The organism is Anaerocolumna sp. AGMB13025 (assembly GCF_029689925.1).
GTDB lineage: Bacteria > Bacillota > Clostridia > Lachnospirales > Lachnospiraceae > Anaerocolumna.
In genome coordinates this window covers 5,560,041-5,617,711 of the sequence record NZ_CP121445.1, presented here as the reverse complement: position 1 = coordinate 5,617,711, position 57,671 = coordinate 5,560,041, and the positions used below count along the sequence as shown (strand labels likewise).

General features: G+C 37.6%; 51 protein-coding genes, 1 riboswitch and 1 other annotated feature (1 of these 53 only partly in view). Of the genes, 43 read left to right on the top strand and 8 right to left on the bottom strand.

Annotated elements, in window-relative coordinates; all coding sequences use genetic code 11:
• From QA584_RS23370 to QA584_RS23280, 20 genes are all read left to right on the top strand, one after another.
• Positions 1–401, top strand: partial view of a nucleotidyltransferase domain-containing protein gene (locus QA584_RS23370; RefSeq protein ID WP_278271513.1) — the 3' portion only. 313 nt of this gene lie to the left of the window's left edge; 401 of the gene's 714 nt are visible here — the last part of the coding sequence; its start codon lies off the left edge, out of view; it ends in the stop codon at positions 399–401.
• A gap of 345 nt (positions 402–746) precedes the next feature.
• The gene (locus QA584_RS23365; RefSeq protein ID WP_278271511.1) at positions 747–1,781 is read left to right on the top strand and encodes a hypothetical protein; all 1,035 of its coding nucleotides are present in this window, start codon (positions 747–749) and stop codon (positions 1,779–1,781) included.
• A complete protein-coding gene (locus QA584_RS23360) occupies positions 1,775–2,905 on the top strand; it encodes a M16 family metallopeptidase (RefSeq protein WP_278271509.1) in 1,131 nt (376 codons plus the stop codon). The genes QA584_RS23365 and QA584_RS23360 overlap by 7 nt, the downstream gene beginning before the upstream one ends.
• Positions 2,889–3,926, top strand: a complete 1,038-nt coding sequence (locus tag QA584_RS23355) for a hypothetical protein (protein ID WP_278271508.1) — start codon at positions 2,889–2,891, stop codon at positions 3,924–3,926. Before QA584_RS23360 ends, QA584_RS23355 begins: the two co-directional genes overlap by 17 nt.
• An 83-nt stretch (positions 3,927–4,009) precedes the next feature.
• On the top strand, positions 4,010–4,354 hold the full coding sequence (locus tag QA584_RS23350; protein WP_278271507.1) for a hypothetical protein: 345 nt from the start codon (positions 4,010–4,012) through the stop codon (positions 4,352–4,354).
• Between the two features lie 274 nt (positions 4,355–4,628).
• Positions 4,629–6,425 (top strand): B12-binding domain-containing radical SAM protein, encoded by a 1,797-nt coding sequence (locus QA584_RS23345; protein ID WP_278271506.1) that lies wholly within the window; start codon positions 4,629–4,631, stop codon positions 6,423–6,425.
• A 283-nt stretch (positions 6,426–6,708) separates the two neighbouring features.
• Positions 6,709–7,515, top strand: coding sequence for a CPBP family intramembrane glutamic endopeptidase (locus QA584_RS23340; RefSeq protein ID WP_278271505.1), 807 nt, complete (start codon positions 6,709–6,711; stop codon positions 7,513–7,515).
• Between the two features lie 489 nt (positions 7,516–8,004).
• A complete protein-coding gene (locus QA584_RS23335) occupies positions 8,005–8,328 on the top strand; it encodes a helix-turn-helix domain-containing protein (RefSeq protein WP_278271504.1) in 324 nt (107 codons plus the stop codon).
• A complete protein-coding gene (locus QA584_RS23330) occupies positions 8,300–9,085 on the top strand; it encodes a LytR/AlgR family response regulator transcription factor (protein WP_278271503.1) in 786 nt (261 codons plus the stop codon). Before QA584_RS23335 ends, QA584_RS23330 begins: the two co-directional genes overlap by 29 nt.
• Positions 9,082–10,449 (top strand): sensor histidine kinase, encoded by a 1,368-nt coding sequence (locus tag QA584_RS23325; protein ID WP_278271502.1) that lies wholly within the window; start codon positions 9,082–9,084, stop codon positions 10,447–10,449. The genes QA584_RS23330 and QA584_RS23325 overlap by 4 nt, the downstream gene beginning before the upstream one ends.
• A 75-nt stretch (positions 10,450–10,524) precedes the next feature.
• On the top strand, positions 10,525–11,166 hold the full coding sequence (locus QA584_RS23320) for an accessory gene regulator B family protein (RefSeq protein ID WP_278271501.1): 642 nt from the start codon (positions 10,525–10,527) through the stop codon (positions 11,164–11,166).
• Positions 11,105–11,236, top strand: coding sequence for a cyclic lactone autoinducer peptide (locus QA584_RS28910; protein WP_442870343.1), 132 nt, complete (start codon positions 11,105–11,107; stop codon positions 11,234–11,236). Before QA584_RS23320 ends, QA584_RS28910 begins: the two co-directional genes overlap by 62 nt.
• A 426-nt stretch (positions 11,237–11,662) precedes the next feature.
• Positions 11,663–11,980 (top strand): cyclic-di-AMP receptor, encoded by a 318-nt coding sequence (locus QA584_RS23315; protein WP_278271500.1) that lies wholly within the window; start codon positions 11,663–11,665, stop codon positions 11,978–11,980.
• 140 nt (positions 11,981–12,120) lie between these two features.
• Entirely contained in the window at positions 12,121–12,369 is a 249-nt protein-coding gene (locus tag QA584_RS23310) for a hypothetical protein (RefSeq protein WP_278271499.1), read from the top strand.
• Between the two features lie 426 nt (positions 12,370–12,795).
• Positions 12,796–13,761, top strand: a complete 966-nt coding sequence (locus QA584_RS23305; protein ID WP_278271498.1) for a helix-turn-helix domain-containing protein — start codon at positions 12,796–12,798, stop codon at positions 13,759–13,761.
• Between the two features lie 242 nt (positions 13,762–14,003).
• A complete protein-coding gene (locus QA584_RS23300; protein ID WP_278271497.1) occupies positions 14,004–15,830 on the top strand; it encodes an ABC transporter ATP-binding protein in 1,827 nt (608 codons plus the stop codon).
• Complete coding sequence (locus tag QA584_RS23295) at positions 15,823–17,574, top strand: ABC transporter ATP-binding protein (RefSeq protein ID WP_278271496.1); 1,752 nt, start codon at positions 15,823–15,825, stop codon at positions 17,572–17,574. The genes QA584_RS23300 and QA584_RS23295 overlap by 8 nt, the downstream gene beginning before the upstream one ends.
• Positions 17,575–17,771: 197 nt before the next feature.
• Positions 17,772–18,182 (top strand): metal-dependent transcriptional regulator, encoded by a 411-nt coding sequence (locus QA584_RS23290; protein WP_278271495.1) that lies wholly within the window; start codon positions 17,772–17,774, stop codon positions 18,180–18,182.
• Positions 18,179–19,294, top strand: coding sequence for a YibE/F family protein (locus QA584_RS23285; RefSeq protein ID WP_278271494.1), 1,116 nt, complete (start codon positions 18,179–18,181; stop codon positions 19,292–19,294). Before QA584_RS23290 ends, QA584_RS23285 begins: the two co-directional genes overlap by 4 nt.
• Positions 19,291–20,166, top strand: a complete 876-nt coding sequence (locus tag QA584_RS23280; RefSeq protein WP_278271493.1) for a YibE/F family protein — start codon at positions 19,291–19,293, stop codon at positions 20,164–20,166. The genes QA584_RS23285 and QA584_RS23280 overlap by 4 nt, the downstream gene beginning before the upstream one ends.
• An 858-nt stretch (positions 20,167–21,024) precedes the next feature.
• Here QA584_RS23280 and QA584_RS23275 read toward each other — a convergent pair.
• The gene (locus QA584_RS23275; protein ID WP_278271492.1) at positions 21,025–21,585 is read right to left on the bottom strand and encodes a tyrosine-type recombinase/integrase; all 561 of its coding nucleotides are present in this window, start codon (positions 21,583–21,585) and stop codon (positions 21,025–21,027) included.
• A gap of 296 nt (positions 21,586–21,881) precedes the next feature.
• Here QA584_RS23275 and QA584_RS23270 point away from each other — a divergent pair, with 296 nt between their 5' ends.
• From QA584_RS23270 to QA584_RS23260, 3 genes are all read left to right on the top strand, one after another.
• Complete coding sequence (locus QA584_RS23270) at positions 21,882–23,582, top strand: methyl-accepting chemotaxis protein (protein ID WP_278271491.1); 1,701 nt, start codon at positions 21,882–21,884, stop codon at positions 23,580–23,582.
• 137 nt (positions 23,583–23,719) lie between these two features.
• Complete coding sequence (locus QA584_RS23265) at positions 23,720–24,352, top strand: TetR/AcrR family transcriptional regulator (RefSeq protein ID WP_278271490.1); 633 nt, start codon at positions 23,720–23,722, stop codon at positions 24,350–24,352.
• Positions 24,353–24,608: 256 nt separating this feature from the next.
• Positions 24,609–25,178, top strand: a complete 570-nt coding sequence (locus tag QA584_RS23260) for a hypothetical protein (RefSeq protein WP_278271489.1) — start codon at positions 24,609–24,611, stop codon at positions 25,176–25,178.
• A 111-nt stretch (positions 25,179–25,289) separates the two neighbouring features.
• Here the strand turns inward: QA584_RS23260 and QA584_RS23255 are convergent, their stop codons facing one another.
• The gene (locus QA584_RS23255; RefSeq protein WP_278271488.1) at positions 25,290–27,278 is read right to left on the bottom strand and encodes a 2-isopropylmalate synthase; all 1,989 of its coding nucleotides are present in this window, start codon (positions 27,276–27,278) and stop codon (positions 25,290–25,292) included.
• Positions 27,279–27,383: 105 nt separating this feature from the next.
• Positions 27,384–27,625, bottom strand: a binding site (T-box leader).
• 104 nt (positions 27,626–27,729) lie between these two features.
• Between QA584_RS23255 and QA584_RS23250 the strand changes: the two genes are divergently transcribed.
• The 3 genes from QA584_RS23250 to QA584_RS23240 all read left to right on the top strand — a co-directional run bounded on the left by QA584_RS23250 (position 27,730) and on the right by QA584_RS23240 (position 30,951).
• Positions 27,730–27,903, top strand: coding sequence for a hypothetical protein (locus QA584_RS23250; protein ID WP_278271487.1), 174 nt, complete (start codon positions 27,730–27,732; stop codon positions 27,901–27,903).
• A gap of 466 nt (positions 27,904–28,369) precedes the next feature.
• Positions 28,370–29,401 (top strand): aldo/keto reductase, encoded by a 1,032-nt coding sequence (locus QA584_RS23245; RefSeq protein ID WP_278271486.1) that lies wholly within the window; start codon positions 28,370–28,372, stop codon positions 29,399–29,401.
• 368 nt (positions 29,402–29,769) lie between these two features.
• Entirely contained in the window at positions 29,770–30,951 is a 1,182-nt protein-coding gene (locus tag QA584_RS23240; RefSeq protein WP_278271485.1) for an iron-containing alcohol dehydrogenase, read from the top strand.
• A gap of 258 nt (positions 30,952–31,209) precedes the next feature.
• Here QA584_RS23240 and QA584_RS23235 read toward each other — a convergent pair whose 3' ends face one another.
• Positions 31,210–31,461 (bottom strand): hypothetical protein, encoded by a 252-nt coding sequence (locus tag QA584_RS23235; RefSeq protein WP_278271484.1) that lies wholly within the window; start codon positions 31,459–31,461, stop codon positions 31,210–31,212.
• 401 nt (positions 31,462–31,862) lie between these two features.
• Here QA584_RS23235 and QA584_RS23230 point away from each other — a divergent pair, with 401 nt between their 5' ends.
• Entirely contained in the window at positions 31,863–32,972 is a 1,110-nt protein-coding gene (locus QA584_RS23230) for a M20/M25/M40 family metallo-hydrolase (protein WP_278271483.1), read from the top strand.
• Positions 32,973–33,411: 439 nt separating this feature from the next.
• Complete coding sequence (locus tag QA584_RS23225; RefSeq protein ID WP_278271482.1) at positions 33,412–34,581, top strand: iron-containing alcohol dehydrogenase; 1,170 nt, start codon at positions 33,412–33,414, stop codon at positions 34,579–34,581.
• A 143-nt stretch (positions 34,582–34,724) separates the two neighbouring features.
• On the opposite strand, the gene QA584_RS23220 is transcribed toward QA584_RS23225, so the two are convergent.
• Positions 34,725–35,189: an Lrp/AsnC family transcriptional regulator gene (locus tag QA584_RS23220; protein ID WP_278271481.1), complete on the bottom strand. Its 465-nt coding sequence runs from the start codon at positions 35,187–35,189 to the stop codon at positions 34,725–34,727.
• 574 nt (positions 35,190–35,763) lie between these two features.
• Here QA584_RS23220 and QA584_RS23215 point away from each other — a divergent pair.
• The 10 genes from QA584_RS23215 to QA584_RS23170 all read left to right on the top strand — a co-directional run bounded on the left by QA584_RS23215 (position 35,764) and on the right by QA584_RS23170 (position 47,560).
• Entirely contained in the window at positions 35,764–37,212 is a 1,449-nt protein-coding gene (locus QA584_RS23215; protein ID WP_278271480.1) for an aspartate ammonia-lyase, read from the top strand.
• 886 nt (positions 37,213–38,098) lie between these two features.
• Positions 38,099–38,608: a DedA family protein gene (locus QA584_RS23210; protein ID WP_278271479.1), complete on the top strand. Its 510-nt coding sequence runs from the start codon at positions 38,099–38,101 to the stop codon at positions 38,606–38,608.
• 118 nt (positions 38,609–38,726) lie between these two features.
• Complete coding sequence (locus tag QA584_RS23205; RefSeq protein ID WP_278271478.1) at positions 38,727–40,010, top strand: glycosyltransferase; 1,284 nt, start codon at positions 38,727–38,729, stop codon at positions 40,008–40,010.
• A complete protein-coding gene (locus QA584_RS23200; protein WP_278271477.1) occupies positions 39,991–40,611 on the top strand; it encodes a hypothetical protein in 621 nt (206 codons plus the stop codon). The genes QA584_RS23205 and QA584_RS23200 overlap by 20 nt, the downstream gene beginning before the upstream one ends.
• Positions 40,612–40,699: 88 nt before the next feature.
• A complete protein-coding gene (locus QA584_RS23195) occupies positions 40,700–41,074 on the top strand; it encodes a hypothetical protein (RefSeq protein WP_278271476.1) in 375 nt (124 codons plus the stop codon).
• 97 nt (positions 41,075–41,171) lie between these two features.
• Positions 41,172–41,882 carry a response regulator transcription factor gene (locus QA584_RS23190; RefSeq protein ID WP_278271475.1) on the top strand — a complete coding sequence of 237 codons (711 nt, stop codon included), beginning with the start codon at positions 41,172–41,174 and terminating at the stop codon, positions 41,880–41,882.
• Positions 41,857–44,157: a sensor histidine kinase gene (locus tag QA584_RS23185; RefSeq protein ID WP_278271474.1), complete on the top strand. Its 2,301-nt coding sequence runs from the start codon at positions 41,857–41,859 to the stop codon at positions 44,155–44,157. The genes QA584_RS23190 and QA584_RS23185 overlap by 26 nt, the downstream gene beginning before the upstream one ends.
• A gap of 507 nt (positions 44,158–44,664) precedes the next feature.
• Positions 44,665–45,318 carry a response regulator transcription factor gene (locus QA584_RS23180; protein ID WP_278271473.1) on the top strand — a complete coding sequence of 218 codons (654 nt, stop codon included), beginning with the start codon at positions 44,665–44,667 and terminating at the stop codon, positions 45,316–45,318.
• Between the two features lie 50 nt (positions 45,319–45,368).
• Positions 45,369–46,784: a sensor histidine kinase gene (locus QA584_RS23175; RefSeq protein ID WP_278271472.1), complete on the top strand. Its 1,416-nt coding sequence runs from the start codon at positions 45,369–45,371 to the stop codon at positions 46,782–46,784.
• The gene (locus QA584_RS23170; protein ID WP_278271471.1) at positions 46,781–47,560 is read left to right on the top strand and encodes a hypothetical protein; all 780 of its coding nucleotides are present in this window, start codon (positions 46,781–46,783) and stop codon (positions 47,558–47,560) included. The genes QA584_RS23175 and QA584_RS23170 overlap by 4 nt, the downstream gene beginning before the upstream one ends.
• A 2-nt stretch (positions 47,561–47,562) precedes the next feature.
• Here the strand turns inward: QA584_RS23170 and QA584_RS23165 are convergent, their stop codons facing one another.
• The 3 genes from QA584_RS23165 to QA584_RS23155 form a co-directional block, all read right to left on the bottom strand.
• Positions 47,563–48,315 (bottom strand): YfjL-like protein, encoded by a 753-nt coding sequence (locus tag QA584_RS23165; RefSeq protein WP_278271470.1) that lies wholly within the window; start codon positions 48,313–48,315, stop codon positions 47,563–47,565.
• Positions 48,316–48,377: 62 nt separating this feature from the next.
• The gene (locus tag QA584_RS23160) at positions 48,378–48,911 is read right to left on the bottom strand and encodes a zf-HC2 domain-containing protein (protein ID WP_278271469.1); all 534 of its coding nucleotides are present in this window, start codon (positions 48,909–48,911) and stop codon (positions 48,378–48,380) included.
• Positions 48,911–49,399, bottom strand: a complete 489-nt coding sequence (locus QA584_RS23155) for an RNA polymerase sigma factor (protein WP_278271468.1) — start codon at positions 49,397–49,399, stop codon at positions 48,911–48,913. Before QA584_RS23155 ends, QA584_RS23160 begins: the two co-directional genes overlap by 1 nt.
• A gap of 658 nt (positions 49,400–50,057) precedes the next feature.
• On the opposite strand from QA584_RS23155, the gene QA584_RS23150 reads away from it, so the two are divergent.
• From QA584_RS23150 to QA584_RS23135, 4 genes are all read left to right on the top strand, one after another.
• A complete protein-coding gene (locus QA584_RS23150) occupies positions 50,058–51,422 on the top strand; it encodes an MATE family efflux transporter (protein WP_278271467.1) in 1,365 nt (454 codons plus the stop codon).
• An 896-nt stretch (positions 51,423–52,318) separates the two neighbouring features.
• Positions 52,319–53,305 carry an ABC transporter ATP-binding protein gene (locus QA584_RS23145; protein ID WP_278271466.1) on the top strand — a complete coding sequence of 329 codons (987 nt, stop codon included), beginning with the start codon at positions 52,319–52,321 and terminating at the stop codon, positions 53,303–53,305.
• Positions 53,302–54,093 carry an ABC transporter permease gene (locus QA584_RS23140; protein ID WP_278271465.1) on the top strand — a complete coding sequence of 264 codons (792 nt, stop codon included), beginning with the start codon at positions 53,302–53,304 and terminating at the stop codon, positions 54,091–54,093. The genes QA584_RS23145 and QA584_RS23140 overlap by 4 nt, the downstream gene beginning before the upstream one ends.
• Complete coding sequence (locus tag QA584_RS23135) at positions 54,090–54,899, top strand: ABC transporter permease (RefSeq protein ID WP_278271464.1); 810 nt, start codon at positions 54,090–54,092, stop codon at positions 54,897–54,899. Before QA584_RS23140 ends, QA584_RS23135 begins: the two co-directional genes overlap by 4 nt.
• 82 nt (positions 54,900–54,981) lie before the next feature.
• On the opposite strand, the gene QA584_RS23130 is transcribed toward QA584_RS23135, so the two are convergent.
• Complete coding sequence (locus QA584_RS23130; RefSeq protein WP_278271463.1) at positions 54,982–55,767, bottom strand: hypothetical protein; 786 nt, start codon at positions 55,765–55,767, stop codon at positions 54,982–54,984.
• 717 nt (positions 55,768–56,484) lie between these two features.
• Here QA584_RS23130 and QA584_RS23125 point away from each other — a divergent pair.
• The gene (locus QA584_RS23125) at positions 56,485–56,949 is read left to right on the top strand and encodes a hypothetical protein (protein ID WP_278271462.1); all 465 of its coding nucleotides are present in this window, start codon (positions 56,485–56,487) and stop codon (positions 56,947–56,949) included.
• 403 nt (positions 56,950–57,352) lie between these two features.
• Positions 57,353–57,466: riboswitch (FMN riboswitch) on the top strand.
• Positions 57,467–57,671 lie beyond the last annotated feature (205 nt).

Sequence of the window (57,671 nt, the reverse complement as noted above, 5' to 3'; positions counted from 1 at the left end):
TGGCAGAAGAGGATTTTTTCATATCCCGGTTAATTAAAGTCTATCGACCTTATCAGCACAAAAAGAAATTAATAGAAAAGTTTTTTTACCAGGCCGTTAATTTTTACAGTGATTCTAAAACCGATGACCTTTTGCTAAAGGAGTATTCCCTGGATTTAATGGTAAAAGCCATAGGTACCGCCTATCTCATTTATAAAGACGTATATTGGCTTAATATCAAGTGGCAGCACAGATTTATGGAACGATTTCTGGAACCAAAAGAATATGAATATTATATAAGACTTAGACTGAACAGACAGGATATGACCGAAGACATAGTCAGTGCCTATGCTAAGGAATTATTAGGACTTATAAATTTATCTGGTAAGGATGGAAACAAAGATATGGTAAGGACCAGTTAATAGAAAAGCAAGAGCTAATAAAAGAGAAGTAAGAGCCAGTAAAAGAGAAGTAAGAGCAAATGAAAAGAGAAGCAAGAGCCAGTAAAAGAGAAGTAAGAGCAAATGAAAAGAGAAGCAAGAGCAAATGAAAAGAGAAGTAAGAGCCAGTAAAAGAGAAGTAAAAGCAAATGAAAAGAGAAACAAGAGCCAGTAAAAGAAGGTAAGAGTCAGTAAACGAGAAGTATGTACAGTAAAAATAAATGCAGAGGAAAGGATACATAAGGACTAAGGTGAGTAAGTACCGGTCTGCCAGCTTTTTTATTACAGCAGCAGACGATGTTGTCCTCATGTACGGGTGGTATCAATATGAGTAACCGCTTTATCTATTGCAGTGACGGAAAAATGAAAGCACTTCATGAAGATTTGCTGGTAGATATTAATTTAAGAACCTGTGTAAATAAATTCATGTATGTGGGCAGGGTTACGAAGTGCGGAATTTTATTTACCTCTGATACAAAGCAGTACTTAAACCGGATGAGTAATTATTTTTCAGAAGATAGCATTATAGACTTTACCGGTCCTCTTATCCTTGTGAAATTTAATACAGAGTATTTGTCAAAGTATCATAAAAACTCAATCTATTGGATTGCAGAAAAGAATGGCGTGCAAAAAGGAGAAAATCCAGAAGCTTATTATTATGAGTGGGGAGACTATCTTGTTACGATTGACAAAAGCTTGTGTGTGGTTGAAGTCTATAACAGAAAGGATGCGGACTTTGATAAGTTTTTACCTTACTTTATTAAAATACTGGAGGGAGTCATTATTTCACTGCATATCCGGATGGGATTTTTTCCGGTACACGGTGGATTACTGAAAAAAGAGAAGGGCAATTATCTTATACTTGGGGATTCCCAGGCAGGTAAAACCACCGTTATGGGACTACTGCAAAGTCAGGGCTATGAATACCTAAGCGATGATATCGTCTTTTTTGATCTAAACGGCAGGGCATATCCTTTTGGGAATTATAAAAAGGTAATGGAACAGGAAGAAAAGTCTGGTTGCTTTTATGAAAAATGTGACGGTATCGTAAGACGGGTGGAGAAAATCCCTGGCATGACCTCAAAAGAAGGGCTTTTCATTGATAAAATATTACTGCCCGGTATTAAATTTATGCCAGAATGCCGCTTAACCTTGTGCACCAAATCATCACGGATCCTAACGGGACTTCTTGCAGAATATCCTTGCGGATACTTTGTATGGGAAAAATATTTGTTTAGCAGAAGTATTTCAGTGATTAATGAACTAAGTAAAAAAGAAACCTATAATCTGGAATTAGCATATGGAAAACCCAATGAGGAAGCTATAAGGGTATGGGAAGGGGGAGAACTGCTTACGTGTTAATAGAAGATAAGAATACCTTCCAGGCAATTGCCATCGGAGGCTGGTTAAACAGTGGGGCCTTTTATGATTACGAAGGGAAATGCGGTCTTCACCACTTTATGGAGCATATTATTTTTAACATACCAAAAATCAGACAGTTAAGTGATGCCTTAAAAGAAAAAGGAGCTGTAATCAACGCCTTTACCTCCCATGAAATTATATGTTTTTATGCGGTATGTCTGGAAGAAGATTATGAAAAGGCCTATGAACTGATTGAAACTATTATCGTTTCCAGACTGGATTTTAGCAAAGCAGAAAACTTTGAAAATGAAAAAAAGATAATATTAAATGAAATAGAATATCACAGCAGTTATACGGAGTATTTAAAAGAATTACTATTACAGCAGATGTTTGGCAAGACCGCGGAGCAGTTTTCTATACTAGGAAATGAAAAATCGGTTTCTGGTGTAACTGCTTTGGATGTTACAGCCCTTTATAACGATAAATTCAGTAACTGCAATAAATTGATTACCATAATAGGTAATAGTACTAAGATTAAGGCACCGGTAGAAAAGGAAGAGAGGAATAATACATTATTACCGGTATATGGTTCTATTATGCCGGATAAGAAGCGTGAGCCCCTGATACAAGAGGTAAAGGATAAGGATGAAATCTGTTATTATGGTATCAGCTTATTTTATCCAAAGCAATACCGAAAAGAGGGACTAACCTTTACAGAATATGTAAAAGGTGAGCTATTGGAGGAAATCAGAGAAACCAATGGAGCCGCTTACCGCATTGATGGATCCAATATGAATTTTGGCCAAGGTGCGGTGTCCTTTTTGATTATAAAAATCATGAAAAAGGATGTTGAACTGGTTAAAAACTGTATCCATACGATACTTCGGACTTTTAAAGATGGACTGATAGAAAAACTTTATGAAATCCAAAAAAAAGTTACTACCAGAAGCCAGATAAAAAATGATAATGTTCTCAGCAGAATGTTAAATTTAGGCTATGAACAAACGATACTGTTTAGGGAAGGGGAAACCTGTGAAATGGAGACCTTTCTCAACTATTTAAAAACTACTTTGGAAAAAGGGGAGGATTATTATTGCCAGAGAATTATTGGAAGAATCAAATAAATATGAAATTCAGGAGAAATTAGACATTAAAAGAACGGATAAAGAGTATATTATTAAATCTCCCAGGGGAGTGGTCTTACTAAAAGAAATCCAATACCAGATTCTGATGGAATTCACAGGAGATGGGAATTTTGTAGGGTATATTAAAGATAAGTATGGTAAATACGGAGCTGATAATGTTGAGAAGCTCCTAAAGCAGTTCATCTTTGAAAAATTAATTATTAAGCCTGGTACCAACGTTTTTGAAAAAAAGACCGTAGGTTATTACTTTCGGTTACTTACCAGGCTAATACTGCCAAGGAAGCCTTTTATTGCATTTATTAAAACGGTACTGGTACCGATACCGGTTACTTTTACCACGGTTATGTCTTTACTTTTTATTGTGGTATCCGTTTATACCAACTACCGGCTGATTCTGTATACCGGCTTCTCCTGGAGTGATTTGCCAAGGCTTTTTCTTTTTTTGTTAATTGGCATCTTTATCGCCCTTTATCATGAACTGTGGATGGCTGCATTTATAATAAAATATGGTGGTGAAGCTACTCTTAAATTTAAGCTGCGGATTTTACTTGGGGTTTTTATCAGTGTGGTGGTAGGCTGGGAATATCTGCTTACGTTAAAGAAAAAGCAGATTGTGAAAACCTTTATTCTGGTAGATTTGTATACGGCAGCTTTGTGTGGTTTCTTTTCCTTAATTGGATATTTATTTCTCCTAGGCAATAATAGGACATTTTCCTTTGTGTTCTGTAGTTTTTCCATTATTGGCTATTCTTATCTGGCAATAAATCTGTGGCCTTTTTTATTAAAGGGTGACGGCTACAATATATTTTGTATCTGCAGCCAGGTATCCAGAGTGCGGAACTATTTTTTCCGGATGATATATGAAGTATTTACCAGACGGAAGTTTGATTTCATCCCTCAGGGGAAAATGAAAGTATATCTGTTTTGGAGTTTTATGTTTGTACTTACCCTTATTTTCATCGAATATGCTGTTTCAAAGGGAATCCGGCTGAGAATTTAAAAGTTCTATCAGACACATTAGGTTAAGCTTATTACAAGAAAGAATAAAAAGGATACTTAACAGATTCGTAGTAGGAGGCAACTATGTTACTGAAAGTCATTTACATTATTTTTGTTATTTTATACAGTGCACTATTAATAATCTCCATAGTAAAAGGTAATAACCGGAAAGGGATAAGAAAACTGGATGCCGGGAACACATTTTTAGCGGTCGGAAGCCTTTTATTATTCTTTAGCAGTGCTGCGGCAGTAGTTCAGGCAGTCAGTTACCTTGTGCCTTTAGTGGTGGGTTTAGTGCTCATACACATCGGTGCTTTAGCAAATGGATATAAATTATACAAAAAGCCCCACCTGAATCATCATATAATCAGGCTGGGGGTATCTCTGGTTATAGCAGTCACTTTTTATCTCATTGTCCGCCCTATGTAATAAAAAATCGTTTGGTATGCTGCACACGATGAGAGTATCGTGGTTGGAGACTGCCAGGACAGCACATGTGCTCCAAAGTTGATAAAATGATTTGGTCTATGAATTTACAATCAGAAGAAGGAATCAGAGCTAAGGAAGAACCAGAGTGAAGAAAGTAACAGAGTTATAAGAAGGAATCAGAGCTAAGAAAGAACCTGAGTAAAGAAAGAACCAGAGTTAAGAAGTAATCTGAGTGAATTAAGAATCAGATTTAAGAAAGAAACGGGGTAAGGTCATGTTTGATATTGTGTTGGTCAATCCGGTAAAAATCAGGGATTCCTATTCTGTATTGCCCCTGGGGACCCTAACGCTTGGCACCATACTAAAAAATAATGGGTTTAGCGTACTAATTCTTGATTTTAACTACTTATGGGAAAAGGGACTTCTAAAAAAAGGTGAGGATATTGAGACCACGTTAAATCTTATGAGCAGTTACCTGTTGGAGTTAAAACCAGGAATCATTGGTTTTAGCACAAATAGTTCCTGCCATCATGTAGCCATTGCTTTATCGGAACAGATAAAAGCTAGAAGCAGTATAAAAATTATCTTCGGCGGTCACCAGGCCAGTCTGACGGCAGTAGAAACCATGACAAAATATCCCTGGATTGATTTAATATCGGTAGGCGAAGGTGAGAATAATATTGTCCCGATTGTCTTAGCATTATCACAAGGGAAGAACGTTAAAAATATAAAGGGCATCGTATACCGCAGGGAAAATGAAGTCATTAAGAATGAGGACATAGAACTATTAGAAGACTTGGACAAGCTCCCAATGCTCGACTATAGTCTTACCAATCTGGATCTGGAACTGAAAAAATCCAGTAACATAGCATTTCCCATAGAAGTAGGCAGGAGCTGCCCATTTTCCTGTACCTTCTGCTGTACCAAAACCTTCTGGAAACATAAATTCAGAATGAAAAACACCCCCAGGCTCCTTGCAGAAATAGAATATATCATAAGCAATTATTCTGTCAGCAGTTTTCATTTTCTCCATGATTTATTTACTTATAATAAGAGTAAGGTGTTAGAGTTCTGCAATCTGGTTGCCGCAAAAGGATTAAAGTTTAAATGGATTTGCAGTGCCAGGGTAGATACTTTAGATGAAGAAATGATAAAAGCCATGAAGGCTGCCGGCTGTGAAAAAATATTCCTGGGCATAGAAACTGCCTCAACAGACTTGCAAAAGTCCATTCGAAAAAACTTAAAGATATCCGCCATATGGGAAAAGGTAAAACTGTTAAAAGACTATGGAATCAAAGCAGAAGCTGGATTTATGTATGGTTTTCCCGAGGAAACAGAGGAAGATGTCAACCTGACATTAAATATGATGATGAAAGGTGCCAGAATGGGAGTGTGGTTTCCGGAAATTGGAATTTTAAATGTTGAAAATGGAACAGAAATCTATTATAATATAAGGGAAAAATTGTATTTTAGTCAGGATCTGGATAATATATATCTTTGCGGTAAGGAGGAAACGGAGTATTTCTATTCCTCTTTTAAAGAAAATCCAGAGCTATATCCCCACTTTTATGATTTTGACAATAAAACCCGGCAAAAGTATAAATATCTGGATAAGTTCATGTGGATTCTAATCACCCTGATGTTTTTGGGACTTAGAACTACCATAAGCTTTTTGATAGCTGTATACAAGAACAATATACTGAATCTATACCTGGATATGACAGATACCTGTGCAGATGCATTTAAAGAAATATTCGTAGAAAATTTTGCCGTAGCAAAAGGAAATGAATCTGTTTTAATTGACCAAAGAATCAGTCTTCTTGAAAAGCTTTTATTGTTGGTAAAGGATAAAAAAGAAAACGGGGCTATCTTATATCAGCTTTTTGACTTAGAGAAAAATATAATCCACCTTAGGGTATTTGGAAAACTTAATGATAAAATGCAGTTACAGTATGATTATAACCTGCTGCAATTAAAGCAGTCTGGCACTATAGATGACTCTGTAAAGACCTTTGCAATCAGGTTAAATAAAATCAGCGAAAGTAAAATAGAAATCTGCGGCGAAGTATAACCAACAGGAAGTAAGCTTTCACCTGTAAAACTCCCACCTTTACAGTTTATTCTGTTGGCAGCAATTCAAGAAACTTGCGACATGTAAAGAAGTATAAAAAGCAAAATATAAAAAGCAAAATATAAAAAGCAAAATATATAAAAAGCAAAATATAAAAAGCAAAAAAATAAAAACCAAAAAAAAAGCAAAAAAATAAAACAAAAATATAAAAAGAATAATTAAGCGAATGAGAAATAAGTGAAAAATGCAGATAAGGGTAAAATATAAATTAAGGGAGATATAGATGGTAGAAAATATACAAAACAGTAAAAAAAACGATAAACCTTTTTTATTCTTCATAGGTTCCTTTTTGTGCTTTTTAGTGATATATTCCTTATGCAGCACACTGATAGAAGCCTTGTACCAAGGTAAAAGTTCCGAATACATGTATCTGTTTAAAAGAATAATCCAGTTTGCGCTATACATGATATACATCCGTACCCTCCATAGTGCGACCCAGGTAGGACTAAACTATCCGGTAAACTTTAAACTGCACCATTTAATCCTAAGCATAGCAGTCATGTTTTCTGTAATTGTCTTTTATGAAAACACGATACAGCTATTGATCGATAAGTATCTGACTATTTCCTCCTCTCTAATGGAAGAAGGAAGCACTATGGAAGCTGAAATGTTTCGGTACCCAATCCCCTTAATCCTCCAAACCTGCATCACCGCTCCAATTGCAGAAGAACTAATCATTAGAGGCTACCTGTTTAAAATACTAAAAAGAAAATACACCCAAACCACAGCACTGGTCATTTGCAGCCTGTTCTTTGCAATACTCCACTTTGATTTTGCCAATACCCTATTCTACTTCCTAATCGGCTTAATCCTGGGAATCGTTTTTATAAAACTACAATCCATCCTATACTGCATCCTGCTGCACCTGCTAATAAACTTAACCGCCGTCACCTCTTACTACGCAGGTTATGAAATCTTTGAACAGGGCTTTAACCTCTATGCCCTGCTGATATCCGCCTTCGTCGGAATAATCAGCATCATGATATTAGCAACAATATCAAAAAAGAAAATTATTGAAGCAATAAACTAAAACAAATACTAAAACAGAACTAATAAACATAACCAAAAACTATACCTTGATAAAATCAGCTCATAAAACTTAAAGTAAGAGCAGTGATGGGGATATCTTTCATAAGCGCTTCATTCTGAGACTGTAAATTTACTTATGACTTTCTCATATGGTACAGAATGAAAATGCACACTGTCTGACGAGCAAAGCGAGGAGTTTGTGCATTTTTATTCTCGCTTTACCATATGAGAAAGCCATTAGTAAATTCAGTCCTCAGAATACTAAGCTTATGAAAGATATCCCCATCACTGCTCTCTCACAACCCCCAGCTGATTTTATCAAGCGCCCCTTCCAAAGGGTATACCACTAACAGAGATGTTAAAGGTATACTCTTTTTTGTCATATACAAACAAATCGTTGCTAAAAAAAAATCATTTACCAATACATAGATAGTATATATAATACCATTATATATGTATAATTATTACAAAAAAGGAAAGAAGTGGGAGTATGAGTTCAAAGTTGTTGTACGAAATTGGCAGCAGACTAAAAATGAGAAGGCAGGAACTAAAGCTTACACAAAGGGAGGTAGCAGACCTGTTAGATATTTCTTTAAATTTCTACGGAGATACAGAAAGGGGAGTAAAGAGATTATCCATAGAAAAAATAATATTAATCCAGGAAAAATTGGGACTAGATCCCACCTATCTTTTAACCGGTGTAAAACCACCGGAATTAAATTTAAACCAGTTACTATTGGAGTGTCCTGCGGAAAAACGCCAGGATTTTGAAGAGCTAATGAAACATGCAAGTAACTTATACAAGTATAAGTAAGGAAGTGATTGGTTGTATGCTGACTATCGCATTTTGTGATGACGACAACAGGTTTCTGGAAAAAATAGTTCCAAAAGCCGGACAGATATTAAAAAAGCTGAAAGTAAATGCTGTGATCTATACATTTACAAACGGGGAAGCCTTAATAAAGAGTCTTGAAAAGCACACGCACTATTATGACATTATTTTTCTGGATATTGAAATGCCCCATCTAGGCGGTAAAGAAACGGCAAGAAGGTTACGGCTGTTAGATAAGAAATTCAAACTGGTCTTTCTGACTTCCTTTGAAGAAGAGGTTTTAAATACCTTTCAATATGATGTCAGTGATTTTACTCCCAAATTCTTAGTCCAGGAACGCCTCTATTCCGTCATAAAGCGGCTGATTGAAAAAATAAGGGAGGACGATCCAAAACCCCAGACCTTTAAGGTACGGGATTCTCAGGATAAAATCTCTGTGATAAAAGTGCCGTTATATGATATAGAGTATTTTGAAAGTATAGACCGGAAAATTTATCTGCATACGAAACGGAGGGTATATTTAATACATAATTATAAGTTTACTGATTTAGCCGGGCAGTACAGTAAGTTTGACTTTGTTGATATACACAGAACCTGTATCGTAAATATAAAATATATCTTCTCCATTGAGGATACGAGTATACGTCTGGATGATGGAACAATCCTTCCGTTAAGCAGACGTAAAAGACAGCAGGTTCTTGACAAATACCTAAAAATAATCTGCGAGGTGGACGAATGATAGGATTAATACAAGCGTATTTTTTTACATTGGTCGAATCCATACTGTTATATTGGATGGTAAACAGTCTGCTGACCTGCAAAGCCAGCGGGTCCAAAAAGGCAGTATTTTTAATAGGTGCAGTGCTGCTTGATTCTCTCTTTGTGCAATTTTGCCCGGTAAATCTGATTTTTCTAAGACTTATATTATTTGTGGCACTGCCTGTAATTATTGTGAATTTCTTCTACAGAGACAGCTTGTGGAAAAAAATCTTTCTTATTCTAGTAAATAATTATATCCTGCTAATAAGTGATATCCTGGCCGGAAATCTGTCCTCCTTATTAAATGGGACAAGCCTTGAACGGCTGATATCCGAAACCTCATATGCAAATTTCTATTTTTCCATATTGTCAAAGGTAATCGCCTTACTGCTTATCTGGAGCTTTCTTTGGTTCTTTCATAAAACGAAGCCTGAAATTTCGTCAAAGTATTGGCTGGTTATGGATTCTATGATTAGCTTTTTTATTATTGTTATTAACTTTTTCCTTATGTCAAATCATACACTGCAAAGCCATATTCCCTATTATTCAGAAAAGATTCTTGTTATATCCCTCTGTTTTCTGCTTATGACGGTCATGGTAGTCTACCTCTTTGGAGAAATCTGCGGCTTTTATCAAAAGGCTCAGCAAAAACATAACCTGGATTTGCAAAATCGTATGCTGGAAGAGGAATTAGCCCGTCAGGAAATGGCGGTCTCAGACTTAAAAAAAATCAAACATGACCTTCATAACAATCTTGCAAATATATCGTTATTGCTCCAGGACAATCAAATTGAAGAATCACTGGAATATATAAATTCCATTACTTCGGTCCTTGAGCCTGCAAAAGCTGTGGTTAACAGCGGAAATAAATATATAGATGCCATTCTTAATTATGAACTGTCGGTATGCAGGAAGCATCAGATCAATACCGCATTTCAGATAGACAGTATTCCGCCTTTAAGTATGTCACCCACCGATCTTTCCGCTATCTTATCCAATATGCTCAATAATGCCATAGAATCCAATCTGAGCATAAAAGAACCAGAACGGTATATATCCCTTAAATTATTCTGCTACAAAAATTATGTCACCTTTGTCTGTAAAAATCCTTATAATCATATTTTACGTGGCTTTGGTCAAAGCTTACGTACAAGCAAAAAAGACAGGTCGAATCATGGCTATGGCTTAAAACTCATCAAATACGCCGCAGATAAGTGCGGAGGAACGTTTAAATACAGCTATCAAGACAACACGTTCACATCAATTGTAATGCTGCCAGTTAAAACCCAGGAAAGCCCGCTGCAAAATAAAGTTTACCATTCGGCCGCAAATAATTACCACTGAGTTAAGGGGGCTTGCTATTTCTAAAAAGTTTACTAATATAAATACATATATTACCAGTTAAGAGGAGCCGTTATCATGAATTATTTAGCAGAACAGTTATCGTTACGTCTGGTTACCCACAACATAATTGCAACGGATAAAAGAAAATTTTATACCTATGGAATCGAGCTGCTTTTACATGATCTGCTGATATTTCTAATGCTTGGCGTAGCAGCAGTCTTAACCCATACGGTATTCATTAGTTTAATCTTTACTATTTCTTTTTGCGTGCTGCGCTCTTATACAGGAGGCTATCACAGCGGAACTTATTCTGGCTGTTTTTTTACAGCGGTGGTTAATTATGCTGGTTTTCTGCTGTTTCATTTCTTTTTAAGGGATTGGAGGTTTTTTAGCGGAAGTATCATGATGGTGATATCCATTCCTGTTATTCTTAAATATTCACCAGTGGAACATAGGAATAATCCTCTTACTAAAGTAGAAATAAAAAAATATAAAAAAATTGCCAGGATTCTTGTGTGCATATATAGTACCTTTTTTATTGCAGCTCTATGGTTTATTAGTATTGATATGGCATTTGCCGCCTCATGGTCAATATCTGCAACAGCAGTCCTAATGCTGATACCAATAATACAAAATCGAAATGGAGGTGAAAAAAATGAAGAAACAGTGTTTGACAGTTCTGGCAGTCATGGCAGAAAAAGCGATAAAACAGGCTAATAGCAAAGCTTCCCGCTTCTGGTCCTACCAGCCGAAAGCGCCGGAGGGAATCAAAGATTTCAAAAAATAGTAATAATAGTTAGAGTAAAATACAACTTTCCCAGTCTGATGTAAATGATACCTGATAAATAATGAATTTTTATTTAACAGGTTTTTTTGCAATCTAACTGGGAAAGTTGTTCTTTTTTTGTTTATAAAAAGCTTTTGATCTTCTTAGCACGTATAAGTCTGTGGAAAATAGAGCGAAGTATTTTACCTGGGTGTAATTTTATCTCCATTTAACTTTACATTCCAGACTGGATATACTATAATAAAATCAGAAATTGGTAACTTGTATGAGGGATTTGCATATCAAAATTATACGGTTAAATTTGGGGATACCATTGTTTTATTTAAGGAAACACGCAGAAAAGCGAATGAGCAAAATACCAGGATTAATTTAGTTTTAAGACAAAGGCTTTGCAAATCGATTATAATGTTGAAAGGATGGGATTCTATGAAACTGATATATGTGATTGTACGCAACGTTGACAGCAGCAGAGTTATGGATGGATTAAACAAACAGGGCTTCTACGTAACAAAACTGGCATCTACCGGAGGGTTTTTAAGGGAAGGTAATACTACCTTAATGATTGGTACAGACGAAGAAAAAGTAGAAGAAGTCATAAGCGTTGTAAAGAAAGAATGCGGACCGAGACAACAGATTATTTCAAATCCCGTCGGACCAGCTGAATATACCTCCATGCAGGTACTGGTTAATGTAGGCGGTGCAACAATATTTGTAATGGATGTTGACCGGTTTGAAAAGATTTAGCATTCGGATATAGTTTATTAAATTTAATTCATATTTCCTGTATCAGAACAGGATTTTAAGGAGACTGCTGAAGTAAGTTTTTATTCGGTAGTCTCTTTTTATTGCCCCGTTTTGTTAAAAGTATTTGAGCTATAAGTAGGTTGGCAATTAATGTTGAAGGAGATAGAATTTACATAAAAGATCTATTTTGGCTTATGGACTGGGAAGCGGATTGTCCAGAAGAACAGCAAATTGAAATAGAGAAAGGAATATATCATATTACACTATGTACTGTACAGCCTGAATCAGGAATTTGGGGTGATGACCAAACCATATATGTTTATCTTAAAAAACTGGAGGAAATGCCGAAATTGGCTTGGCAGGGAGTTCCGCAACTATTTAAAGAGTAATCTCAGCCAATAATGTAGTAAAAATATAGGAATCCGTTTTAATGATAAATTATCTCAACAAATAGGAATCGTATTGACGTTTTATTATATTAATTGTTACTATTCAAGTAATATAATAAATATATCAAAAGATTTTGAATTCTGTTTTTGGACCAGACGGTTAGCCAAAGCTAACCTGACATAAAGTTTTCCAGAGTGGATTGTATTTTATACGGATTTGAAGGTTTTGACCTTAGTTAAAATACAAATAGTTAAAAAAAAACATGCAATAAGAGAGCTATGAACTTTATTTCCGATAACCAAATTAAAGTAAATAACAGAGAAATAACATAAAACATAAGAATAACAGAGAAAGAGGAGAGAATGAAATAGCAGAGAAGAAAGAGTTGAGAAGAAAGAACAGAGAAAGAAAGCGAAGGGAAAAGTATGGGAACAGCAGAAGGAAAGCCGTTAAATGTTAGTATCATACAATTTGGTTTAAAGCCTGTCAAAGAGGCAGAAAGCATGGTATTTTATGAACTGGAGGATAAAGATGGATATGGGAAAATGCTGGTGTGCAGGTTGTTTCCAGGAATCTATATATATTACAATGACTACAATACCACCCATGTTTTTTCCGGAAAGTTCAGCTTGAACAGTTATTTCCAACTCAGTTACAGTTATGAGGGCACCTATGAGTTTGAGCTAAAGGATAACCGCTGCATCTATATTGGGGAAAGAGAATTAATCGCCTTTCATAATATATTTGAATCCCTGGGTTCTAAGTTTCCACAAAAAATATATAAAGGCTTTGCCCTTACCTTTGACATAGAAGCTGTAACAGGTGAAATGAAGAAGTATTTTAGTGATTTCTCCATTGAATTTGAACAGATTATAACGAAACTTTGTGAGGATAACAATGTGTTTGTTATGAAAGGAAATCCACAGATACAGGATATATTGGAGAAAATTTATTTTTCGAATCCTTTTGAAAAAACCTCTTATATTAAAATAAAAGTCCTGGAACTGCTTCATCTCCTGAGCAACGAAGATATATCAGAAATGAAGTATCGGTGCAGCTATTACGACAAAAATACCGTCCTTAAGGTAAGAAAGGCAAAGGAACAGCTAGTGGAGGATTTGACAAAACACCATACCATCGAAGTACTGGCGAAAGAGCATCATATCACGAAGACCTTACTAAAAGCCTGCTTTAAGGACATGTACGGGCTGCCCCCCTATGAATATCTGAAAAAGACCAGAATGAACCAGGCTGCCCTATATATGAAACATGGTAAATATTCTATCTGTGAAATCGGAGGGCTGGTTGGGTATCAGAATGCTAGTAAGTTTTCAGGGGCTTTTAAAGATGTTCTTGGTATAACCCCAAGTGAATATCTGAGGCGGAATTGATAATATTTATCAAGAAAGTAATAAAAAGGAAAATGGCTGGCTATATGGAGTAGTTCGGACCAGATGGAGTAGAAAAGGAATAGATAAGGATGCTACAATGAACTTGGTTAGTATATGCTAACCAAGTTTTTATTTTTAAATATAAGTAATGCGTAGGTATGGCGGTCATTTAAGATCAGTGCAATAGGGATATCATCATAACCTCTTTCATGTGCGCACCCATACGCGGATAGGAGTTTTAAATGAAAAAAGAAAAGAATATTACTTCAAAGCCCAAAAGCGGGATGGCAAGGTTATTGGAACTTGCTGCCACCAAAAAGCCATTTGTAATAAGTTCGGTTATGTTATCGACCCTGGCTTCCATAGCCTCTTTTATCCCGTACTTATCTATTTACTTTATTGTAAAGGAAATCCTTGAGGCTTATCCTGATTTTGGTCAGTTGGATGTAAAGAAAACCATTGGGTTTGGCTTTTATGCCCTTGGTGGGATTATTAGCAATGTATTACTGTATTTTGCTGCTTTGGTGTGTTCCCATCTGGCGGCTTTTGGCACGTTGTATGAATTAAAGGTAAATTTTGCGGCTCATATCGGGAGACTTCCTCTGGGCTTTCATTTCATGGCAGGAAGCGGCAGAGTACGCAAAATAATGGATGAAAACATTGAGAAGGTAGAAGGGTTTATTGCCCACCAGCTTCCAGACATTGTGGCCGCTTTTGCAGCACCGGTTATAATGACAGTGATTTTATTAAGCGTTGACTGGCGATTTGGGCTGGCAGCGTTAGTTGGTATTATTACGGCTTTTATAGTGGAATTTAAAGCTTATGGTAACGATGGTGCTAAGAGTATGATGAATCAATACCAGACAGCCCTGGAAGATATGAATAATGCCTCCGTGGAATACATAAGGGGTATTACGGTGGTCAAGGCATTTAAGCAGACTGTGTACTCCTTTCGCAGACTTCATGATACCATTAAAAGTTATACCGGATTTGTAATACCCTATACCTTAAGCTGGGAAAATTATATGTCAGGATTTACAACGATAGTAAATAATATTTACCTGTTTTTAATACCGGTGGGAATTTTAATTGGGACTAACACCTCTGATTATAAAACCTTCGCAGGTACTTTTATGTTCTATCTTCTATTCGTTCCTTCCATTTCCACTATTATGCTTAAAATCATGTATGTATCCTCCAATGGCATGCAGATTATGAACGGTGTGGAAAGAATGGATCTGATCTTAAACGAGACTCCCCTAACAGAAACAATGGCACCTAAAACCTGTACCAGTTATGGAGTTGAATTTAAGAAGGTTTCTTTTTCCTATAATGGTACGGATAATCAAGCGCTATCAGAAGTTTCCTTTACGGCCGGACAGGGAGAAATAACGGCAATTGTAGGACCTTCCGGAGGAGGGAAAAGTACAATTGCCCATTTAATTCCTCGCTTTTTTGACATAAACGAGGGAAGCATCTGTATCGGCGGCGTGGATATCCGTGAAATGAAGATTAGTGATCTGATGGATAAGGTAAGCTTTGTATTTCAGGATATATACCTGTTTAAGCAGAGCATTTTAGACAATATCCGCATCGGAAACTTAAATGCCACCAGGGAACAGGTCATAGCAGCGGCAAAAGCGGCACAATGCCATGAATTTATTGAAAAACTTCCCGAGCAGTATGATACTGTTATCGGCGCAAAGGGGGTCCATTTATCCGGAGGAGAGCAGCAGAGAATCGTAATTGCGAGGGCTATCGTAAAAGATGCACCAATAATCGTACTGGATGAAGCCACTGCCTTTGCAGACCCGGAAAATGAATACCTGATCCAGAAAGCCTTTGAAAAACTGATGTTTAATAAAACAGTTATTATCATAGCCCATAGACTTTCTACCATAAGAAGTGCTAAGAAAATAGTGGTAATGGAAAAGGGGCATCTGATGGAACAGGGAAATCATGAAAAACTAATTGAACTAAAAGGCAGGTATTATGACATGTGGAATATGTATACCAGATCCCTGGACTGGAAAATAAACAACAGGAAGGGGGTAGAAATTCATGTTTAAATTAAAAGATATGCTCATGCTAACAGATAAAGGGTATACCGATTTAAAAAAAGCAATCTTTGCCTGCACCATTACCAATTTATCTCTTATGCTTCCCTTTGGTATTACGATACAGATTTTTACACAACTTCAAAAACCCTTTTCAGGAGGAGAGATATCCTGGACGAAGATGTGGCTTTACTTTGGAGCCGGAATTCTGGCAGCAGTCCTGATTTTTTTTGCTAATAAGCATGATTATAAAAAGACCTATGTAACTTCTTATATGGCAGCAGAAGCCAACCGGATCCGTATTGCGGAACATATTAGAAAGCTTCCTATGAGCTTTTTTAATTCCAGGGATTTGACGGAACTAACTACGAATATGATGGGGGATTGTGCAACTACGGAACATGTTTTAAGTCATGTCATCCCACAACTTTGTGCAAATGGGATTTCCATGGTAATTATCTGCATTATGCTTGCCTTTTTTGACTGGAGGATGGCCCTTACCGTATTCTGTACGGTTCCTATCGCCTTTTTTGTAATTCTTGGAAGCAGAAAAATCCAGGAACGGCTTAGTGAAAGCCAGATCCAGGCAAAACTGAAAGCCTCAGACCAGATTCAGGAATATTTTGAAGGAATTAAAGTGATTAAGGCCTGCGGACTGGAGGGGGATAAGTTCAAAGCTCTTGATAATGCCCTTCTTCTTATGAAACGGATGGCTCTTAAAATGGAATTTGGTACGGGTATTTTTGTTACCGGTGCCCAGATTATTGTTCAGTCCGGAATCGGACTTACTGTTTTTGTGGGAACTTATCTTTTAACTGGCAAACAGATAGAATTCCTGCCCCTGTTAATGTTCTTTCTGATTATAGTCAGGATTTACGGCCCTATCCTTGTTGAATTAACTTTGCTGCCGGAACTGATCTATCTGCAATTATCTACAAAACGGATGCGGACCTTAATGTCTACTGCCGTAATGAAGGGCAGTACGGACAAAGTAATTAAGAATTTTAATATAGAATTTGAGGGGGTATCTTTCCGTTATCAGGAAGATAATTCCTCAGAAGAAGCTGTTATAAAAAACCTGACAGTATCCGTCCCCGGAGAAGGAATAACGGCGTTGGTAGGACCTTCTGGCTGTGGCAAGAGTACCTTATCTAAATTGATTGCCAGGTTCTGGGACGTGAATGAAGGAACGATAAAAATAGGTGGGATAGACATTAAGACTCTTGACCCGGAATATTTAATGGGATATATATCGTTTGTTTTTCAGGATGTGGTATTATTTCATGATACAATATATAACAACATACGTATCGGCAATTTAACAGCCACCAGAGAACAGGTTATGGAAGCGGCCAGGGCAGCCTGCTGTGATGAGTTTGTCAATAATCTGCCCCAGGGGTATGAAACCCTTCTTGGGGAGAATGGCAGCACGATATCAGGCGGGGAACGGCAGAGGATTTCCATTGCGAGGGCACTGCTTAAGGATGCGCCCATAGTATTGCTAGATGAGGCCACCGCTTCCTTAGATCCAGAAAATGAAGTTCTGATTCAGCAGGCAATCTCAAAACTTATTGATGGAAAAACCGTTCTTGTAATCGCCCACAGACTGCGGACAATAGTCGGTGCGGATAAAATCATCGTATTAGAACATGGGGAACTTGCGGAGGAAGGAACCCACGAAACCTTGCTTCAAAAAAAGGGTCTTTATGAGAAGCTTTATCGGATACAGCAAGAGAGTATGGGATGGAGTGTATGATTGGAAGCAGGACTTGTAAAAGTAGTAGTTTTTTCCGCCCGGGCACATTGTTTCAGGCTTAAATTTATAGTAGGAGCAGACCGGTTTCAACATTTATATAAAGGGGTATGATACGTCGGGAAAAGATAAATAATTTTACTGGAAAGTTCCCGTTAATTGGGTTATGATAAGCATATCTCAATTAGGGAGGAAAAACGATGCACGAATCCGGAGAAAATTATTTAGAAACAATCCTTGTTTTAAGCAAACGAAACGGTATGGTCAGGTCCATCGATATTGCCAGGGAGTTGGAATTTAGTAAACCCAGTGTGAGTCGGGCAGTGGGAATTTTAAAGGAAGAAAATTTAATTTTAATAGATAACGACGGTTATATTACACTGACAGCTGTCGGAAGGGAAAAGGCAGAAAGCGTATATGACAGACATCAGCAGCTTACTTTGTTTTTAATAGAAACCGCTGGTGTATCCCCAGCGAGGGCAGAAGAAGATGCTTGTCGGATAGAGCATATCATCAGTGAAGAGACATATCAGGGAATCAAGAAATTCCTGCTTGGACGGGATGTGAAGAAAGGAAGCCAGTCTGAGACCGGAGGCGGAAGCAGGCAGTGAACAAGAAAAGTATTCAGATTTCAAAAAAAGAAGCGATCCTGTATATTGGCTTAATCCTATTGTTTATGGCTACTCTGGCAGTTACGGATCATAATGACAGATATTATGAACAGACAATTGGGAAAGTTATGAAAGTCCAGTCCATTGGACAGAAAGAATCCATAGACCAGTACCGAAATAAAGAAATGATTACTACCCAGAAATTATTTCTTACTATTACCAATGGTATTTACAAAGGACAGCAGCTTGTAATTAGTAACGAATACTCCCTTTCCGGGGCTTTTGATGCAAAATATAATACCGGGGACCGGGTATTCTTAAAAATCGATACATCTACCGGACTTGATAACGCCGCCATAACCGGACTTAAGAGGGACAAATATATAGCCCTGGCGGCATGGATTTTTATTATCCTAATTATTTTGATTGGCAAAAGAAAAGGATTTTATTCTGTTTTAAGTTTAGTTTTAAATGTGGTCCTATTCTCTTTTGCCCTGGATTTGTATCTAAAAGGTTTCAATTTGCTATTCCTTTGCGGAGTCATTGTAATTGTATTTACCATATTCTCCTTACTCCTAGTAAGCGGCAATAATGAGAAGACTTATGCGGCAGTTGTTTCTACGGTTATCGGAACCTTTCTTTCTTTACTGATTGCATTTATTGTACTCTTTCTTACCAGGGAAAAAGGAATGCGCTATGAGGAAATGGAGTATTTAACCCATCCGCCTTATGAAATATTTATGGCTGAAATTCTAGTGGGTTCCTTGGGGGCCATTATGGATATTGCCATTACAATGTCCTCCTCTGTTTTTGAACTCTATCACAGCAACCCTGCCCTTACTGCAAAAGAATTGATAACTTCTGGTACAAAAATCGGCAGTGATATCATGGGAACTATGATCAATGTACTGTTTTTCGCATATGTAAGCGGTGCAATTCCTATGATACTTATTTACTTGAAAAACGGTTTGGAGGTAGCATATACCCTTAATATGAACCTATCCCTGGAATTGGTTCGGGCTCTTACGGGCAGTATCGGGATTGTCCTTACAATTCCCATCGCATTGTATGTCACAGTCTTTTATATCGGCAGAAGGAGGGCTGTGAATTGAATACGATATTGGTTTTAGCAGTAATTTTATTGGTGCTGATGAAACTCATTGGAGGCAGCAGGGGAGTCAGGTCCTTTAGTGCTTTGGTGCTTAATTTCTTAACATTATATATTGCAATTATCTTTATCGCTCATGGCCTAACCCCTATGGCAGTAACATTGCTTGCCTGTGTTGTAATCAGCTCGATTACTATATTTTATATTAATAGGGTCAATGAGAAGACAAAAGCTGCCTTTGCAGCTACCTTTATTACCTTAGTAATTTTAATTGCTTTTATCTATAAAATCGGAGCGGCAGCCAGGATACAAGGCTTTGGGGAAGAGGAGTACGATGAAATCAGTATTTATTCCCTGTATGTCGGGCTGGATTTTACCAAAATCGTGATCTGTACCATAATTATGGGACTAATCGGAGCCATTACTGACGTGGCAGTATCCATCTCCTCTGCCATGCATGAGATATATGTCCATAATCCGTACGTAACGAGAAGAAAATTGTTTGAGTCCGGGATGAATGTAGGGAAAGATATTTTAGGAACGACGACAAATACATTATACTTTGCTTTTATTGGAGGTTTTATGGCTTTGCTGCTGTGGTTTAAGGATTTATCCTATTCTTTGGGGGATGTTATTAATTCTAAAGTATTTGGAGCTGAACTAATCCAGATTATATGCAGTGGTCTTGGTGCAACAATCATTATTCCGATTACTGCTTTTCTAACAGCTCTAATGCTATGTAACAATTCTTCAAAGGAAAAGGAGAAGACAGAGGAAAGCAAGAAGACAGAGGAAAGCAAGAAGACAGAGGAAAGCAAAAAGACAGAGGAAAGCAAAAAGACAGAGGAAAACAAGAAGACAGTGGTAAACAATTAAGAAAGGCATTCATTATAACCTTATCAAGAAGTAAAAGTATAAAGAAATAACAGTATATAGAAATAACAGAAGTTACAGCGCAACGGATGCTGACTTCTGTTATTTTTTACTATTTAGGTTTACATAATTCCTCTGTAAAGCGCTACATATTAGTGTGCAAATGACATATGGATTTGAGAGTAGGAAGCTAAATCGCTTTATCAATGTAAAAAATATTTACGTGGAAAATAAATAAAGGGTGGAGAATAAATAAAGGGTGGAGAATAAATAAAGGGTGGAGAATAAATAAAGGGCGGAGAATAAATAAAGCGTGGAGAATAAATAAAGCGTGGAAAATAAATAAAGCATGGAAAAAAGAAGAAGGATAAGGATAAAGATTTATATAATAGATTGAAAAGCATTAACAGCTGTTATTATTAAGTACTGTGCGTTGAGCAGGCTATGCGGTTAATACAATTGGTTTAAAGATGACTTGAAATAATCATAATTAGCTTCCGAATAAAAGTCATCGCTCCACGTTAGAATAGTAGTAATACTTTTTAAATCATTATAATGTGAAAAATATCAAAAAACCAGAAGACCGAAGCAGCTGCAGCATTTTACATCAGCAGTATAATATGTATAAAAATGTAACATTATGCTTATTTTGATACTTTTACTATATATCGTGCTAAAGTAAAAGTCAATATACAATCATGGAATTAAACGGTAAAATAATTGTCTGCAATACAGATATTCGTTCAGAAAAAGTTATTGTAATACTAAAATAAAATTCTGGTTGTCATTCTTAGAATTGTTTATCCAGAATTTTTATAATGCATAGTTATAAATTTTCATTTGTTAAGAATGCCCCGTTCTTTAAAACTGTACCAGTGTATATAAATCATCCTTCTGGTCCTGATTAATTCCGATATATCGTAGGGTGATTTTTTGATTGCTGTGATTAAAGGTGTCCATAATAAGACCAATGTTATATTTGGATAATTTATAAGTCCAATACCCCCAGGTCTTACGCAGACTGTGAGTTCCAAAATTCTCAATGCCTACTGTTTCTGCGGCTTCACGCAAAAAACGGTAGCTTTGCACCCTTCCGATATGCCCCCCTTTCTGACTGGGGAAAAGGTAATTTTCTTTGGTCAGATTATGCCTTTTGATATACTCCGACAGAGCATTTTTAAGGGCATTATTGATTTTTATCTTTTTTTCCTTTGAGGTTTTTTTCTCCTTTATTATTAAATATTCTTTGAAACTGCCATTATCAAGACAGACATTCTTCATTTTAAGGGGAAGCATATCACTGATTCTGAGTCCCGTATTTAACCCAAACTTAAATAATAATGCATATTTATCGTCTTTGCCTTTTAAATAATGATGCATTTGATTGATTTTCACTTTACTGCGGATTGGTTCTACTGTCATGATCGCTTGGTTCCTTTCTATTCTTTATCATGGGATATTTAGGAAAGTATGAATGTAACTTTCTGCATTTATCTATTATAAAAGATACATAGTTCTAAAACAACTTTTATTGGTTGGTTTCAGTTGAAATTCCTGTATCCATTGATTTTAATGCTTTCTCCATAAGCAAAAAAAGTATCAAAATAAGCATAATGTTACATGGGCGTCAAAAAATCCGACTTAAAAACAATGGAATATTATGCTAATACAGCGTGGTTTTAGACGGATGGGCATTGTGCAGTATACAGGAGGATAAAATGAAGGTAAACGTCAGACAAAAAATGCTTTTGATTTTTGGTGTATTAATTTTAATCATCAGCGCAATCGGAATCTATTCTTTATTTGAACTTTCGAATATGGATAAGGAGTTGAGTGATTTGTATTCCATGCATTTTAAGGGAATCGAATACATCAAGGATGCCCAGGTAGACCTGATTTCCATTAACCGATCCAGAATTGATATGATACAGGAAACAGATCTGGAGACGCAAAAACAACATTCGGATACTATACAGAGTCTTTTTATCCAGTTTGAAGATAATATGAAATCCTTTGACGATACTATAGTCCTTGAAAAGTCAAAGCAATTGGCGGCTGATGTGGAAACGCTCTGGCAGCAGTTAAAGCCCAAAGAGGAAATGATTATTGATTTAGTACTTCAGGGCAAAAATGAGGAAGCATACAAAGAATCGGAGGGACTTCATGACTTATCAAACCAGATAGAAGAAAAGATTAATCTGTTAGTTGAAAATAAAAATGAACTGGGTGTTCAGGCATATACCAAATCCAATCAGGCATTTGTAAGAACCAGGAATATTACTGTTACAATAATAATAATCAGTGTACTAATTGGACTGGCATCTGCATTTATTATGGCAAGGCTTTTGGTAACGCCCATTCTTAAGATTGTTCATGCTGCTAAGATGATTGCCTCCGGAGATTTAACAGCAGAAGCCATTCATGTAAAGAATAAGGATGAAATCAGGGATCTGGCAGAATCTTTTAATGAAATGACAGAGGGTCTTCGGAATGTTATTTTTAAAGTGTCTACCGCCTCTGAACAGGTAGCTTCCTCCAGTGAGGAACTCTCTGCCTCCGCAGAAGAAACGGCAGCGTCTTCAGAAGAAGTTGCAAAAACGATAAATCAACTTGCAGAAGGCGCAAGTGACCAGGCAAAAAGCTCAAAAGACATCAGCGATGTGGCGGGACAGATTGTGTCCAATATTAACCGGGTTTCCGAGCATGTTAACCTGGTTACGGATTCCAGTTCAAGAGTATCGGATGAAGCCAGACAGGGTGTGGAAGAAGCCAAGAAGGCGATTGAAAAAATACAATCCATTCAAGCGGTTACGGAAGAATCCTCTGAAAAGGTCAGGATTCTTGGCAATAAATCCGCTGAAATCGGAGAAATTATATCAGTCATTAAAGAGATTGCTGGTCAGACCAATCTTTTATCCCTTAATGCTGCAATTGAAGCTGCCCGTGCAGGAGAACAGGGAAAAGGTTTTGCAGTAGTGGCAGAGGAGATTAGAAAGTTAGCAGAACAGTCTGCGAATTCTGTAATTGAGATTGCCGAATTAGTTGGCAGTATTCAGTATGAAACAAATCAGGTAGTAGATATTATGAGTGCTTCAACGGAGGTTGTCATGGAAGGAGTAACTACGGTAGACAAGGCCGGTAATTCCTTTGAACAGATCTTTGAAGAAATCAAAGCCATAGCGGGAAAACTTAGTGATGTCGGTACTGCTACCCAGACAATCAGAAGAGATAGTGAAGGGCTTAATGCTTCCATTAAGAATATTACTTCTATTGCGATGGAAAGTGCGGCATCCAGTCAGGAAATCAGCGCCGCATCCGAGGAACAATCCGCTACGGTGGAAGAAATTACAAGAGCTTCCCAGGATCTGGCTGTACTAGCCCAGGAACTTCGGATGGATATAGCAAGATTTAAAATATAACATAAAATTTTAAAGCAAAGCTTTATTTCAACAACATAAAGTTTTGCTTTACTTTTTATTGACAATATGACCATGTGGTCATATAATGTAAATAAAGATATGACCGCATGGTCACATTATTGAAAGGAGGCTTAATAATGCCTAATCCATCATTTTTTAACTTATCCGAGGATAAAAGAAATCTGGTGTTATCAGTTTCATTAAAAGAGTTTTCTACTGCTAACTATGATAAGGCCAGTATTAATCAGATATGTAAGAACTCAAATATTGCAAAAGGAAGTTTTTATCAATACTTTACAGATAAACTTGATCTGTATGTATATGTAATGACCTTGGCAGTTGAAGCAAAAATAACTTTCTTTTCAGAAAGTTTAGGTGAATTTAAGAGCCTACCCCTGTTGGAACAGATTAATATGTTGTTTCTTAAAGGCGTAGAATTTGCCAGGAATTATCCTCAATATGCTGCCCTTGGTGAACAATTTTCCAAAGAGAATAATGAGACTGCAAAACAGGCAGTAATGAAAGAAGGGGATAAACAATCAGAATCATTATTTGCTCAAATGATAGAGCATGCAAAAGCAAAGGAGGAAATCGACAACAATATTGATACGGTGGCATTAAGTCTGATGCTGCAAGCTCTTAACAAAACAGTGAATGATTATATGCTGAACAAATTTGGAGATATCAGCTATCAGCATTTTGATGAAGATGCGGACAAACTAGTACATTCCCTGCTCGGTATTATTTTTAATGGCATAAAAAACAAATAAATTAGAGTACTCTCGAAAACGAATAGTGTCAATAGAAGAAATTTTAGACGCTGAATATAAGTTGAAATTATTTTCGTGATGTCATAGGTATGTTTTTACTTGCCTTTCCTTCGCTGCGTAGACGGTCTGCGTAAAAACATACCTATGACATCACGAAAATAGAGGTGAAATTTTATTGACAGCCTTTAAAATATCAGTAAAAACAGGCTGTGAGAGTTTCCGAGAGTACACAGGTTAATAATAGGAGGTAACGACGATGACAAAAAAAATGGATTTCATGTTAGGATCAATATCGGCATTGGCAACCGTGGTATTTATTATATTATTTATGACAAATGATGCCTTTTTTAACTGGGCATTTGCCAGGCATCACAATGTGCTGAGCTGGTATATCAGACCAATATTCATAATACCTATTGTTTTGTTTGCCTTTAAGAAAAGCCTGACGGGTATTTTTGCTTCTGTGTTTGGATTGTTCACAAGTATGTTTTGGTTTCCCGCTCCGGCGGCAAGCAGTCCACAGGTATTGTCATTTTTAGCCTTTGAGATGGAATATCTAAAGGGAGTATGGACGACTCCTAAAATTCTTATGAGTTTGTCTGTTCCCATATTTTTTATTGCTCTTATTATAGCTGCCTGGAAAAGAAACTGGAAATGGCTTCTGGGTGTTGTGATTGCGGCCGCATTGTTAAAAGTTCTATGGAGTGTGGTATTTAGCGGAGAAGCCGGAATGTCTATTTTAAAACCGGCAATTGCCGGGCTGGTTCTTTGTATCGGTGCTTTTTATTACTATAAAAAACATCATAAAGTTAAGAAAAATAAATAATTAAACTTAAGATATGGCTCCAAAGGTAATCTGCTCCATAAAGTTAAAAATCCATGTTCCTGATACCAAAATACCGCCCAGCTTTTTAATTGGTGGGCGGTATTTTGGTAATTATTTTTGATTGCGGAATTGAACAGGTGTCATACTATAAGTCTTTTTAAAGAGCCGGTTAAAGTGCTCCACGTTCTGATAACCTACAGCCTCAGCAATAGCGTCAACAGTCATTCCCTTGGTTTTTAATAAAGCTTTGGCTCTATTGATCCGGATTTCTTTAACGATATCACCAAAGGTATCGCCGGTACTTTCCTTAATATATTTAGACAAATACGGTTTTGATAAAAAGAACTTGGCTGAAAGTGTCTCTAAGGTAACTGTCTTGTAATGATTCTGGATATAATTCATAATTTCTATGATTCGTTCATCTTTTCGTACCGGTATCCCAGCTGTCTCCACTAACTGATTAACGGCAGAAGAGAGAGCTTCAATAGAGGATTTGATGATATCTTCGTCAATACCCACACCCCAGTAGATTTTATTCTGATAGTTAATTCCGATATAAGACACGGCTTTGGAGGAAGAACTTTTTGATAAGGCATGCTCTTCGTAGATAATCAAATCATAGTTAATTCCAAAGTACTGCATCAATGCGTTGCTGACTGCATCAAGTCTTCCGTTACCTCCGGAATTTACCACACAGCTTTCTTCATTCCGGGTAATGGTTACCTCTGCCATGATACCGTCAACTTGTTTAAAGTGGGTTTCTGCTATCTCGAATACCGGCATATAATTAATGTATCTATCTTCAAATACCTGATAAACCAAAGCCGGAGACAATTCCTTGTGTTCCCGGTCCGATACACTTTTGATGAAATACCCAACTTCTTCTTTCATCTTTTCCGGAATGGATAAGCCAAAGTTCTGCTTTAAGATATAACTTACCCCACCTTTGCCGGACTGACTGTTAATACGGATTACATCGGATTCGTACTCCCTTCCGATATCCTTAGGATCCACCGGCAGGTAAGGTACATTCCAATAATTGCATTCTTTTTCCTCCCGCCATTTCATACCCTTTGCAATGGCATCCTGATGGGAACCGGAAAATGCGGTGAAAACCAGTTCACCTGCATAAGGAGAACGTTCATATACTCTCATTCTGGTAAGTCTTTCATACTTTTCACAGATATCCGGCATATTGCTAAAGTCCAGTTTCGGGTCAACGCCATGGGAATACAGATTCATGGCAAGAGTGATAACATCTACATTACCGGTACGTTCTCCGTTGCCAAACAGTGTTCCCTCAACCCGGTCGGCACCGGCTAATACACCAAGCTCTGCATCGGAGATACCGCAGCCTCTGTCATTGTGGGGGTGGATGGATAAAATTACGTTATCTCTGAAATTTAAGTGCTTGCTCATATATTCCACCTGAGTGGCGAAGACATGAGGCATGGCATTTTCCACGGTGGTAGGCAGGTTTATGATGGCTTTGTTGCTGTTTGTTGGTTTCCAGATAGTAAGAACAGCATTGCAGATATCCAGAGCATAATCTACTTCCGTTCCTGGAAAACTTTCGGGACTGTATTCAAAAGAAAAATTTCCATCTGTCTTATCAGCCAGTTCTTTTAATAAACGGGCACCATCAACCGCAATCTGCTTAATTTCTTCTTTGGTTTTTCCAAAAACCTGTTCCCGCTGGGACACAGAAGTGGAATTATACAAGTGCACCACCGCATGAGGAGCACCCTTTAAAGCTTCAAAAGTTCTCTTGATAATATGTTCCCTGGCCTGAGTCAGGACTTGTATGGTTACATCCTCCGGTATCATATTCTTTTCGATGATGGTGCGGATAAAATTATATTCGGTTTCAGATGCCGCAGGAAAGCCCACTTCAATTTCTTTAAAACCAATATCCACAAGCATCTGAAAGAACTCGATTTTCTCCTCCATGCTCATAGGTTCAATAAGAGCCTGGTTCCCGTCACGTAAATCCACACTGCACCAATAAGGTGCCTTATCAATAGAATCTTTTTTGACCCAGTCATAGGAGATAACCGGCGGCATAAAATAGGTTTTTTCATACTTTTTAAAATTTTTCATAAATGTTTCCTTTCTGTCTGAACGAATATTATTAGATACATAAATTCTGTCCACAGTTCAGAACACAAAAAAATCTCCCGTCTTCTAATAAATGTGAACATTCATTATAGAGACGAAAGATAAACTCTTACGCGGTACCACTCTATTTCATGATAAATCATGCACTTGTGAAGCACGGAACTTACCTTATGCTTCTGCCTTGTAACGGTGGCTTGCCGGCTCCATCTACTATCTTGTTCAATGGGCTGCTCCAAGGTGAGTTCGTTATAATCCTTCTGCTGTTTCACATCAACCAACAGCTTTCTGAAATCCAGCTTATAAGTACTATTCCTTATCCCTGCATTTAATTTTAGCTAATTCTATCACATAGGTGAAAGAAATAATAGTGATAAATTTAATCAGTTTTATTGATATAATTTAACATAAATCCATTGAAAAGGAAAGATACATCATGCAAAATCAAAAGGTAAATACCGGAAGAGAAGCCCCCCTGGCCCCCTACCGTTACAAAAACAAAACAGTTATCAATGCACGAATTATTAATTGTACTGTTATAAAAATAAAATTAGTAGTAGAAATAATATTAAATATAATAGTAAATATAGTAAAAATCATAGTAGAATAAATCATAGTAGAATAAATCATAGTAGAATAAATCATAGGTAAATTTTAGCAAGACGAGGTCTTTACTGTCCATTTCATTAGAAGTATAATATAATCAACAAACAATACCACAGTTTATAAGCCTTGGTCTATAAAAGGGAAGACTTTGATAAAATCAGCTAAAATACATTTATCGGAAAGTTTTCTGGGTTTGATATGATTTCTATGCGCCTTATGCCTCGCCTATCAATTCACTTATGCCTTTTTCATGTGGTTTAGAGTGAACATGCACATTATTTGACGAGCACCGCGAGGAGTTTGTGCATGTTTACTCTTGCTTTACCACATAAAAAAGACATTAGTGAATTCAGGCGAAGCATCGTAAGCATAGAAATCATATCAAACCCAGAAAGCTTTCCCCACAACCTTCAAGCTGATTTTATCAAGTCTGTCCCACCCATAAAACCCCAAACAATAGGAGGTACAACATGAAATACATTGTATTAAAAGGAACGGATTTAAAAGTAAGCAACATTTGCCTTGGCGGAGGTAATTTTGGTGAAAAACTGAATAAAGAAATGGTTTTTCAGGTACTGGATACGTTTGTGGCACAGGGCGGCAACTTTATTGATACGGCAAATGTATATTGCCGCTGGGTACCAGGACTAATTAATTGCAGCGAAGAGATGATCGGTGAATGGTTAAAGCTTCGGAAAGCCCAAAATAAAGTGATTATCGGAACCAAAGGTGGTCATTATGATTTTAACAATCCTGAAATTTCAAGAGTTACGAAGGAAGACATCCGTTATGATCTTGAAGACAGCACAAGGACCTTAGGACTTGACTGTATTGATTTGTATTGGCTGCACCGGGATGATAAATCCAAACCCATAGAAGAGATTATGGACTGGATGGAGGAACTGGTGAAGGAGGGTAGAATCCGTTATTATGGGGCATCCAATTTTAATGAGACCCGTATGGAACAGGCTCGTATCTATGCCGAAAAGCACAATTTGCAGGGGTTTACTGCTGTCTCAAACCTTTGGAGTGCCGCAAGCATTAATCCGGTATATCACACCATGAGAGATACGACTATGGAATTAATCGATGAAGAATACTATGAATGGCATAAGAAAACCCAAATGCCGTATATTCCCTATACCGCAACCGCCAACGGCTTTTTTGAAAAACTTCACCAGGCATCCCCGGAAGTAAAAGATGGGGAACTGCTTACACCAGTGGAAAGCCTGGGACTTTCGGAGAAACTGATTAAAACCTATCTAAATAAAAGAAATCTATATCTCTATGAGGAATTTTTAAAACTCCATAAAGAAACCGGATCCTCTGTTTTTGCACTTTCTTTGGCATATTTACTAAACCAGCCCTTTGAGGTGGTACCGGTGGGGAGTGTAACAAAGTTAGAACAGTTAAAGGGGTTGCTTGAGGCAAGTGAGATAAAACTTGACAAGGACTTGGCACTTACCTTCGGAGCAGAGATTTATAAACCGAATATGAAGTAAGGTAACATTGAATAAATTTTGGCAATTTTTAGGTAGTTTTTGATAGTTCTTAAAGAAGTCTTAAAGAAGACCTTAAAAAAGTTATATTATTACTAATTGCTGTATAACTAATTGTTGTATAACTAATTACTACATAATTGCTTTAATATAGCATTTTACAAACATTTTACGCAAACATTTTACAAAACATTTTACAAAACATTTTACGCATAATTGCTATAAGACTATTGACCTCCAGTTAGCTCTATGGATTAAAATATAGAAGTAACATTAATTGTTTGAAAACTAAGAAAACAATATATCGTTGTGTCACATAGAGTAAAAAAATCAGCGGACAAAATTTTAACACAGAAAGAAAGGTACATTTCATGGAAAATTTTCAATATTTCACACCGACTAAAGTAGTATTTGGTAAAGGAACAGAAGAAGAAACCGGCAGACTTGTGAAAGCACAGGGCGGTAAGAAGGTTTTAGTACATTACGGCAGTAACAGTGCGGTAAAATCGGGGCTTTTAGATAAGATATGTAATGCTCTTAGTAAGGAAGGACTTGAATATGTAAGTTTAGGCGGCGTAGTGCCAAATCCAAGGCTTTCCAAGGTATATGAAGGAATCGAACTCTGCAAAAAAGAAGGGGTTGATTTCATCCTTGCCGTAGGAGGCGGAAGCGTCATAGATTCTGCAAAAGCCATAGGTTATGGCGTGGTAAGTGACTGTGATGTCTGGGATTTATTTGAAAGAAAACAGGCTCCCGCCGGATGTGTGCCAATCGGCGTGGTATTAACGATCGCAGCAGCAGGCAGTGAAATGAGTAATTCCTGCGTTATAACCAAAGAAGAAGGCTGGTTAAAAAGAGGCTGCAACACGGATTACGGTCGCTGTAAATTTGCCGTAATGAATCCAGAATTAACCTATACCCTGCCGGAGTATCAGACCCAGAGTGGATGTGCAGATATCCTTATGCATACCATGGAGCGTTATTTTAGTTCCGGTACTTCAATGGAGCTTACCGACAGTGTCAGTGAAGCCTTAATGCGTACGGTTATCCATAATGCCAGACTCTTAATGGAAGATCCTAAGAATTATGAAGCCCGGGCAGAGATTATGTGGGCTGGCAGTCTGTCCCACAACGGACTAACCGGCTGTGGCACAACCGGTGGTGACTGGGCATCTCATCAATTGGAGCATGAACTTGGAGGCATGTTTGATGTTACTCATGGAGCCGGACTAGCAGCTGTATGGGGAAGCTGGGCAAGATATGTGTATAAAGCCTGTCCCAGCCGTTTTGCCAAATTTGCGGTCAACGTATTAGGTGTATCCGGTCACTTGGAAGACCCTGATGGGACAGCCCTAGAGGGAATTAAAGCAATGGAACAGTTTTACAGGAGTATTAATATGCCTACCTCCCTTCGTGAATTAGGTCTTGAAGTAACCGATGAACAGATTCATGAGTTAGCCTATAAATGCAGTTTTAAAAACTCACGGACGATCGGAAGTTTTATGGTGCTTGACATGGAAGATATAGAAAAAATATATACTATGGCCAGATAGCTTATAATGGTGGTTATAGTTCTTTACCAATGCATTAAAAGGATTAATTATGCCAAAATAATCAATATTGGAGAAAATATTTTATTTTTAAGTAAATGAAATAAAACAAATAGCTAAGATAGGCAGTTGCTTTGTAGATAAAAATAACTGTTAAAATATTTGGGCTGCTGCAAATTAGTATGTGTATAGTACCTGGTCACATCCAATCAGCAGCCCATTAACTCGTACAAAAATTGATTTAATTTTGATTCTTTTTCGTCAAAAAACCATTTTCTGAATCACTACCTCTGCAATCTCAGATGCTTTTTGCTCAAACTCAGCTACAGCCTCATCTGCATCATCGATAAATTCTAAAATAATAAGCCCGTGAGGACTACATGCACCCGAAGCTGCTACATGAAGACCCAGTCTGGTACTGATATCACAGCCGTACTCGGATAACAATTCCTGAAACTTGCTGGCTGATTTCATACGCTCCATTAATTTGACACCCATAATAACCTTTGACATAGTAAGTAATTCCTTTCCTTAGTAGTATTACCTTGTCTTATAGTATATATAAAATGGCAGGTTTTATGAATGAAAGATAAATTTTAGTAGAATTCTATATTATCCGTATCTTGCTAAATAATGTATTTACAGGTATGATTTATATAGCAGGATAATCTTTCATATATATATATGTAGGCAGTATTACAGGTAGTTTTTTTGAAAGGTTGAAAGAAAATTTATGAACTGAAAAGATGTCATACTACTATTTTTTCAAAGGTTGTAAGTAAATGTATAAATTGAAAGGTCGCCACATTATTATTCTTTCAAAGGTTGAAAGGAGCATAATAATTGAAGGATATACTTTACTACTCCTTCAACCGGTAGGATTGTCTTATTTTGTGGCAGGGAAGGGTATAAACATGGTTAATCGAACAAGAATAACGGAAGAATTTTGTAAATTAGTTTCCATTGATTCCGCATCCTTTAAAGAAAGGGAAATGGCGGATGTTTTAAAGAAGTATTTAACGGAGCTGGGCTTTTTGGTAACTGAGGATAACGCTTATGAGCATTATGACAGCAATACCGGGAATATTTATGGATTTTTACAGGGGGCTTTACCGGGAGACCCGGTTTTATTCTCCGCCCATATGGATACGGTGGAACCTGGTTCCGGTAAAAAGGCAGTGGTTTCTGAAGACGGCACCATTACCAGTGATGGAAATACGGTTTTAGGAGCAGATGATCTATCCGGCGTGGTTGCCATATTAGAGGCACTTCGTACCATAAAAGAGAAGGGACTGCCCCATAGGAGCATAGAAGTTTTATTTACCATTGCAGAAGAGGTATATATCCGGGGAAGCGAGGTTTTTGATTACAGCATAATAAAAGCCAAAGAAGCCTATGTACTTGACCTTAGCGGTCCGGTGGGAACAGCAGCATTAAAAGCACCAACCCTGGTTTCTTTTACTGCAAAATTTACCGGTAAGGCCGCTCATGCAGGATTTGCACCGGAACAAGGTATCCATGCCATAGCCGTCGCGGCAGAAGCCATTACCTCGATCCGTCAGGGAAGAATAGATGATGAGACTACCGTTAATGTCGGAATCATAGAAGGCGGTTTAGCCAGAAATATTGTACCGGAGAATTGTTGCTTAAAAGGAGAAATCCGCAGTCTTAGTCATGAAAAGACCTTGTCTGAGTCCGGTCAGATAAAGGAGATATTTGAACATACCGCTAAGAAGCATGGCGCAGATATAGAATTTGAAACTTCCTTCGGATGCATCGCTTACGAAATCAATAAGGAAGAGGAAGTAGTGAAACGCTTTGAGGCAGCTTGTCTGGCTTTAGGAATAAAAACAGACTATATTGCTACCTTTGGCGGCAGTGATAATAACAATTTTGTACGAAATGGAATAACAGGAATCGTTATTGCCTGTGGTATGAACGAAGTACATTCCTGTCATGAATATACCCATATTGATGAACTGGAACGATGCAGTAACATAACATTAACGTTAATGACCTGTTAGTTTATTTGGTTTATCTAGTATGAAGGATTGTCTATGACCCTAGGAATAGTTTGAAATGACAGAAGTCTGCTAACAGTAGTAGGTTTGAAACCCGATCATTATAAACGTTCTGCTAGGGGTGAGCACTTCCCGTAGGGAAAGTTCATTGTGTAATCCGCTTAGCTACGATAGTTTCAGTAAAAGGATGCGTTATTTTATTATTGAATCAATTAAAAAGATTTAATTAATACTAAATTGGAAAGTTTTGCTTAAATTTGCAATGAAAAAAATCCGTAGTAAAGAAAATCATTGACCTTGAGTTAAGTCTAAGGTGTAAGATAATACTTATATAGTCTTAGTTGAAAGAAAATTTCAGATAGAAAGGAATGCCGCATAGAGATTCTTTCAACTGTTTTATGCGGCAATACCGCATTTTAAATGTGGCAGGTAAGATGTTATCATGAAGTTTAACTATTATATTCCAACAAAAATATTATTTGGGAAAGGACAGCTTTCCAATCTCCACAAGCAGTCATTGCCAGGTAAAAAAGCCTTGATTGTTATTTCAGCCGGTAAATCCACAAAGGCTAATGGTTATCTGGAACGAGTGGAACATGAACTGAAAGCCGCAGGAATATCTTATGTCGTGTTTGATAAGATACTGCCAAACCCTGTAAAGACCCATGTAATGGAGGGAGCGGCACTGGCCAGGGAAAATGGCTGTGATTTTGTTATTGGTCTTGGCGGCGGCAGCAGTATCGATTCCGCTAAAGCCATAGCAGTTATGGCAGCGAATACCGGTGATTATTGGGATTATATCTTTGGCGGTTCTGGAAAAGGACTGCCGGTACCAGTTGACCCCCTTCCGGTAGTAGCAATTACTACCACAGCCGGAACTGGTACGGAAGCCGATCCCTGGACCGTTATTACCAAAGAAAATACGGAAGAAAAAATCGGTTTTGGCTATGATAAGACCTTCCCGGTACTTTCCGTAGTTGACCCTGATTTAATGCTTACGGTGCCTTCTGACCTGACTGCTTACCAGGGCTTTGATGCATTGTTTCACAGTACGGAAGGGTATATTAATAAGGCGGCGAACATCATGAGTGATATGTATGCCTTAAAGGCAATTGAACTGATTGGAAAAAACCTGGCTCTGGCAGTAGAAAACGGCGGCAATGAAAGTGCAAGGGAAATGGTTGCCCTTGGCAATACCTTAGCCGGTATGGTAGAATCCACATCAAGCTGTACTTCGGAGCATTCTCTGGAACATGCGTTAAGTGCATATCATCCGTCACTGCCACATGGAGCTGGTCTGATTATGATCAGCCGGGCTTATTATACACATTTTGCAAAACGCGGCTGCTGTGATGAAAGGTTAATAACTATGGCAAAAGCCCTGGGAAAAGACAATGCTGCAAAGCCCATGGATTTTGTTGAGGCCTTGGTGGAATTACAAAAAGCCTGTGATGTAGATAATCTTAAGATGTCCGATTACGGCATTAAAAAGGAAGAATTGGAGAAATATGCAGTAAAGGCTTATGATACCATGGGAGGACTCTTTGAAGGAGATCCCGCACCCTTAACGAAGGAAGACTGCATTGCCATTTTAGAGGACGCCTATAAATAAAGGAAAATAAGTAAAGGAAAATAAGTAAAGGCAAATAAGTAAAGGCAAATAAGTAAAGGCAAATAAATAGGGCAAATAAGACAGGGCAAATTAGTCAAGGCAAATAAATATGGATGGGGCAGATCATGGATTATGTAGCATACTTAGTCTGGCTGCCCTGTTTCTTCTGAACCTGTAATATCCTGGATTCCCCGGTGTTCCACTGCGGTGGAGAAAACAATCTGAGTACTGGTCCGACCGAATTTCTGAATCTGGCCAATAAAGGAATCAAGGTCCATGGTAGTGGAAAAACATACTTTAATCAGCATGGCATAGTGTCCGGTTACGCAGTTACATTCAATTACGTTGGGACAAGCCTTAATAAATGGATAAAACTCAGCTTTCTGATAAGGTTCCACTTCCAGATTAATAAAGGCTGTGATGTGGTAACCTAACTTAAACCAGTTAACTTCTGTGTGGTAACCCTTAATAATGCCCTCCTTTTCCAGTCTGGCAATTCTGGCAGCGACTGCCGGCGAAGATAGATATACCTTTTCTGCAAGGACTTTTAACGGAGTTCTGGCATTCTTTTGCAGCATCATCAAAATCTGTTCATCAATATGATCCATTTTTAGTAGATTCCTTTCTTTTTCCTGAATTTAGTGAATTTTATGTACAAAGTAAAAGCTTTCGTATACCCTAAGCTAGAATCTTAACAAGGATTTGGTGATTATAAAGCAGGTTATTACAGCATTCTATAACCTGTAAAAATTGTTGCGGGAAGAAGCAAGATGAAGCTGGGAAAAAGCAGTTTAAAAAGTCTATCACAAGTTTTAAAGGTTCTAGTACAGGTAATTTACATATATTAAACTTGTCTGGTAATTTTCTGAAGTTCTGAAATTACTGTAATTAAATTATAATATTATTCTGAATTCTTAATATTATAAATTATTGATAGATATTTTTCAAGCAACTAAGTTGACTTACTTATTTTTATTAAGTAAAACTAATAATCGAAATAAAAAGGTACTTTTAAATTCAGATTCTAAGGTTTAATATAAAAAAAGTTTTTAATCTTCACAATCTTCCAGGGTATATTTACGGAGAGAAAAAAAGGTGCTATTCTCATTTCCAGAACTTACAAAATCAATTATTGAAAAATCAATTACCGAAATGCATTTACTTGAAAGTGAGGAGATTCCAATGGAAATGAGAATCGAAGCGGATTCTATCGGCAGTATGGCAGTGCCTGCAAAAGCTTATTATGGAGTACAGAGTCTGAGGGCTAAGAAAAACTTTAACATTACAGGCAGACCCATGCACCCTGCCTTTATCAGAAATCTTGTTAAAATTAAAAAGGCGGCGGCCCTGACCAATCAAAACCTTCATCTGCTGGAGGAGCAAAAGGCAGAAGCCATCATCTGTGCCTGTAATGAGATTATAGAGGGAAAACTGATGGATCAGTTTATCGTGGATTCCATACAAGGCGGTGCCGGTACTTCGGCAAACATGAATGCAAATGAAGTAATTGCTAACCGTGCAGCAGAAATCTTAGGCGGAGATAAGGGGGATTATACTCTGATTCATCCCAACGATCATGTCAATATGGCGCAATCTACCAATGATGTGATACCCAGTGCAGGGAAACTTACGGTTTTGGAGCTGCTTCCCAGGACAATCCAGGAATTAAAACGTCTTCACTCAGCCCTTCTTAAAAAATCCAATGAATTTGATCATATATTAAAAATCGGCAGAACCCAGCTTCAGGACGCGGTGCCTATGCGGCTTGGTCAGACCTTTCATGCCTATGCTTCTATGATTTTAAGGGATATCAAACGTATTGAAAAATCCCAGGAGGAAGTAATGGTATTAAATATGGGTGGAACAGCCATCGGAACAGCTATTAATGCCAATCCTGAGTATTTATCACAAATCGTTCCAAACATTAATAAAGTATGTAAAACTACCTGCATTCAAGCAGGGGATCTAATAGATGCCACCCAGAACCTGGACGGATTTGTGCAGGTATCCGGTGCACTAAAGACCTGCGCGGTGAATCTGTCAAAGCTTTGTAATGACTTAAGGCTGTTATCCAGTGGTCCAAGGGCTGGTATCGGTGAGATTAATCTTCCCCCAAAACAAAACGGTTCTTCCATTATGCCCGGTAAAATCAATCCGGTCATACCGGAAGTGGTTACCCAGGTGGCTTTCCATATAATTGGTAATGATATGGCAATTACCCTGGCAGCAGAAGCTGGGCAGCTTGAATTAAATGCATTTGAACCGGTTTTATTCTATAGTTTATTTGAATCTATCGAAACCCTGACCGGTGCGGTGGCAACGTTAGTAGATAATTGTATTGCAGATATTAGTGCCAATGAAGAACGGTGTCTGGAGCTGTTAGAGAAAAGTGTGGGGATTTCTACTGCTTTATGCCCCTATATTGGTTATGAAAGGTCTGCGGAACTTGCTAAAAAGTCTCTTAAGACAGGAATTCCTCTTAAGGAGCTGGTGCTTATGGAGACCTTCTTAACGAAAGAACAGTTAGAGGATATTTTAAATCCGGCGGCTATGACGAAGCCGGAGTTTGGGCAGGGGAAATTAAACGGATGCTTTAATTTAGGATATCTAGGGGGGACTTCGCAGTTTTAGAGGTTGTGGATACTTGATAATATCAGCTTTGGGTGTTTGGGCGAAAGCATCGGTTGGGGATATCTTTCCTAAGCTTAGATACTGAGTCTGAATTCATTAATGATTTTTTCATAGGGTTAAAGCAAGGGTAAAAAGGCACAAACTCCTCGCAGGCTCGTCAGACAGTGTGCCTTTTTACCCTTAACCCTATGAAAAAGTCATAAATGAATTTAGCAGACTCAGTATAAAGCGCTTAGGAAAGATATCCCCAACCGATGCTTTCTGCTTTTCGTGTGTAGAGCTGATATTATCAAGTTTTTTTAGTTTTTTGGGCTGCGAAGTTGTTTTATATAGAAGGTGAATTTTTTGAGATTATTAGGAGTAGTAAATTCGTAATAATCTTTTTTTTTATGTGATGAACATTGGGTTCTATTTTATAGTTTTAGTCAGAATAGAAGGCTTTTGCGGGAGTGTTATTATATTAAGGTAGTGCGCTGGTTGAGAAAAACAGTTCGTTCTTTTTATTTGATATTTGAATCATAGTTATACAAAAAAATTATGGAAATGATTCCGCAAATACTACTCTCTACATATAATATTTATGTCTAATTGAGTCTTTTTTTCGTATATGAATTCTGATGAGAACGGTTTGATTTACTGATACAATATATATTACAATATATATAAGAGTTTTAATTCTATTCTAAAGTCTTTCATGTAAGCTGGTTAAACTGCTTCATATTTTATTTTTTGCATCTTTTTTAAACAATTCTTTAGAAATTCTTTCGTTTTATATGATGAGGATTTTTAGATTTGTTTGGTAGGATAGTAAAGAACTGCAAAAGAATAATAGTAAGGAGCAAATGAAGTATGCGGATTAAATGCTTTAGAAAGAGGAAAATGATTCATGGATATACAAATGTTAACGGGCTACTTTCATCAATACGGATCCATCGCGATATTCGTCATCGTGTTTTTAGAATACTTAAATCTGCCCGGGTTTCCCGCAGGGGTGGTTATGCCGCTAGCGGGCATATGGGCTTCACAGGGAGGAATTGGCTTTGGAATGGCGCTTTTTTTGTCGGTATTGGCTGGTCTTTGTGGGAGCTTAGTTCTTTACTTTTTGGGAAGGTTCGGGGGTGAGTTTTTACTAAATAAATATACTCTTAAATTTCCGAAGCATAAAGAGGTTATTGAACGGACCATGGAACGGATTCGAAAAAAAGGGTATATAGGTGTATTTGCAGGTAAATTAATTCCAATGATTCGGACGGTTATTTCCATACCTGCTGGGGTCCTTAAAATGAATCTTTTAGGATATACCCTGTTTTCCTTGATGGGAATTACATTATGGAATCTGGTCTTTGTGGGAGCCGGATATTTCTTTGGGGATGCTGTACTTAAATTGTTAGCCTGATAGGAAAGGGCAAGAAGAATAATAATTTTTGTTGAAGCATTTTTAGGCCGGCGAAAAGCATAGAGGATGCTTTTTACTTAGTAGTTGATTGCTGCGAATGCGGCAGATGGAGGTAATTATGAGAATTGCCATGTTAACCAATAATTATAAACCATACGTGGGAGGGGTACCCATATCCATAGAACGTCTGGCAGGCGGACTTCGCAGTTTGGGGCATGAAGTATACATCTTTGCCCCCAGTTATGATGGGGAGACAGAAGAACCTTTTGTAATAAGATATCATTCCAGAAAAAAGAAATTACGGGGGGAATATGTGGTACCGGATATATTTGATCCAAAGATTGCGGAAGTATTTACTGCCATCTCCTTTGATGTAATCCATGTACATCATCCTATGCTGATGGGGTATACGGCACAGTACCTCAGCAAAAAATACCACTTACCCATTGTATTTACGTATCATACCAGATATGAGCAGTATCTTCACTATATACTTCCGGCGGAAAAATGGAGCAGCGCCGGCAGGAAGGAAAGGCATAGTACCTTTCGTTCTCTGGAAAAAAAACTCCTTTATAACGGAGGTGAAAAACTGGTTACGATTCATAACCGCATTTTTACCAACCAATGTGATCTGGTATTTGCGCCAACTCCCAGTATCAAGAAATATTTACAGGAACACGGCACCAATACGGTAGTTGAGGTAATCCCAACTGGCTTATCCGGCAAGGAATTTGAATTTAATAAATCCAGGGTAAAAGAAATCAGAGGTAAGTATCTGGGTTCTAAAAAGTGCCTGTTCTGTACGGTTTCCAGACTGGAAAAAGAAAAAAATATTGATTTCTTACTAGAGGGATTAAAGAAGCTGAAAGAAAACTGGGGTGATTGTTTCAGACTTTTAGTATTAGGAGAAGGCTCCCAAAGGGAAGAACTGATAACCAGAACAGCAGAGCTTGGACTAAACGAGAACGTTGCATTCTGCGGTTTGATTTCCCATGAGGAACTTACCAACTACTATCATGCCAGTGATGTATTTTTATTTGCCTCCCAGTCAGAAACCCAGGGAATTGTTTTACTGGAAGCCATGGCAGCCGGACTACCAGTAATCGCCATTAAAGCCAGCGGAGTAACCGATGTAGTCACAGATGGTAAAAATGGATATATGACCGAGAAAGACAGCGAACAATGGGAAAAAAAACTTGAGTTGGTAATCAATAAGAAACATTTATATTTAGAGATGAAGAAGGAAGCTCTCAAAGTGGCAAAACAGTATCTGGCAGTCCAGGTCGCCAGAAATGTAGAAAAATACTACCAAACTATACTAATAACAGATAATGTACAGAATAAACGCAAAACATTTTTTCATCAAAGGCTGGTAAAAGAATATGAAGATAAAACCTTTTAAACAGATCAATAAACAGGTAGTAGCAGGAGGATTGTTTCATACCTATATCCGACTGGTCGGAGCCACCGGTCGGATCAAAATCAATCATATCGACAGAATACAGCAAAATACCATGCTTGGATACTGGCATGGCGACAGCTACTGTATGCAGCTGGTATTAAAAGAAGTGGCGAAAAAAAGAAAACGGATTCAGGTAATTGTAACCGCAGATAAACGGGGTGATGCCATTGAATACATGATAAACCACTATGACGCAAAAGCAATCCGGCTGCCTGATGGCTTAAAGATGCGACCTTTCTTCGCCCAATTAAAAGCAGAAAGCCTGTCGGAAGGAGGCATACTGGCAACGGCTCTTGACGGTCCCCTCGGTCCCTTACATGAACCTAAAAAATTACTATTTCTATTAGCCCTGGAATCCGATAAAGAAATGACCTATGTACATTTTACCTACCGCCGTGTCCTTCGTATAAAGCGAAGATGGGATAACTATGTAATTCCCCTGCCCTTCTCAAAAATAACCGCCGAAATTGAAGATTTGGGTAAAATAGAAAAATCAGATTTAGCTAATTTCAAGGAATACCAGAATAGGCTGGTTTATTGATTATGATCTTTGTTCAGACTTCTGCCTGAACAAACGCATTAGACTACAATCAGGGAAAACTAATGCAAATACAATTGAAGAAAGAATAATGGTAATTATGAAGATAAAAAAGACAGCATTAATTTATACGATCGCAGCTTTCATTATAGCGATTGGACTTGTATCTGTTTTTATGTTTACAAAAACAGGTGCTAAAACGCAGCTGACTCAGGGAGACTTTGCTAAAGAATTTTCTAGGTATAGTAACTATGGTATAGAATATGCAGGCACTGAATACAACCCAGATATCCCGGGAAGCGGTAGAGGAACCCTTTATTATAACGGACAATTAGTAAAAAAATTTATTGATAGAAAAGATACAAAGGATATATTGATTTATACGGATAAAAAAGACGAGGGTATTACTGTTTATACCATATATGATGAAAATGGCAGATTAAGCGGGGTTGAAAAGAAACAGTGAAAGCATTTAATTATTGGCTATAACAGTGTGCGGTGAAGCTTTCCCACCGTTTAACACGGATTCTATCCCAAAATAAAAAAACGAACCGGAGGGTACCATGGATTCCTATCATGTTTTAGTAGTGGAAGACGACAAAGAAATATTGGAGGGTGTCAGCATATACCTGAAAAATCAAGGCTATACCGTATATAAAGCTTACAACGGCTTAGAAGGCTTGGAAATCATCAATAAGGAAGAAATCCACCTGGCTATCGTAGATATCATGATGCCTGTAATGAATGGTATCACCATGACCCTAAAGCTGCGGGAAAAATATGAATTTCCGGTAATTATGCTAACTGCAAAGTCAGAGGAGATTGATAAAGTAACAGGGCTTAATATAGGAGCAGATGATTATGTGACAAAACCGTTCACGCCTATGGAACTGCTGGCAAGAGTGAACTCCCACCTGCGCCGATACTCCAAGTATCTGAATATGCTAAAAGATAAGACGGAAGAGAAGGAAGAGAATGTATACATAATAGGAGGTCTTGAATTAAATGAAAATACAGTTCAGGTTACGGTTGACGGTAATCCCGTTAAAGTAACACCTTTGGAATTTAAAATACTGGCTTTACTAATCAAAAATCCGGGCAGAGTTTTTTCTGCTGAAGAAATATATGAAAGAGTATGGAACGAACGGGCCGTTGCAACGGATACCATCATGGTCCATATCAGAAACATCCGTGAAAAGATTGAGATAAATACAAAAAATCCAAAATATTTAAAGGTGGTATGGGGCGTTGGATACAAAATTGAAAAACAATAACGTACAAAGGATAATTGGAAGGCTTATCGTTTTCCTGATTTTATCGGTCGTTGCCGCAGGAATGATAGCATCTTATCCTATTATTTTAAAAAATGCTAATAATATAATTGCTTTAACGAAAAACCAGGATGAAAAAGCAAAATCCGGTTTGAAGGAGTATTACAAAGAAGAGTTCTTAAAAGAATTATACCGAGGTAATTACAGCCTTTACTGGGATATGAAAGAAGAGGTAAAGGATACGAAGACCTCTCCGGCAGAAACGTTTCTTTCAGAGCCTATGATTGAGCTGCAGCACCAGCTTGACAAAGCTGACATTATAGATAACTCAAGCGAAAAGGTTTCAGACAAAGTAAACTTTTTAGCAGGCTTTGATAATTTGTTGAATAATTGGCACGAAAAATTTTTTCAGATAGATCTTGGCAGTTATAGTTTAGAATATTATATCATTGACCATAAGACAGGAAAAACCTTAACCAATACCATAGACCCGATCAACTTAATGACTGAAAAAACAGAAGAAGCACTTAAGTTAAAAGCTTCTTATTCCTTTTATACAGTATTTAATTATAATGAGGAGGGTGAACTTACCCAGCAAAAGAATTACGGTCTTGACGATAAAGACGTAGATGCTTTTAATAACTATCAGTTGACCAAGGAGTTATTTTTACAGGATCTAAATAACAACAATTGGGTTAATTATTTAAGCCAGATCGGTAATCCCTCGGATGTAACCATTATATACGCAGCAAAACCCATTACCTTTTATATACCTGACGGATCCAGTCATAATACGGATAGCTGGCGGCAGGAATGGGCTTTTAGCAGCGGCGGATTTGAGATTGCATATGCACTGGGTATCATCGTTGTCATCCTGGCAGCATTACTGCTGCCCTTTAAAAAATCCTGGGAACTGGAAAAGGGTCTGCTTGGAAGGATTCCTTTGGAATTAGGTCTTATCTTAACTGCGAATACCCTCGCAGCCTATGATGCTTTACTGAGTATGACCAGGGAAACGGCTGTCAGCGAATTTATCCATTTTTCTGAATATTCTATTTTACCGGACTGGATTAAGTTAGCATTTGACTATGGGGTGAATTATCTGATATGGATGCTTATCTTTTTAATCTGGTTTGCAGCTGTCTTATCCATAAGATCTGTATTTTCCTTAGGAATAAAGAAATTTGTAAAAGAAAGGACGATTACCGGGATACTACTGATCTGGCTTAAACGAAATCTTAAAAAACTTTTTGCTTCCTTGGCAGATGTGGATTTGACCGAGCCTTCCAACAAGGCAATCATTAAAATCCTTTCAGTTAATTTTGTAATTCTTATGCTTTTATGCAGTATCTGGATAGCAGGTATTGCCGTATTAATTCCTTATTCTATACTATTGTTTTTCATCATGAGAAAGTACTTTAGTGATATTAAATATAAATATGGAATCCTATTAAATGCAACCAGCAGTATGGCAGAAGGGAATCTGGAAGTTATGGTTTCGGAAGATTTGGGCATTTTTAATCCCTTAAAGGAAGAATTAGCAAAGGTTCGATTCGGTTTTAAGAAGGCTGTGGAGGAAGAGATGAAAAGCCAGAAAATGAAGACCGAATTAGTCACCAATGTATCCCATGACTTAAAAACCCCCTTAACAGCAATCATCACCTATATTAATCTGTTAAAGGAAGGCAATATCACCGAAGAGGAGAGGAATTCCTATATCGATACCCTGGATCAGAAAGCCCTGAGACTAAAGCGCCTGATTGAAGATTTATTTGAAATCAGTAAAGCCTCCAGCCATAACGTTACATTGAATCTGGTAGATATGGATCTGCTCTCTTTAATCAAGCAGGTGGAACTGGAACTTTCGGATAAAATAGAAGAGTCAAAGGTGGAATTCCGCCATCAATTTACCGCAGAAAAACTGATTTTAACTCTGGACAGTGATAAAACCTATCGTATTTTTGAAAATCTGATTCTTAACATAACAAAATATGCCATGCCTCATACCAGAGCATATATAGAGATTGTGTCTTCTGAAACTGAGGTAATCGTAAGTATTAAAAATGTTTCTGCTACTGAGATTAACTTGAGTCCCGAGGAAATCAGCGAACGTTTTGTGCGGGGAGATAAGTCCCGGAATACAGAAGGTTCCGGTCTTGGTCTTGCTATTGTGAAAAATTTCGTGGAACTTCAAGGTGGTAAATTCGAGATACAATTAGACGGTGATTTATTTAAAGCTATAATCGTTTGGAAACGCAGTAAGGGTGAGGAGATATAATCCTTATTCTCTCTAAGGAAATCTATTTAATGAGTTCGGATTCGATTTCTATGGAGATTGGAAGCCATTAAAGAATAGAGTGTTTACAGCCGGTTTTCATCCATGAATTATCCTTGTATTTTATGCAATTATTTTGTGACGGCATTATGTACCATTGTGGCAGCTGCATAAAAAGTTAAGGATAAACCAGGATGATAACCGGCTGTTTGCTATATTACCAATTGTGCGTCAATGAGTCTTTACTGTGTACAGGAGGGGAATGTAAGAAGCTTGAGAGTAAGAAAACCTAAGTTTCACAGCGTGAATCGGGAAGGGTGTTATTATCCGCATGCGATTGCATCGGGCATGGATGTGAACTAGAACGTTTCAGCAGGATTTTGTGTCTTATACTTCCATATAACATATGATGCAAATATGATACAATTATGATGTAATCTTTTTAGTATGACCGGAAGCTATAAGTGGGTGCTGCAAGCAGGTTAAGAATAGAAAATGATGGGAGCCATTATGTTAAAGATTTTAATTGTAGAAGATGAAAAGCCAATTTCAAATCTGATTAAACTAAGCCTTACGAATGCCGGCTACCAATGCGAGTGTGTATATGATGGTCTGGCGGCAGCCGATAAGATCGAACAGGTTAATTATGATCTTATCTTACTGGATATTATGCTGCCAAAGGTAAATGGTTATGAACTGCTGGAATATATAAGGCCTCTTGGCATACCGGTCATATTCATAACTGCAAAGGCAGCGGTGACAGACCGGGTAAAGGGATTAAAGCTTGGAGCAGATGACTATCTGACAAAGCCTTTTGAAATAATAGAATTACTGGCAAGAGTGGAATCGGTCTTAAGAAGATATCATAAAACGGAATTAAAACTATATATCGATGATCTCGAAATTGACACCCAGTCCCGGATAGTGAAAAAAAACGGTGAGAACATCACCTTGACCAAAAAAGAATATGAATTGCTGCTGTTATTTATACAGAATAAAAATATAGCTCTATTTCGGGACAAGATTTATGAGAGAATATGGGAATGCGAATATATGGGTGACAGCCGGACCGTTGATCTCCATGTCCAGAGAATGCGCAAAAAGGTGGGCTGGGAGGATAAAATTACAGCCGTGTATAAAATCGGTTACCGGTTGGAGGTGTAAGTTAAAAGCTAATTACGATGTGTGCAACAGCACACGATGGGAGTGTTTTTATGAAGTTTTCCTGGAAAGTTTTTTTTAGTACCATCATTATGATACTGATTACTTTTAGTATTGGTGGTTATCTCTTAGTAGCCGCTTTATTTGAGTCCTCTTACGAAAGGGAAGTAGCCAGCGCAAAGGAGGAAAATAAGATGCTTCAGTTTTCCATAGCCACGGCCCTGTCAGCTATCACAGAGGACGGAGATTCGGTTAAAGATAATACCATAGCAGATATTGTAAATTCTATGGTTGCAACCATAAACGGAAAGAAAATGCTGCTGCGTGTCAGTAATCAAAACTTTAAAGTTATCTACCAGACCAAAGGAGTCAAGTTTGATAATAAGCTCTTAAAAAGCATTAATTCCAAAAACCGTGGAAATACCTTGCTGGAACAGAACAAAGAGTATTATATCCAGACAGCCTCCATGATTCATTTAGGAGAACAGCAGATATACCTGGAAAGCTTTCGCAATATTAGCGGTATCTATACAGAACGGGAGGAACAGTACAGAATCTATCAGCAGTTACTGATTGGTCTGATTGTGATAAATGGTATTATCAGTTATCTGATATCGTTATGGATTACTTATCCCATTAAAAAAGTATCCAGGGTTGCCCATAAAATATCCAACGGAAGCCTGGATAACCGGGTATCCATTCGTAGCAAGGATGAGATTGGAAGGCTTGCGGAGGATTTTAACCGGATGACCGACAGTTTGGAGGAGAAAATTCATCAACTACAGGAGGCGGCCAGAAGGCAGGAAGACTTTATCGGAAGCTTTGCCCATGAACTGAAAACTCCGTTAACTTCCATAATCGGCTATGCAGATATTCTGCGGTCTAATAAAATGACTACAGAGATGATTGTCCTGTCTGCCGATTATATCTTTAAAGAAGGCATCCGCCTGGAAGCACTTTCCCTAAAGCTGCTGGAACTAATTGTAATGCAGAAACAGGAACTGGACTTAAAGAAGGTCAGGGCGAAACAGTTGTTTGATGAAGTACAGGGGTTGGTATCCCCGGTTCTTGAAAAGGAGGGAATCCATATTACCCTGGAAATCCAGGATACCTGGCTGTATCTGGAACCGGACCTGATGAAGACAGTACTTATCAACCTAATTGATAATGGAAAGAAAGCAATTGAGGGAACTGGCTTTATTACTATAAAAGGTATTATTGAAAAAGACGGCTACAGTATCTATGTACAGGATTCCGGAAAAGGAATTCCACAAGAGGAGCTGTCAAAGATTACAGAAGCTTTTTATATGGTAGATAAATCGAGAGCCAGAGAAAAAGGAGGCGCAGGACTGGGTCTTGCAATCTGTTTAGAAATAATAAAAAGACATCATGGAGTAATTAATTTTGAAAGTACAGTAGGAATTGGCACCACAGTCCATGTGTTCCTAAAGGAGGAGGGTGAAGTGTGAAAACTATAATAAAATATACAGCAATGATTACAGTAACACTTTTACTATCCTATTTATGCTTTGTCCTGCCACCGGGATTTTCTGCTTACAAAGACTTAAAAACGGTGGGACAGGTTAATCTTGAGACCCTGGAAGAAACCAATGTGGTACTAAAAAAGCATATGACCATGCTTGAAAAAATCAATTTGCTTCAAGGTCAGGATATTGACAGCAACGGTATTCTCTTAAAACAGGGAAAAGAATTAACGGAGGAAAAGGCGATAAAAGCGTGTATAGAAGAAACGGCAAAGTTAAAGGAACTTGGTATTTTGGGTGATTCTGATTTTGGGATCGATTTCGATAAGGACTACTCAAGTACCCAGATTAACTTCTATATCAGCACCGCCGATCCCTCCAAATCCGTCATCATTTGGAATGTTATATTTGTAAAGGATAATAATTTTATTATTATCAGTCTGGATGATGAAACCAGTAAAATTATTGGTTTTGTGACCAGTGATAAGTCTGTCTTTCAGGCAGAGGACGGTGATTATGAACAAATCATAAAAGGCTTAGGAAGTTATCTGGGTCTGGAAGTTACGGATATGGAACTCCCAGAAGTACGGGAGAAATACAATCTAACAATGTATAATAAAAATATAGGTATGAATGTAACCTTTTCAGATGGCAGGCAACAGCTCGACAGTACGGTCTATATGTTTAAAACCGGCTTTAGCATAGGTGTTTATGATTCCCGCTTATATGAACTTATTTATAAGAATATAAAAAGGTATTGAAACTACTTTTTATGAGAGTCCTCCCAAGCCGACTGATGTTTTTTAAGTTCCTCGGTTAAATTTGCAGTGTTTATTTTATCCGCCGGGAAATCAATTACTTCTACACGGTGGTTAGAAGGTTTTTCATCAGCTTCATCAGCTTCTAGTGCAAGAGAGTAGGTCTTAATGGGTATCTTATGCTTTTCCATAATAGCATGTAATTGAAGTAGCCGCTCGCCTAAGACTTCATAGGTTAATTCCTTACTGGTACAATATACACATAAAGAGGCAGGAAGGGGTGGAGTGGTAATGTCATAGGGCATATCGAGTTTAAGCTTGTTTAAGTCAAATTCGTCTTTGCCGTAGTCTGCTAAAACTATAGTGGTTTTATAGGGGAATTCCTGGCTTAGGATTCCCTCCACATCCTTTGTGAAAGCATCTGAGAGACGGCGGTAGGTTGTGAAGCAGTTGGCAACTTCGTAACTATAATCATCCGTAATCCTGCCCCGACCATAGCTTATCATAAATGTGGTATCCGGGCTGGTGTTGGACTGCGCTTTGGAATAATAAGAGGAATCTGTAAAATTATATTTCGTTTCCGAAAGTGTTAAATCAAGATCAGGGTAAGTTTTATCCACATATGCTTTTATTTTGTTATCAGCCAGTTTAGCAGACAGGGGATTACCCATAAATCCATTGTATAAAATCAATAAGAAAAATATAAGTATAAATGCGGTAATACCTGCAATAAATTTTAGGATTGATTTTTGTTTCATTATTTGTTTCACCTTTCTTAATTTAAAATTACTATCAAAAGTGATAGGGGCGTTAGAAAGAATCATTCTTTTTTGAAGGCAAAATGCAGCAGCATACCTATTATTGCACCAATAAGCACAAGGAAGGTATAGATCCCCGATAAATAGAATGCCATAATAACGCTTTCCATGGCAAATTTGTGTATTTCAAGGGTCTTGCCGATAAACAGCCAGAGCAGGGAGAGGGAAAACACACCGGATAGACATAAGTACCATCTGGATTTTAAGGTGTAATATCCAACTGCACCGACTGTGGGCATAATAATAAAATTATTAAACATACCCATGGAGTCAGATAAAAATACCCCAAGGAATGCTCCGGCAGTTAACATAAAAAGTCCAACAAAGACCAGCTTTTTCTTAATCCGGTTAATATTATCACGGTCATGGGTCTCCGATAGGGGATACCCCTCCCTGTGCTCATACATGGTACGGCATAAGTCACAGGTTTTAATATGTTCCTTGACCAGATCTGTACTGTCTTTACTAGCTACATTATCATGAACCAGGGGAATTAAATCCTGGCATATATCACAGGATATATCTTTGTATTCCATTATAAGAGCCCCTCCTTTTCAAGAATTGATTTAAGCCATAGTTTGGTTCTAAAGTCAATTACCCTGGCAGAGCTTTCGGATAATTCCAGTTTGTTTGAAATCTCACAATAAGAAAATCCATCTACTCTCATCCCGACTATATTCCTTGTCCTGTCATCTTTCGTACTTAACAATTCTTTTATTCTTTTAACAATCTCTTTTGAAATGATATGTTCCGTAATATCATTTGAAACATACATACCGAGGAGTTCATCAAAACCCACATCCTTTTTCTGATTCCTCAATTGTTGCAGCCAGGTATTGCGCGCTATACCAAATAACCAGGTTTTTACGGAGGATTCACCCCGAAAGCCCGGAAGGCTTATGATTGCTTTTATAAAAGTCTCAGACATTAAATCTTCGGCAAGGGTATGATTATGTGTTAAGCTTATTAGATAGATATAGATATCCTGCTTGTATTTCATATATAAATCTTCAATTTCAAACACGCAAATCCCCCTTTCCAATTTATAAGTCACAAAAATTGAGTTTTTGTTACAGATAGTTAATAAAAATTTTTAATTGTAAATAATAACAAGCTAATTATACCACAGAACATAAACAAATCAGACCACAGAACATAAACAAATCAGACCGCAGAACATAAATAAATCAGACCACAGAACATAAACAAATCAGACCGCAGAACATAAACAAATCAGACCACAAAACATAAACAAATCAGACCTGACTGAATTGAAGAAAATAAATAAAGTAAGAAAATTACACGACTAAAATACAGAAATAAGGTTCTGATAATGGAACTCATAAATAATATACAGGTTCCTATATTTTAGTTACTTTGAGGAGGAGCGGAGATCGTGTGTTCTTGTGAGGATGGATTGCATTCTATTGCATAATCTTCTATTTTATTGTTACTTTTATTAGATTGGCTATTCTATTGTATTTTATTGTATTGTTTTTTACATTGACTTTCCCTTGCAGAAATGTTAACTTGTCCTTTGTGAGGCTTTTTTTCTTTAATCTGTATTATAATTTTTCTGTTATAGGAGTTTACTTTGTAATATGCATTTTGGCATGAAAACAAGTAAAGAATACAGATTATGTATTAAAAGGGAAACGATTTTGTACTAAAGGAGTGTTTTTATGACCTATATAAATAGCAGTGAAGAAAAAAAGACATTTTATAAATTGGTATTTAGCCTGGTACTTCCAATGGCTTTACAAAACCTGATTAATGTAGGGGTTACTTCGGCAGATATTATCATGCTTGGTAAAGTCAGTGAGATTTCTTTATCGGGAGCTTCCTTAGCAGGTCAGGTGCAGTTTATCATGACCCTTATCTTCTTTGGCCTGACCTCAGGTGCAGCCGTCATGACCGCCCAGTATTGGGGGAAAAAGGATGTTCATACCATTGAGAAGGTTCTTGGAATTACTATGAGGTTTGCCCTGGTGACGGCAGTTATATTTACTGTGGCAGTACTTCTTTTTCCTGGGCCGATTATGAGTTTATTTACCTCAGAGGAAGCAGTGCGGAGTGAAGGCGTACAGTACTTAAAGATTGTTGGTGTTTCCTATATATTTACGGCGATTACCATGATTTATTTAAATATCATGCGTAGTGTGGAAAGAGTTATAATTTCCACGGTGGTTTATCTGGTGTCTTTAATTGTTAATGTAATCTTAAATGCAATATTTATCTTCGGGTTGTTTGGGATTTCACCTATGGGTATCAGGGGTGCCGCGCTGGCTACACTGATTGCCAGGGTTATTGAATTTATTATTGTGTTTATTTATGCCAATAAGATAAACAGACAAGTAAAATTCCATATCAAAAACCTGTTTATTAGTGATAAGTTATTAATGAAGGATTTTCTGACCTTTGCTTTTCCGGTTATGTTAAACGAATTAATCTGGGGAGCAGGTACTTCCACCAATGCGGCGATTATCGGACACTTAGGCAGTGCCGCGGTGGCAGCGAATTCCGTAACCCAGGTAACCAGACAGCTGGCTATGGTTATTGCCTTTGGATTAGCCAATGCTACGGCAATCACCATCGGTAAAGCCATTGGAGAGCAGAAGGAAGAACTGGCTAAGGTATATGCAAAGCGTTTTGTCCGGCTGACTCTTATGGTAGGTATCCTCGGCGCGGGAGTCATTCTGGTGGTATCACAGATTGCCCAAAACCAGCTGACCCTAAGCCCGGATGCCAAATATTATTTAAAAATAATGATGTTTGTCATGTCCTATTTTGCAGTATGTCAAGCTTATAATACCACAATGATTGTAGGGGTTTTCCGAGCCGGAGGTGATACTAAATTCGGGTTGCTTTTAGATGCCTCCACCCTTTGGGGGTGTTCCATCCTATTTGGTGCCCTGGCTGCTTTTGTCTGGAAATTACCGATACCCATTGTATATATGATTATCATGAGTGATGAAATTATTAAAATTCCTTTATCTACCCTGCGTTATAAATCTTATAAATGGCTGCGGAATGTTACCAGAGATTAAAACTGTAATGGAATTCTATGGATTTTTCATTGACAAATAAGCACATACCGATTATCATAATTATAGTAAATGAAAGGATGGGTTATTGTATGTTAAGTGTGTCTGTATTGGAGAACTCAACTAAATAGTTGGAAAAGGTGTATCAAACTGCGGCAGTATAGCTGCTTTTGTTTTTGCGCCTTTTTGGGGATATGGCTATGTCACCCCTAAGACATCTACCTTACAGACTGCTTAAATAACCTTGCATATAGAATCAAACCGGTTTGGTTTGATAAAAAAGTGTGGTGTAGTATTGTGCTGCACTTTTTTTATATTACAGAAAAGTTTTCCTTATCTTAAACTATCCTGTAGCCAGACTCTTTGTTCCAGGAATTTTCTAAAGTACCTGTGAAATAAAAACAATGCCAGGCAGAAAATGTGTTATATATGGTTAATATCTAATCTTCTGTGGATTAGATAATCAGATCTATAGGTGAAACTGTCTTAGTACTATTTTTCATGGAGTTCTCCATCATTAATTTCCAGATAAATTACTCAAACTTCGTAGTAAATAAACTTAATAATACTTGATAAATCAGCCCTAAATCTAAATTGAAAGCATAATCAATGCTTTCTCATTTAACTTCAATGTTGTTTTTATCAAGTATGCAAATTACAAAAACAACAGCGAAGTTTGAATTATTTATATTAAAGGGCTGGTCTTATCAAGGATCGATGTGAAAGAAAATATAAGAATTGAAAGGATGCCAATATCGCAAGGTAACCCTCGATATACAAAGGGTGTATAAGAGTGAAAGAAAACATAAATAGAAAAGGATGCCACATTGTCATTCTTTCACTCCTTTTTATTTGTGGCAGTACCACAAACAGGTTTGCGGTATGCAATGGGTATAAACATGAATGTAATAACTACAAATCAATTGACAAAATCCTATAAACGTTATAAAAAGGATGCCGGATTAAAGGGGAGTGTCAAAAGCCTTTTTAAACGGGAATATATAACCAAAGATGCAATATCAGGTTTTAATTTATCCATCGGGGAAGGAGAATTCGTGGGACTGATCGGTCCAAATGGAGCTGGTAAAACTACTTTAGTTAAGATGCTTACCGGAATCATAGCTCCAACCTCCGGTGAAATATCCGTGTTGGGATATTACCCGAATAAGCTGGAGAACTCGTTTAAAAGACAGTATGCCGTGGTAATGGGACAAAAAAGCCAGCTCTTTTTCGAATTAACAGCGGCTGATACATTTTTATTATTTAAAGAGCTCTATGGGATATCAGACGAGGAATATAAAAAAAATCTCGATTATTTTATCAGCCTGTTTTGTGTAGCCGAATACCTGGATGTCCAGGTACGTACCTTATCCCTTGGAGAACGTATGAAGATGGAACTGATTGTTGCTCTGCTGCATAATCCCAAGGTACTGTTTTTGGATGAACCCACCATTGGTCTGGATGCGGTAGCGCAAAAACAGATAAGAAGTTTTTTGAAAGAAGTAAATGAAGAAAAAGGAACTACCATTATACTTACCTCCCATTACATGGAGGATATAAAAAGTCTGTGTAGGCGGTGTGTGGTGGTAAATGATGGACTAAAGCTTTATGATGGTGAGACCGGTGCATTATTTGATAAATACCAGACCCATAAAAAAGTAACCATCTCCTTTGAACATAAAACCTGTGCTGTACTGCCAAAAACCTATGAAATTTTAGAGGAGGGTCCGTATAAAATTTCATTTATGACTCCAAAAGGAGAAGTACAAAAAATACTAAAAGAGTTTCTTGGCAAATATGAAATAAATGATGTAACCATCGAAGAAGATGAGATCGGCAAGGTAGTCGAAAAAATCTATGCAAACAGAGATGAGGTGATAGGGTGAAGTATCTAGAAGTTGCTAAAATTACTTATAAAGCACAGCTTGCCTTTCGATTTGAGATTGGCTTTAATATGGTATTTACTATAATAAAGATCTTATTTGCCTATATTATTTGGGGAACCATATTTGGTCAACGGGAATCGGTAGCCGGTTTTTCTTTTCATTCCATGTTATCCTACTATATCATAAGTTCCTTTTTAGCCCAGATGGAAATGTCAGATGGAGTAAGCGGGGAGATCAGCGCCAGAATCAGAGAAGGCAGCTTCTCAAAATATATGGTGGTACCCGTTAATATTCAAACATATTTTCTTGCACAAACCTGGGGTGCGGCTACTTTTTATGGCTTATTTAACCTGATTGCAGCAGTGGTGTGGGTTTTTCTCTTTCGAATCCGATTTGTCGTCACTTTAAATCCAGGCATAATACTGCTTAGCCTATGCATGATTCTCTTAGGTCTGCTATTTATGGTACAATTGAATTATTTTCTTGGAATTTTAACCTTTCAGTTTCAGGATATCCAGCTATTTTTAATAATTAAAAATAATCTGGTAGCCTTTGTAACCGGTACCATGCTGCCGCTGTCCTTACTTCCAGAGGGGATAAATTTTGTTATGCGTTTTTTCCCTTTTTATTATGTCACTTATCTGCCTTCCATGCTCTTAATCGGTCGAAATACCGGAGAAGGAATGTTAGGATTGCTTGTCCTGACTGGGTGGATCATAGCATTTATGCTGCTGAATTATGTTACTTACAACAGACTGAGAGTCAGATATGACGGGGTGGGAATATGAAGAATCTGCGGTTAGGGAATATGAAGAATCTACGGTTTGTTAAATCATTGATCAAAATGAAGTTATCCCACATGATGGTATTCCGGTTATCATTTTTTGGAGCATTTTTCGTTGACGGGACAGTATTTTTTATACAACTTTTACTGTTTCAGGCAATTTATTCTCAGGTAGATACCATTGGAGGGTGGTCAAAAGGGGAAATGATGATTTTTATCGGAACCTTTTCCTTAATCAATGCCTTAAATATGATTATTTTCTTTTTTGGAATTAATGACCTGCCGGATAAAATTAAAAATGGGGGACTGGATCATTATCTGACAAAACCGGTCAGCCCTCTGTTTCGTTTAACCTTTGAAAATGTCAATCCGGGTTCGGTTCCGTTGATCTTTGTAAGTATCGGAATCATACTATATGGTATTTCCCTAAGTAAAGTGTCAATAACCTTACCTCAGGGAATTGGCTATGCGGGTTTAGTAGCACTCATGACACTGTTATGGTATGATATCCAACTGATTTTAAGATGTATTCCTTTCTTTGTCATATCAGGAACCAATATAACCCGTACAGAAGAGCTTTTAGAACTTTGTATGAAGGTACCGGGAGTTTTATTTAAAGGAGCCTTTAAAGTACTGTTTTACTTTATACTGCCTTATGGACTTATGGCTACCATACCAACTCAGTTTCTGATGAAAACCATATCACTTTCCGGAATTTTATATGGGGTTGTTATCGTAATTTTATTTACCGGTATCGCCTATGGGATTTGGAAGGTAGGATTAAGGAATTACAAAAGCTCAAGCAGTTAAAGAAGTTCTGACTGCTGGTTAAAAATAAAAGGTGCTGCCACAATTAAGCTAACTTTAATTGGGCAGTACCTTTTTTAGCCGGCTAGAAACACTGGAAGGAACGAATGCGTTCTAAATTAATTCTTTGGAACGTCCAGCCAAAGCCTCGCCACCTAAATCCGGCAACTGCCTGCCTCCCGACAAAGGTCGGAAAGAACCAGAAACTGTTGCCGTTGTTCAGCCAGATAAAGGTATTTCTGTATAGACAATTGCGAATACCTCTTGCTCCGTCCTGTCTTTGCGGTATACTCGGCGTAAAAGTAGGTGGTGCCGACCTAGGTGCAGGGGGCTGCTGTCCATCCTCTCCCGGAGGATTAAAAGGAGGAGGGGTAAATGGAGGCGGCGGAGGATTAAATGGCGGTGGAGGAGGATTAAATGGCGGTCTCCCGCCGATGGGAGGCTGATTCCCACCCATAGGAGGTCTGCCACCGCCGATGGGAGGCTGATTCCCACCCATAGGAGGTCTGCCACCGCCCATAGGAGGCTGATTCCCACCCATAGGAGGTCTGCCGCCGCCCATAGGAGGCTGATTCCCACCCATAGGAGGTCTGCCGCCGCCGATGGGAGGCTGATTCCCACCCATAGGAGGTCTGCCACCGCCCATAGGAGGCTGATTCCCACCCATAGGAGGTCTGTTACCACCCATAGGAGGCTGATTCCCACCCATAGGAGGTCTGCCACCGCCCATAGGAGGCTGATTCCCGCCCATAGGCGGTCTGTTACCACCCATAGGGGGTTGATTATCCCTTGGCAGCTGCTGGGTAAATTTTATATCAGAATCAGAGGGCTGCTGGTTACTATACTCATGAATAAATTGATCGTCCTGCAAATAAATTCCCCTTTCTATGTTATGTATTAATTTATGCAGGAAAATTAAAAGCGTGTGCTGCAGATGAAAGTAGAACTTCAATTGTGAAATGCAGGGACAGATGTAGGCGCTGCAAAATGGTATGACTTTCTATTTATTTAGCTATTAGTTATAGATTTTTACCTTGAATGATATGTCAGTTTTGATGCAATTTATACAGATTTATGTTATAATTATGTATTACTCATGTTCTATACCTAACAGACAAGCAATCATCTGAGGTATCGAAAATATAGAGAGATTTTAATTTTATTAACCACTGAATAATTGTGTCATTTATCCTGTTTTTATATGGTATATTGATAAAGAAAAAGTAAAGATGTAATAAATTAATATGTAAAAATATTCCAGTGATTTTGTCAAACAGCAGGATTGCTATAGGGGTATTCAACAGATTTAGCTTAGCAGGCTATTTTACTAAGTCAAGTAAACAATACTTTCTGGAACTATTTTATATAAAAATAAGAATGGATATGGTGGACAATATGGATTCCACTATGTTAGTGTTAGCTTAGTTGGGTACAGAATAGACATAGATGATATATAGTATTATGCAATTCACGATTTATGAACCCAGCCGATATTTATAGATTATGAAACTATGATAATGACACAGAATGTTCTGAAAGATATATTTGATTCAGCCATATAAAAAATAAGATTGAGCGGATAAAGACTATGAAAAAGAAAAGGATAATTATTACAATTATAGCAACTGTTATTTTTTTAGGCATAATAAATTATGAGAGGATACAATTTTTATACTACTTTTTAAGTAATACATCAAATACGAAACAGACAATAGAGAAAGAGTATAACATAAGTGTTAATATAGTTATGCAAAAAAAGAATATTCATTTATATGAAGGCTTAGATAAAAAAACGAATAAAAAGAAATATATTATTACAGTTACTGGCAAGGGTGTATTTACTCTTTATGCTGAGGAAGGTGTCGATATAGAAGGTGCTCAGAAAATTGCAGAAGAGAAAGGATTTCCAACTACCCCTCTGGATTTTTATATAAAAGACTCCTTCTCAAATAAGAGTGAATTAATAGATACGCTTTACTGGTATATTACAAACAATCAAGGAAAGAGTATCTATATATCCTTTAAAGACGGATCAGTCACCTACAAAAATTAAACAGCCCGTAATATAAGAGAAAAGCGGTCAGCCTAATGAAGAAAAAGATAATCCCAAAGACTTAGGCAGTATCCCGGCAGGCTTGCAATTTTTTTGTATCGGAAAGGTTCCTCCTGGCACTTAGACTTGATGAACTGCGTCAAGGAGGAAAAGAGCAACTGTCTGAACGAAGTGAGTTTTGCTCATTTCCTCCTGCTTTAAGCAGTTCACCAAGTCTTAGTGCCAGGAGGGTTCTTTCCCTACAAAAAAATTGCAAGCCTGCCGGGATACTGCCGCCCCCCTTTATAAAATCTCCCGTCAAACACCTCCCGTGATTGAAATCCCGAGACTCCCGTGATTGAAATCCCGAAACCGCTTGACAAACAAATCAAGTAATGCTATATTAAGAAAAAATAAAAACTGAATATATCTTCAGGGCAGGGTGTAATTCCCTACCGGCGGTATAGCCCGCGAGCCGTAAGGCAGATTCGGTTAAACTCCGAAGCCGACAGTAAAGTCTGGATGAAAGAAGATTCGATAGAAACCATAAAAGATCAAAATAAATATTGTAATTAACAATAAGTACAATATTTAAGAATAAATCTTAGTAGATCTATCCATAATGCTTATAAGCCCTGAATATTCAGGGCTTAATTTTTTTACTGCGACGGCGCCAAAGTCTGATAATCAGACTTCGCAGTTTTTTCTCTCAAATAGTGAAAGGTTTATAAGTATTTGGTAAC

Bases quoted from the DNA above. Each gene is read 5' to 3' on its own strand.
- QA584_RS23365 (WP_278271511.1), top strand. From the start codon at position 747: ATGAGTAACCGCTTTATCTATTGCAGTGACGGAAAAATGAAAGCACTT.
- QA584_RS23350 (WP_278271507.1), top strand. From the start codon at position 4,010: ATGTTACTGAAAGTCATTTACATTATTTTTGTTATTTTATACAGTGCA.
- QA584_RS23345 (WP_278271506.1), top strand. From the start codon at position 4,629: ATGTTTGATATTGTGTTGGTCAATCCGGTAAAAATCAGGGATTCCTAT.
- QA584_RS23340 (WP_278271505.1), top strand. From the start codon at position 6,709: ATGGTAGAAAATATACAAAACAGTAAAAAAAACGATAAACCTTTTTTA.
- QA584_RS23335 (WP_278271504.1), top strand. From the start codon at position 8,005: ATGAGTTCAAAGTTGTTGTACGAAATTGGCAGCAGACTAAAAATGAGA.
- QA584_RS23330 (WP_278271503.1), top strand. From the start codon at position 8,300: ATGCAAGTAACTTATACAAGTATAAGTAAGGAAGTGATTGGTTGTATG.
- QA584_RS23325 (WP_278271502.1), top strand. From the start codon at position 9,082: ATGATAGGATTAATACAAGCGTATTTTTTTACATTGGTCGAATCCATA.
- QA584_RS23320 (WP_278271501.1), top strand. From the start codon at position 10,525: ATGAATTATTTAGCAGAACAGTTATCGTTACGTCTGGTTACCCACAAC.
- QA584_RS28910 (WP_442870343.1), top strand. From the start codon at position 11,105: ATGAAGAAACAGTGTTTGACAGTTCTGGCAGTCATGGCAGAAAAAGCG.
- QA584_RS23315 (WP_278271500.1), top strand. From the start codon at position 11,663: ATGAAACTGATATATGTGATTGTACGCAACGTTGACAGCAGCAGAGTT.
- QA584_RS23305 (WP_278271498.1), top strand. From the start codon at position 12,796: ATGGGAACAGCAGAAGGAAAGCCGTTAAATGTTAGTATCATACAATTT.
- QA584_RS23300 (WP_278271497.1), top strand. From the start codon at position 14,004: ATGAAAAAAGAAAAGAATATTACTTCAAAGCCCAAAAGCGGGATGGCA.
- QA584_RS23295 (WP_278271496.1), top strand. From the start codon at position 15,823: ATGTTTAAATTAAAAGATATGCTCATGCTAACAGATAAAGGGTATACC.
- QA584_RS23290 (WP_278271495.1), top strand. From the start codon at position 17,772: ATGCACGAATCCGGAGAAAATTATTTAGAAACAATCCTTGTTTTAAGC.
- QA584_RS23275 (WP_278271492.1), bottom strand. From the start codon at position 21,585: ATGACAGTAGAACCAATCCGCAGTAAAGTGAAAATCAATCAAATGCAT.
- QA584_RS23270 (WP_278271491.1), top strand. From the start codon at position 21,882: ATGAAGGTAAACGTCAGACAAAAAATGCTTTTGATTTTTGGTGTATTA.
- QA584_RS23265 (WP_278271490.1), top strand. From the start codon at position 23,720: ATGCCTAATCCATCATTTTTTAACTTATCCGAGGATAAAAGAAATCTG.
- QA584_RS23260 (WP_278271489.1), top strand. From the start codon at position 24,609: ATGACAAAAAAAATGGATTTCATGTTAGGATCAATATCGGCATTGGCA.
- QA584_RS23255 (WP_278271488.1), bottom strand. From the start codon at position 27,278: ATGAAAAATTTTAAAAAGTATGAAAAAACCTATTTTATGCCGCCGGTT.
- QA584_RS23250 (WP_278271487.1), top strand. From the start codon at position 27,730: ATGCAAAATCAAAAGGTAAATACCGGAAGAGAAGCCCCCCTGGCCCCC.
- QA584_RS23245 (WP_278271486.1), top strand. From the start codon at position 28,370: ATGAAATACATTGTATTAAAAGGAACGGATTTAAAAGTAAGCAACATT.
- QA584_RS23240 (WP_278271485.1), top strand. From the start codon at position 29,770: ATGGAAAATTTTCAATATTTCACACCGACTAAAGTAGTATTTGGTAAA.
- QA584_RS23235 (WP_278271484.1), bottom strand. From the start codon at position 31,461: ATGTCAAAGGTTATTATGGGTGTCAAATTAATGGAGCGTATGAAATCA.
- QA584_RS23230 (WP_278271483.1), top strand. From the start codon at position 31,863: ATGGTTAATCGAACAAGAATAACGGAAGAATTTTGTAAATTAGTTTCC.
- QA584_RS23225 (WP_278271482.1), top strand. From the start codon at position 33,412: ATGAAGTTTAACTATTATATTCCAACAAAAATATTATTTGGGAAAGGA.
- QA584_RS23220 (WP_278271481.1), bottom strand. From the start codon at position 35,189: ATGGATCATATTGATGAACAGATTTTGATGATGCTGCAAAAGAATGCC.
- QA584_RS23215 (WP_278271480.1), top strand. From the start codon at position 35,764: ATGGAAATGAGAATCGAAGCGGATTCTATCGGCAGTATGGCAGTGCCT.
- QA584_RS23210 (WP_278271479.1), top strand. From the start codon at position 38,099: ATGGATATACAAATGTTAACGGGCTACTTTCATCAATACGGATCCATC.
- QA584_RS23205 (WP_278271478.1), top strand. From the start codon at position 38,727: ATGAGAATTGCCATGTTAACCAATAATTATAAACCATACGTGGGAGGG.
- QA584_RS23200 (WP_278271477.1), top strand. From the start codon at position 39,991: ATGAAGATAAAACCTTTTAAACAGATCAATAAACAGGTAGTAGCAGGA.
- QA584_RS23195 (WP_278271476.1), top strand. From the start codon at position 40,700: ATGGTAATTATGAAGATAAAAAAGACAGCATTAATTTATACGATCGCA.
- QA584_RS23190 (WP_278271475.1), top strand. From the start codon at position 41,172: ATGGATTCCTATCATGTTTTAGTAGTGGAAGACGACAAAGAAATATTG.
- QA584_RS23180 (WP_278271473.1), top strand. From the start codon at position 44,665: ATGTTAAAGATTTTAATTGTAGAAGATGAAAAGCCAATTTCAAATCTG.
- QA584_RS23175 (WP_278271472.1), top strand. From the start codon at position 45,369: ATGAAGTTTTCCTGGAAAGTTTTTTTTAGTACCATCATTATGATACTG.
- QA584_RS23165 (WP_278271470.1), bottom strand. From the start codon at position 48,315: ATGAAACAAAAATCAATCCTAAAATTTATTGCAGGTATTACCGCATTT.
- QA584_RS23160 (WP_278271469.1), bottom strand. From the start codon at position 48,911: ATGGAATACAAAGATATATCCTGTGATATATGCCAGGATTTAATTCCC.
- QA584_RS23150 (WP_278271467.1), top strand. From the start codon at position 50,058: ATGACCTATATAAATAGCAGTGAAGAAAAAAAGACATTTTATAAATTG.
- QA584_RS23145 (WP_278271466.1), top strand. From the start codon at position 52,319: ATGAATGTAATAACTACAAATCAATTGACAAAATCCTATAAACGTTAT.
- QA584_RS23135 (WP_278271464.1), top strand. From the start codon at position 54,090: ATGAAGAATCTGCGGTTAGGGAATATGAAGAATCTACGGTTTGTTAAA.
- QA584_RS23125 (WP_278271462.1), top strand. From the start codon at position 56,485: ATGAAAAAGAAAAGGATAATTATTACAATTATAGCAACTGTTATTTTT.